The organism is Pseudomonas sp. MF09150, from assembly GCF_059862355.1.
In genome coordinates this window covers 922,747-980,417 of record NZ_JCBCUS010000001.1, presented here as the reverse complement: position 1 = coordinate 980,417, position 57,671 = coordinate 922,747, and the positions used below count along the sequence as shown (strand labels likewise).

Below are 57,671 nucleotides of genomic sequence, written 5' to 3'. Positions count from 1 at the left end.
CATATTTCCGGGGTCGACCTGGTGCGTGATGGCGACGGCAGTTACTACGTGCTCGAAGACAACCTGCGCACCCCCAGCGGCGTCAGCTACATGCTTGAAGACCGCAAGATGATGATGCGCCTGTTTCCGGAGCTGTTCGCCGCGCAGCGGGTGGCGCCCATCGACCATTACCCGAACCTGCTGCTCGAAACCCTGAAAAGCTCCTGCCCGCTGGACAACCCCACGGTGGTGGTGCTGACCCCCGGGCGCTTCAACAGTGCCTATTTCGAGCATGCGTTCCTGGCCCGCGAGATGGGCGTGGAGCTGGTGGAAGGCGCCGATCTGTTTGTGCGTGACGACCGGGTATTCATGCGCACCACCTCCGGCGCCCAGGCAGTGGATGTGATCTACCGCCGCCTCGACGACGCCTTCCTCGACCCGTTGTCGTTCAACCCCGATTCGATGCTCGGCGTGCCCGGGCTGATCGCCGCCTACCGCTCGGGCAACGTGGTGCTGGCCAATGCTGTGGGCACCGGGGTCGCCGACGACAAGTCGATCTACCCCTATGTCGACGAGATGATCCGCTTCTACCTCAGCGAAGAGCCGGTGCTGAAGAACGTGCCCACCTGGCAATGCCGCAAGCCGGCGGAACTGTCCCATGTGCTGGCCAACCTGCCGGACCTGGTGGTCAAGGAAACCCAGGGCTCCGGCGGCTACGGCATGCTTGTCGGGCCGGCGGCCACGGCGGCGGAAATCGAGGATTTTCGCGCCCGGCTCAAGGCGCGCCCGCATGCCTATATCGCCCAGCCGACCCTGTGCCTGTCGACCTGCCCGACCTTTGTCGAAAACGGCATCGCGCCGCGGCATATCGACCTGCGTCCCTTTGTGCTGTCGGGCAGCGAAACCCGTTTGGTGCCCGGTGGCCTGACGCGCGTGGCCTTGCGCGAAGGCTCGCTGGTGGTGAACTCGTCCCAGGGCGGCGGCACCAAAGACACCTGGGTAGTGGAGGACTGACACATGCTTTCAAGAACCGCTTCCGATCTGTACTGGATGTCCCGTTACCTGGAACGCGCGGAGAACCTGGCGCGCATGCTCGAGGTCAGTTACTCGCTGTCGCTGATGCCCCAGGCCGGGCGCAGCGACGGCCACGCCGAACTGGCGATGTCGCTGCTGGCTGCCGGCACCCTGGACGATTACAACGAGCGTTACGGTGAGCTCAATCCCGAGCGCATGCTGCATTTTTTTGCCCTCGATGAAACCAACCCCGGCAGCATCTTCAGCTGCCTGCGGGCGGCACGCAGCAACGCCCATGCGGTGCGCGGGCGGATCACCGCCGACATGTGGGAGAACATCAACGCCACCTGGCTGGAAATGCGCAACATCGCCAGCAACGGTCTGGGGCGCTACGGCATCAGCCATTTCTGCGAGTGGGTCAAGGAACGCTCGCACCTGTTTCGCGGCGCCACCTCGGGCACCATCATGCGCAACGATGCCTACTGCTTCATTCGCCTCGGGACTTTCCTGGAACGGGCCGACAACACCTTGCGCCTGCTGGACGCACGCTACGAAATGTTCGGCGAAGAGTCCGAGGAGGTCAGCGACAACTCGGCCCGCGGCTATTACCAGTGGAGCGCCCTGTTGCGAGCCCTGTCATCGTTCGAGGCGTTCAACGAGATCTACCGCAATGCGCCGAATGCCGAACAGGTCTCGGAAATGCTGCTGTTGCGTGCCGATGTGCCGCGTTCGCTGCACGCCTGTATCGAAGAGCTGGACCACATTCTCGCCAGCCTGCCCGGCACCAACGGGCGCCCGGCCCAGCGCCTGGCGGCGGAGCTGAATGCACGCCTGCGCTATACCGGGATCGACGAAATCCTGGCCTCGGGGCTGCACCTGTGGCTGAACGATTTCATCGCCCGGGTTCGCCACCTGGGGCAGACCGTGCACGAGTCTTATCTGGAGGTTGTATGAAACTGTCCATCCGTCACGACACCACCTACAGCTACGCCGACGAGGTCTGCACCAGCATCCAGTTTTTGCGCCTGACACCCCAGGACAGTCAGCGTCAGCGCATCCTGCAATGGCACCTGGAATTGCCGCGCCTGGTGCGCAGCCAGATCGACCCCTACGGCAACATCCTGCATGTGCTGACCCTGGACGAACCCCACGGCGCCATCGTGCTCACTGCCTATGGCGAAGTGGAAATCGACCGCTCTCGGGAGGTCGAGCCTGACAGCCAGTCGCCGCTGCCGTTTTTGCGCAGCAGCCACCTGACCCAGTGCGACGCCGCCTTGAGCGCCTTTGCTGTGCAGCATTGCGGTGCGCGCCGTGATCGCGCGGCGCTCACCGACCTGATGCACGCCCTGGCCGACCACATGCCTTACAGCCCAGGGGCCACGGCGGTCGACAGCACCGCCGCCGAGTCCTTTGCCGGCGGGGTCGGGGTGTGCCAGGACCACACCCATGCGTTTCTCGCCTGTGCTCGCAGCCTGGGAATTCCGGCGCGCTATGTCTCGGGCTACCTGTGCACCGAGGATGAAAGCCACCTGGCCAGCCACGCCTGGGCCGAAGCCTGGCTCGACGATGGCTGGTACAGCTTCGACGTGACCAACCGCCTGACCCGGCCCGAACGCCATCTGAAACTGGCGCTCGGCCTGGACTACCTCGACGCCTGTCCGGTGCGCGGCATGCGCCGTGGCGGCGGCGCCGAGCGCATGCAGGCGCGGGTCCAGGTCAGCTCGATGGTGCAGGTGCAGCGGTAATGGCCGCCCAGGCGCGAGCCTGGGTGTCAGTTGGAGCCGGGATGCTGGTAGTCCCGGCACCAAGCGTCGCCGTAGCGGCTGAGCAGGGCCTGGGTCAGTTGCTCGCTGTCGGCGGTTTCGCTGACGCGGAACAGGGTCCAGACCAGGGGCCGCAGCAACTGATCGCGGGTCCGGTAGCCGGGGACATCAACAATGCTCTCGGCACGCTGGGTGAACCAGTGTTCCAGCAGGCGCTGGGAATCAGCGTCGGCCCCCAGCAGGAACACGAACACCAGGCCGATCAGGTCCAGGTTCCAGCTCAGCATCGGGTTGTCAAAGGCCACCTCGGCCAGGGGCAGGCTGCGTAGCAGGGCGGCGATTTCTCCATGCAGCCAGGGATCGTCGGCGAACTCGGTCTTGAGCTTGGCTTTTTTGCTCAGCATCCCGGGCTGATGGGAGAAGCGCCGCAGTTGTGTCAGCAGCGCCAGCTTGCGCGTATACCCCGTCAACGACACGTCGCCGGTAAACAACAGGCGCATGACCCAGCGGTTCAGGCGACAGCGCGGAAATCCGTATTGCTCCAGAACCTCGGCGGCCTGCCCGGCGGCCTGGGTCAGCAGTGGCCAATGGGCGTCCTTGCTCACAGGCGGGGTCAGGCCATTGAGCAGCAGGTGGTAATAGAACGCCTGCAGGGTGGCCTCGGGCAGATCCCGGGGCGGCTTGCGACTGAGTGGCGTGATGGCCGGGTGATGCTGGTTGTAATACTCGTTGTAGCTCAGTTCCTGATCGAAGCTGTCTTGGCCGGAAGCGATAAAACGCTCCACCGTATCCGTGCTGGAAGTCATGGGCAGTCCTTTGCATCAAGGGGGCGGGCAGTATAAGAAAAACCGCCGCCATGGCACACCTCATGAGGGCGGCAGGTAGCTTTTCCGGTACTCGTCCGGGGTCGCGCCCATCATCTTGCGGAACATGCTGATAAAGGCCGAGGCGCTGCTGTAGCCCAGGTCCAGGCCGATGGTTTCCACGGTCTGGCCTTGTTCCAGCAGGGCCAGGGCTTCCACCACTTTCAGGCGTTGGCGCCACTCGATCAGCGACATGCCCAGGTCGCGCTGGGCACGGCGCATCAAGGTGCGCTCGGTAGTGTTGGCGGCGCGGGCCAGCTGTGGCAGCGAGCGCGGATCGCCAGGGGCGGCTTTCAGCGCACGCAACACCGGGCCCAGCAGCGGGTCGTCGGAGGATGGCAGGTAACTACCGGCGCATGAGGCTCGGGCCAGTTTATCCACCAGCACCTGCAACAGGCGTTGCTGCTCCTCGGTCTGGGGCTGGCTCGGCGGGTCGCGGCGCAGGTCGTTGAGCAGCGCCAGGATCAGCGGGCTCAGGGTCAGCGCGCAGTGGCGGCTGGGCAGCGCGCCGCACAGCTCGGCGCTCAGGTACAGCGAGCAATGGCACGCCGCATGGCGGTTGAAGCCGACGTGCTCGACGTTCGGCGGCAGCCAGATGCCGTATTGGGGCGGCGCCAGGTAATGGTGATCGCCCAGTTCGATTTCCATCACGCCGCTGTAGGAGTAGACGAACTCACCCCAGGCATGGCTGTGACGCGGGTAGGTGGCCTGGGCCGGCATGCACTCGGTGCGAAAGAAGATCGGCGCCGGCAGCGACTCGGTAAAGGGTGGGATGCGCAAATGCTGGGCGGTGTGGCGCATGGAACACCTTCTTGGCGGATAAGTGTTATGGATTGTCGGATAAAGACTATATCAATCAAATCTGTCAGTCGGACAATGCCAGCTCACTTCCCCCCCAATCAAGGACGCCCCATGGCCAATCGCCAAGCGCTCGATGCCAATGCCACTCTGTTGATGGTCGGCCTGTGCGCGGTCTGGGGTTTTCAGCAGGTCTCGTTGAAAGCCATGGCGCCCGACATCGCGCCGATCCTGCAGATTGCCCTGCGCTCCGGTCTCGCTGCGTTGCTGGTCGGGGCCTTGATGCGCTGGCGCGGGGAAAACCTGGCCGTGGGCGAGGGCCACTGGCGCCCGGGGTTGCTGGTGGGGGGGCTGTTCGCCCTGGAGTTTCTGCTGGTGGGCGAGGGCCTGCGCTACACCACGGCCTCGCACATGGTGATTTTCCTCTACACCGCGCCGATCTTCGCCGCCCTCGGGTTGCACTGGAAACTCCCTGCCGAGCGGCTCCAGGCCGTGCAATGGCTGGGCATCGGCGTGGCTTTCGCCGGGGTGGTGGTGGCATTCAGCGGACACTCCGGCCCGGCCCAGGGCGCCAGTACCTGGCTCGGGGATGTGCTGGCGGTGCTGGCTGGCGTGGCCTGGGGCGCGACCACGGTGGTGGTGCGCTGCTCGCGCCTGGCGGCCAGCCCCGTGACCCGGACCCTGCAATACCAGTTGCTCGGCGCCTTTGTCTGGCTGTCGCTGGCGGCCCTGTGGACCGGGCAGACCACCCTGCATTTCACGCCCATGGTGTTCGCCAGCCTGACCTTCCAGGTGCTGCTGGTGTCGTTCGCCAGTTTCCTGGTGTGGTTCAGCCTGTTGCGTCGCTACCTGGCCTCGCGCCTTGGGGTGCTGTCGTTCATGACCCCCCTGTTTGGCGTCGGCTTTGGCGTGTGGCTGCTGGACGAACCCCTGGAGTCGAACTTTATTCTCGGTTCGTTGCTGGTGTTGGCGGGGCTCGTGCTGGTCAGCGGTTATGAGTGGTTGCAGCAGCGCCTGGCTCGCCGCGCATTGGCGGGCCAGGGCCGGTTGTAGCGGCCGGTTCAGGATTCGGCAGCGCGCCGGGCCTGGAGAATCTCCTCGCGCAGTTTTTCTGCGCCACTGCAGGCCGGATCCTGCGGGCCGAAGCGGCAGGATTTTTGTAGCACCTTGAGCGCCAGCTCAAGGTCGGCCTTGACCCCGATCCCGCGACTGAGGTGGAAGCCGTACATGGTGCAGGCCCAGGGGTCGTCGAGGTCACAGGCTCCAGCAAAGGTCTGGACCGCACATTGGCGAGCCTCGGGGCTGTCGGCATCCGCCGCGAGCATGCCGGCGGCGCGGTTGGTGCACCCGGAGACCAAGCCCAGGCTGCATGCCCGCTGGTACAGCGGCTCATAACCCTCGTCGGCGCCACCGGCCGGTTGCAAACCATTGGCCAGCCAGTAGCAGGCATTGGCGTCGCCGGTTTCGCAGTGGGCCAGGCAGCTTTCCATGCGCCCCGGGCCCTGGCAGGGATCGGCTCGCAGTGGCTGGAGGGTGGCGCGCGCCGGCATGGATTCGGCCGGGCACTTTTTGGCCTGAGCCTGCCAGTCGGCGTTGGCCTGGACCCGGGCCGCAAGGCTGGCGCTCAGCTTGAGCGGGTCTTGATCGGCGTTGGCGTGCATGGCCGAGAACAGCGTAATAGCCAGTAGCCAGAGGCGATGGGCGGAGCGCATTGAGGGAATCCTTTCTGGGGGGCTGCGTATCTTAAGTAAATTCATGGCCGGTTCCAGGGCTTTCCCGGTATCGGCCGCAGTTTATTTCGAGCCAGGCCCACGTGCCTCTTGAATGAGACAGGTTCGACTCTGTACTGTATATGCAAACAGTATAGGGTTTAGCCATGCAGCTGATCGACAAGCTGAGCATCCTCGCCGACGCCGCCAAGTACGACGCGTCCTGCGCCAGCAGTGGTGCGCCCAAGCGCAGTTCCGCCGGCAAGGAAGGGCTGGGCTCGACCAATGGCATGGGCATCTGCCACAGCTATACCCCGGACGGGCGCTGCGTTTCGCTGTTGAAGATCCTGCTGACCAATTTCTGCCTCTATGACTGCCAGTACTGCGTCAACCGTCGTTCCAGCGACGTGCCCCGGGCGCGGTTCAGCCCCGAGGAAGTGGTGACCCTGACTCTGGACTTTTATCGGCGCAATTGCGTGAGCGGGCTGTTCCTCAGCTCGGGGATCATTCGCTCGGCGGACTACACCATGGAGCAGTTGGTGCGGGTGGCCAAGCTGCTGCGCGAAGAGCACGAGTTTCGCGGTTATATCCATTTGAAAACCATCCCCGAGGCCGACCCGCTGTTGATCGCCGAAGCCGGGCGCTACGCCGATCGTCTCAGCGTGAACATCGAGTTGCCGACCGACCTGAGCCTGCAGACCCTGGCTCCGGAGAAGCAGCTGGGCTCGATCAAGCAGGCCATGCAGACCATCTACACCGGCGAGCAGACGGTGCTCAACGAACCCCGGGCGCCGCGTTTCGCGCCGGCGGGGCAGAGCACCCAGATGATCGTCGGCGCCGACGATACCGACGACAGCACCATCCTCCACAGCGCCGAAGCGCTGTACGGCAATTTCCGTTTGCGCCGGGTGTATTACTCGGCTTTCAGCCCCATTCCCAACAGCCCGAAAAGCGTGCCCCTGGCCGCGCCGCCACTGATGCGTGAGCACCGTCTGTATCAGGCCGACTTCCTGTTGCGCAGTTACGGCTTTAGCGCCAATGAGTTGTTCAAGGGGCCGGGGCACCTGGCGCTGGACATGGACCCGAAACTGGCCTGGGCCCTGGAACACCGCAGCGTGTTCCCCCTGGACCTGAACCGCGCCGAGCCGGCGCTGATCGCCAGGATCCCCGGCATCGGCCTGCGCACCACTCAGCGCCTGGTGGAGTTGCGCCGCGAGCGGCGGATCCGTTACGAAGACCTGGCGCGCATGCGCTGCGTGCTGAGCAAGGCCAAGCCGTTTTTTATCACCAGCGACTATCACCCGCAGCAAGCCGAAAGCAGCAGTGCGCTGCTTTACCAGCAGTTGCGAGAGCGCCCGCAACCTCAACAGATGGGCTTGTGGGGATGATCTGCCTGGACTGCGACGAGCTGTTCGAAACCTGGCGCCAGCAAGCGCGCTGGTTGCTCAGCCACGGCATTGACCCGAGCCGGGTCAGTTGGTGTGGGACCCAAGTGGCCGACCTGTTTGCCACCGATGAAGCGTGCCCGCCACACATGGGGCCGGTGCAGGCGCGTATACCCAAGGCCTTGCTCGGCTTGCTGGAACACGCCGCGCGCTATCACGGCGAGCAGCGCTGGAGCCTGCTGTATGAGGTGCTGTGGCGGGTCAGCCACGGCGATCGCACGGCCATGCTCAGTGGCGACCGCCTGGGCAGCGAATTGCAGCGGCGGATCAAGCAGGTGGACCGCGAGGCCCATCACCTGCATGCCTTTGTACGATTTGTCGAGGTGCCGCCAGGGCCGGAGGGCGCGCAGGGGGCGACTGCCGAACAGCCGCAGTACGTGGCCTGGCATGAGCCTGCCCATGACATCCTGGCCAGCGCCAGCGAGCATTTTATCGGGCGCATGGGCCGCCATCGCTGGATGATCGCCACCCCGCGGGACGGCGTCTATTACGACGGCCAGACGCTGATTCACCAGCGCCGCTGTCCCGTGGCCTGGCAGCAACTGGCGCAAGGCGTGCAAGACCCTGGCGGTGAAATGTGGCTGGCCTACTACAGCCATATTTTCAATCCTGCGCGGCTCAACCCCAAGGTTATGCAGGGTCACTTGCCAGCGCGGTTTTGGAAGAATCTGCCGGAAGGCCCGTTGATCCCTTCGCTGATCAGCGAAGCGCGCCACGGCAAGCAGCGCGACGGGCAGGCCAGCCAGGTGGCGAATCGTCCCGGTAAACGTATCGGCCCAGCGCAACCAGACACCCTTTGAAGCGGATCAGGAGCAGCATTGACGATGGATGATGGCAAGGGCATTACCGAGGCGTTCTGGTCGCAACAGGTGAGTGATGACGCCAAGATGCTGTGGCGGGTGGGCAGTCGGGGCATCACCTTTCTGGCGGCGCTGTTGCTGCCCAAGACCGGCTTGAAGGTGCTGGATATCAGCGTCGCGGTGCTGACGGCGTTGATTCCACTGTTGGTAATCGAGACGCACCGCGCCTATTCCAAGTTTTCGCCGGGCTTTCTTGCGGCCGTGATCAGGATTTGTGTCAACGGCACCGGCGTTGCTGTGGCGTGCCTGGGGTTGCTGATTTACATCGGGGTGGTAGTGCCGGTGGTGTCGGCGATCGGCAGCGTGTTTTTCCTGGATGTCCTGCGCAGCTTCAATGGCCAGGGTGTCGGGCCCCTTGAACAGGTATTTTTTAGCGTGTTTGCCATGGCAATCCTGTTGGCCCTGGTGATCGCGGTATTGAGGAATTTTCGCGAGTTGAACATCCTCGAGCTGGTCTATCGGCTGCCACGGGCCCAGGTCGAATGGGTGATGACACAGCGGCCGATGCGGGCCAGCAACTGGGGGATGTTCGTCTGGTTCGAGCTGTGCGTGTTGATCGCCAGCTTCGTCTACACCCTGACGGTATCCAAGGCAGCGGTGTTGCTGGTGGAGGGTTTCAGGCAGGTGCTGGCGTTGTTTCAGGTCAGCGTTTGAGACTGTGATTCGGTCGCTGGGTTCCGATATTCAGGCAGGTTTTAACTCCTGCAATAGCACTTTTTGCAAGTTGGCTTAGTGCGGTTTTTGAAGGGTCGTGTAATGGCGTGTTAGTCCGTTTTCTTATGTTGATTTTGGTGGTTTTTGAACTTTAAGTTTACGCTGCGACATTGAGTTGGCATGATGAAAACACCCCTCGCCTTGATTGGGAAAATAATAATTTAATCTTGCGTGGGCTGTCCGTAACCAACTAGCGGATTAAGAATAAGAACTATCTTAGCTCTTGATAAGACAAGTCTTATTGATTAATAAGTGGCATGTTCGGTTTTTAGTTGTCAGTCATTCACCGATTGTTAGTGTATTTCTAACTAGTCCGAGCTTGAGTTGGTGCCACTCTGTCGACCCGGAGTATTACGTCATGCGCATTGCCATTCTCGATAATCAACCGCTGGAGCTTGAGCGGTTGCGCGAGGCGCTGAGTTCCTACAGTTTGTCTGACGGTAGTTCCCCACTCTGTACCGCGTTTTCCAACAGTCCGGATCTGCTGCGCCGGCTCAAGCGCGAGACCTTTGACCTGGTCATCCTCGATTGGCAGGCCACCGAAGTCAGCGGTTTGCAGGTGCTGCTGTGGATCAAGGAGCATTTGCGGCCCGAGCCCCCGGTGATCATGGTGACCTCACGCAGCGCTGAGCGTGACGTGGTCCAGGCCCTGAACGCCGGCGCCGACGAGTACATCAGCAAACCCTTCCGCCAGGCCGAGTTGCTCGCGCGCTTGAATAACGTGTTGCGCCAGCGCCAGGGCGACAAGGGCCGAGATGAGGGGGCGGTGGTCTTCGGCAATCTGCGTTTCAACGTGCATGAGGGGCAGGTCTGCGTTGGCGGGACCCCGGTGGCCTTGACCCTGCGCGAGTTCAACCTGGCGTTGCTGCTGTTTCGTAACCAGGGTCGGCCCTTGTCGCGCAGCTATCTGTATGAACACCTGTGGATGCGCGATGAAGTGTTGTCGTCCCGAACTCTCGATACCCATATCTACCGCGTGCGCAGCAAACTGAAGCTGACGGCCGAGCACGGCTGGGTGCTGAGTACGGTCTATGGCTACGGCTATCGGCTCGAAGCGCTCAATGCCTGAAAGGTCATGTTTTTCAGGGTTTTGGCGTGCGCGGCGCGTCTGGGCTGCTTGTTGCTGAAGGAGGGTTCAAGGCGTCGTCGCACACCTGTTTACGGACGTTGAGCAGGTTGGCGGCAGCGGGTGAGCGGGCGAGTATCCTGGCGGCTTCCAGCTCACGTTTTATCGGTCCCATTTCCTCACGCCGCGGCGGCCCCATGCGCCCGGCATAGCCGGTGATGATCTGGTTGGAGTGGGTGCCGCAGCGAGTTGAAAGTAACGGCGCGAGCGTCAGCGGATTGCCTGGGCCCAAGGCGGGAACCCGCGGTTGCGGCCCGAATTCGGCATCGGTGACAGGGGGAGGTGAGCTGATAAGCACACCATGCTTGGGAGGGGATAAGGCATTTCCAAGGTGATGCGTGATATGGGCTGTCTGCAGCATGAATATCTTCAGGACTCGCCAGAACTGACCCTCGACCAACATTTTTGAGTTCGCTGTACTAAGGGGGGTTAACTCCATGTTATGTGTTTGCGTTTCAGCTGTTATGCAAATTGACAATTGCTCAGAATTACTTGCTGTTAAATGTCAAAAAGTTTGAAATTCCTAGCGCTCCCTTAATGCCTCCTTGGCCTTGTTGAAAGGTTTGATCAAGTAAGAGAGCACGCTTTTCCTGCCGGTACGAATGTCCACCGTGGCAATCATCCCGGGCACTATGGGTAAGGGTCTGCCAGCCTTGTCCAATAAGGAGTCGCTGTCGGTCAATATGTGTACCCGGTAGTAATAGACATCGCGGTGTACATCGTCCTGCAAAGTATCAGGTGAGATAAATATGACCTTTCCCGATAGCCCGCCATAAATCGAATAGTCATAAGCCGAGACTTTGACGCTGGCCACTTGCCCTGGATGGATATACGCGATGTCTCGGGGCGAAATGCGAACTTCAACTTGCAGGCGTTCATCCAGGGGCACGATCCGCATCAACTGGCCATTGGGCGGGATGACCCCGCCGATGGTATTGATCTCGATGTCTTTGATCACCCCGCGCACTGGCGAAGTGAAGGTCAGGCGGGTCAGCGAGTCGGTGCGCCCGCGGGTCACTGATTCCTGGGCGTCGATCTCGGCGTTGGCCTTGGCCAGTTCCTCGCGGGCCTTGACCAGATACTGGCTCTGGGTGTCGGTGTAGTGGTTTTGCAGTTCGTTGAGTTGGCGTTTCAGGCGCAGCACCTCCACAGCGCTGGCGGCTCCCTGGGCGACCAGGGGCGCGGTCAGTTGCAGTTCGCTGCGAATCAGGTGCATGGCCTCGTCGAGCCCCTCCAGGGATTTGTCCAGGCTTTCGCGGCGCGAGTGATAGAGCGCGGTTTCGGCGGCGACCAGGCTGGGGTCGGCCACGACCTCCGGCGGGAACTGCAAGGGCGTGCCGTTGACCTCGGCCATCAGGCGCGCGGCGGTGGCCTGGGCGGCGCGACCGCGGGAGGCACTTTCCTCCACGGCCGACTCGACCCGGATCGGGTCCAGGCGCGCCAGTACCTGGCCCTTGCTGACGATCTGCCCCTCTTGCACGCTCAAGCTGGCGAGCACACCGCCTTCCAGGGACTGGATCAGTTGCTCCTTGGAAGAGGCGATCACTTTGCCGGTGCCGCTGGACACCTCGTCGATCTCGAAGTACCAGGCCCACAGGCCGAAAGCCAGGACCGCCAGCGCCAGGCAGGCGATCAACCGCGAAGCCCCCGGAAGCTCCTGTTCGGAGCGGTTGAAGCCGTCCGCCGGCAGGGTGTCGGTGACGTGTGGGAAGGGTTTGGGGGGATCGACCTGATGCGGTCCGATCGGCATTGAATGAGGCATGGCAGAGGTTCGCTCACACAGGGAAAGTTAAGACAGTCATTGATTGCCGAAGTGGGCCAGCACCTGTTCCTTGGTGCCGTCCATGACGATGCGCCCGGCATCGATCACCAGCACCCGATCGACCCACTGCAGCACCGCCAGGCGATGGGTGGCCACCACCAGCGTGCGGCCATCGAGCCAGGGCGTCAGTTGTTCCAGTACCTGGCGCTCGCTGACTTCGTCGAGGGTCGCGGTGGGTTCGTCGAGCAGCAGCGTGTTGGGTTCGCGCAGCAGCGTCCGGGCCAGGAGCAGGGCTTGTTTCTGGCCACCGGAAAGGCCGATGCCCCCTTCGAGGATCAGGTAGTCCAGGCCGCCTTCCTGGGATTGCACCAGTGCCAGGGCGCCGCTCAGGGTCAGGGCCTGGAGGATTTCGGCGTCGCTGGCCATGGGCCGGCCGAGGGTCAGGTTGTCGCGGATCGAGCCAAAGAACAGCCGCGAGTTCTGGGTCAGCAGGCCAATATCGCGGCGTACGTCTGCCGGGTCGATCTGGTTCAGTTCCAGGCCGTCCAGGACCACGTTCCCCTGTTGCGGCAGGTGCAGGCCGGCGAGTAATTGCAGCAGGCTCGATTTGCCGGCGCCATTGCGCCCGAGAATCGCCACGCGCTCGCCGGCGTGAATATTCAGGTGCTGGATATCCAGTGCCGGCTGCTTGTCCTTTTCGCTGTAGCGAAACTGCACGTCCTTGAGGGTGAAGCGCCCACGCAGCAAGGGACGGTGCACCCGCCGCGAGCGTTCGGGCTGGTCCACCGGGCGTTTCATCAGTTCGTCCAGGCCCTGGCGGGCGACGCGGGCCTGTTGCCAGCGGGCGAAGATCCCGGAAATCTGCGCCAGGGGCGCCATCATCCGCGAGGCCAGGATCGAAGAACCGACCAGGGCGCCGGTGGTCATTTCGCCGCGCATCACCAGGTAGCAGCCCGCCAGCAGCACCGTGACGTAGACCAGGCTTTGCAGCTCCTGGGTCCAGGTCAGCAGCAGGTTGGTCAGTTGCCGTTGCTTGATGGCGATATCCGCTGCAACGGCGTGCATCTGGTTCCACTGATTCTGAAAACGCGGTTCGGCGCGCAGCAGCTTGATGTCTTCGATGCCTTGCACCGCTTCCACCAGCAAGGCGTTGCGCAACGCCGCCTCGCGCATGCCCTCGGCCGAGAGCCGGGCCAGGGGTTTCTGCACCAGCAGCCCGGGCAGGATCAGCAGCGGCAGAGCGGCCAGGGCCACGTACACCAAGGGCCCGCCGGTGAGGTAGAGGATCACCAAAAACAACAGGACAAAGGGCAGGTCGGTGATGGCGCCGAGGGTGGTCGAGGTGATCAGTTCGCGCACTTGTTCCAGCTCGCGAATCTGCGCGATGAAGGTCCCGGTGGACTTGGAGCGGACATCATTGCGCAGGCGCAGGGCATGGCCGAAGACCTGGTCGGTGATTTTCAGGTCGGCGCGCTTGCCGATCATGTCGGCGACCTTCGAACGGGCCATGCGCAACAGGAACTCGAAGCCGATCGCCAGCAGCACCCCGATAAACAGGACCCACAAGGTCGGTTCCGATTGGGCGGGTATGACGCGGTCGTAGACCTGCATGGAAAAAATCACCCCGGCCAGGGCCAGGATGTTGGCCACAGTTGCCGCCAGCAGCACGTCGCCGTAACGCTTCCAGTCACGCAGGGCGATGCGCCAGAACCAGTCGGGGCGGTAGGGCTTGATGTAGTCGTCGACCCGGGCGTCGTCAACCGACGATTCCGGGCGCAGGATCGCCACCCGCACGGCGCGCTCGCGCAACTGGCCGAGCCGCAGGTTGATGAACAGACCCTGTTCGCCGCTTTTCAGCACGCTGATATTGCCCGCGGTGTCGGCCTTGTCGATGATCGCCACCTGCCCGTCGTCGAGTTCCACCGCCAGTGGCAGGCGCCAGGGGTCGAGCGCCGCCTCGGAGAACGCCTCGAACCGCAAGATCAGCCCCATTTGCCCGGCCATGCGCCGCAGCAGCGCATCCGGGTCGTTGCCATGCTCCCAGGCGAGGGAGACGCGCACGGTTTCTTCGGAGACGTCCATGCGGTAGAACCGGGCGATGTTGAGCATGGCTTCGAGCCAGGGTTGGTAGGCTGCGGCGTTGTTCATGGGTGGTTTTCGCCCTGTGCGGTAGGTGGGGTGTCCAGGCCATAGGCCTGGCGACTGCGGCCAGCCGCGCCGATGTAGGTGATCAGGCCCAGCCAGAAATCATGGCGCGCGGTTTCCTGGTCGGCGGCGGCCTGGTAGACCTCCTGCTCGGCGTTGAGCAGGTCGAGCACCGAGCGCGTGCCGACGCTGTACTGCTCGCGGTACAGCGCACGGGTTTCACTCATGCTGGCCATGCGTTGCGCGAGGATGCCGAGCCTGGCCCGGGCCCCGATTGCCAGTTCATGGGCGCGCAGCAGGGCGTCTTCGGCCGTCAGGCGGCTTTCGTTGATGGTGGATTCGGCATGCTCGATGGCGGCGTTGGCGCCTCGGACCTGAGCCGAGATCGCCCCCCCTTCGTACAACGCCATGGAGCCGGTCAGGGTCAGGGTGTTGTAGCTGCCGTGGCGGATCCCGTTGTTCGGGTTGGTGCCGCTGAGGGCCTGGTTCGCCGTGGCCTCCAGGGCCAGGGTTGGATAGCGCTGGGCCTTGGCGTTTTGCAGTTGCCCGTAGGCCGAGCGACGATCCGCCTCGGCGGCCAGCACATCGGGCAGCAAGCCGTAGTCGGGTGGGGTGTCGAGTTGGGCCAGGCGCTCCAGGTCCGGCGGCAAATCGGCGACCCTGGCCGGCAGCGCGGCGCCAACCAGGGTTTTCAGGCGCGCCCGCCATTGATTGAGCGAGGTGCCCACTTGCTGGCTGTTGGCCTGGGCGCTTTGCAGGCGCGTGGTGGCCTGGATGAAGTCCGACTGCGGCGTCAGCCCGGAGTCGGCCCGCAGCTTGACCCGCTGCAGCACATCCTCGACCGCGACCACCTGGTCCCGGGCGATCTGCAGCAGGCTCTGTTGCCGATGCACTTCAAGGATGGCCTCGGCGGTCTGCCCGGCGATGCTGTCGACCTGTTTGAGCAGCAGCGCCTGTTGTTTGAACACCTGGCCCTGGGCCTGGGTCACCGAGCCCTCGACCTTGCCGAAGTCATGCAGCATCTGCGACAGCGACATCGTCGCCACCTGGCCATAGCCATAGGTGTTGACGCGCCCGGAGTTCATCCCGGCATTGACCTTGGGGTAGTAACCGGCCCTGGCCACATCGACCTGGCCTTGCTGCTGCTCGATGGCACTGACCGCGGAAATGATCGAAGGGTGACGGCTGACGGCGATGGCGACAGCTTCGAACAGGCCCAGGGTCGCCGCTGGCAGCGTGTTGAAGGTCAAGGGTTGGAGGGCAGGGGCGTCTTGTCCCAGCTCGGTCGCCAGCGCCTGCGCGCCTGGTGTCTGGACCGTCCTCGAGGGACCCTGCGACAACCATGGCAGGTTGGCTTGTATTGCCTGGGCAGGCGTATCGCAGACACTAGCGAGTAATAAGCCGAGGGGCCAGTAGTGCAGTCTGGGCATATGCTCCGATGTCCTGGTCAATAACTAAACATGCACTTGCGGGTGCCGGCTAATAAGGAAAGTGATCGATTTGGTACGGTGCGGAATAGATAACTTTCAATAGGTTGTCCGGATATTTACGGTATTTGTATCCTGGATAAGCGGCATGTTCAGCGTGGTTCGTAAGTGATCGGTGGGTTTATGTGCCGGACCGAGGCTAGCACCTCGTTTGAGCGTGCATGGGGTTGTGTGTCAATTGTTGACAATTGATCCGGTGGAATTATGTCGGTCGGATTGATTTTATTAACTATTTGAATTTTATTGATTTATTTATTGTTGTTGGTGTTTTTAAGAGGGTTGCTCTGCTGGGTTATATCTATTTGAATGGGTTATTGTTCGATAACTTTAGTTTATGGTCGACTCGTATAAAAAGACGGGTGTTGTTGGAGTTGCCGAACTTTCATGATGTTTTCCTGTTTGTGAACAATTGTCACGTACGCCGTGATAGTGCAGCCGCCGTTGCTACGTTTACCTCAACTTCAAGTGCTGTTAAGCCCTTATTGCAACGAGGTAGATCCAGTGGACATGTCAATTTCCATTATCGATAAAGCCACTCAAAAACAGCTGTCGGTGGTCGGGCAGGAAGTGTCGTTGCACGGGCCGTCGGTTATCCGCCTGACAGGCAAACGCAGTGAGCTGCACCAGGTGGTGCGTGAAGGCGACAGCCTGAACTTGACCCTGGCATCCGGAGCGGTGATCAAGGTTCACGGGTTTTTCCCAGCCCAGGGGCCTCAGCAAAACCAACTGGTGCTGCAGGACGGCAAACAGTTGTTGCAGATGGAGTCGGTCGACGATGGCCTGGTGAGCGCGCGATTTGTGCCCATCGACTCGATTGATCCGTTGCTGGTCTACGCCCATTTCGATCTGTCGACCCTGGCCTGGATCGTCGGTGGGCTGGCATTGGCCGGGGCCGGTGCCGCCGCGCTCGCGGGGCGTAATGCCAGCAGCAACAAACACCCGGCAGCGCAGGGCCCGGAGCCCCTTGCGGCGCCTGTGTTCAGTGTGGAAGGCAATGCCGACGGCGGGTTGACCGTGGCTGGTACGGCGCCCGCCGGCAGCACAGTACGGGTGACCTACCCGGATGGCAGTTCCAGTAGCGTGCTGGTGGGCAGCGATGGCCACTTCAGCGTTACCTCCGGGCCCAATCAGCCGTCGGGCCCGGTCAGTGCGCAGAGCACGGACAGCAGTGGCCATAGCAGCACTTCGGCCACGACCGGTTATGTCGATACCTCGGCGCCGCAACCACCCACTCAAACCGTCAGCGCCAACCCCGATGGCACGTTGACGGTCACGGGCACGGCAGAACCTGGCAGTACGGTGAAAGTGACCTACGCCGACGGCAGCTCAAGCACCGTGGTCGCCGATGCCACGGGGCACTACAGCACCAGTTCCAACACGGTCCAAAGCAGCGGCAACGTGAGCGTCACCGCGACCGATGTGTCGGGCAACACCAGCACCGCGACCACCAGCGTCTTCACTGACACGGTCGCTCCGCAACCTGCGACTGAAACCGTGACGGCCAACCCTAACGGCACGCTGACGGTAACCGGCCATGCGGAACCGGGCAGCACAGTGGTGGTGACCTACCCCGATGGCAGCTCAAGCACCGTGGTTGCCGATGCCTCGGGGCACTACAGCGCCAGCTCCAGCACGGTACAAGGCGATGGCAGCGTCACCACCACCAGTACCGATGCGGCAGGTAATACCAGCACCGCGACCACCGGCACCTATACCGACACCAGCGCCCCGCAATCTCCGACTCAAACCTTCACGGCCAACCCCGATGGCACGCTGACGGTAACGGGCACGGCAGAACCGGGCAGCACGGTGACGGTGACCTACGCCGATGGCAGCTCAAGCAGCGTGGTCGCCGATGCGGCGGGGCACTACAGCACCAGTTCCAGCACGGTCCAAGGCAGTGGCAGCGTGAGCGTCACCGCGACTGATGCGGCGGGCAATAGCAGCACGGCGACTACCAGTACCTATGTCGACACCACGGCGCCGCAAGCGCCCAGCCAGACCCTCACCACCCATCCTGATGGCACGCTGACGGTTTCCGGCAGCGCCGAACCGGGCAGTACGGTGACGGTGACCTATGCCGATGGCAGTTCCAGCACCGTGGTCGCCGACGCCACCGGGCACTACAGCACCGGCTCCAGTACCGTGCAGACCAGCGGCACGGTGAGTGTCACCGCGACCGATGCCGCGGGTAATACCAGCGCAGCGGATGCCAGCAGCTATGCCGATACCACCGCGCCACAAGCACCGATTGAAAGCGTTTCCAGCAACCCGGACGGCACGCTGATGGTCAGTGGTACCGGGGAACCTGGCAGCACGATAAACGTCACCTACCCCGATGGCACCTCGGGCACGGCACTGGTCGATGCCTCGGGGCACTACAGCACCACCTCGAGCACCCCGCAAAGCAGCGGCAATGTGTCGGTCAGTGCCACCGATGTGGCGGGCAATACCAGCGCAACGGACGTCAGCACCTATACCGATACCAGCGCACCGCAAGTTCCGACTCAAACCATCGCTGCCAACCCCGACGGTACGCTGGCGGTGACCGGCACTGCGGAGCCGGGTAGCACGGTGACGGTGACCTACGCCGATGGCAGCTCAAGCACCGTGGTTGCCGATACGTCCGGGCACTACAGCACCGGCTCCAGCACGGTACAGGGCAGCGGTAGCGTGAGCGTTACCGCGACGGATGCGGCCGGCAATGCCAGTGGGCCAAGCACCAGCGTCTATACCGATACCAGCGCCCCGCAATCTCCGGCTGAAACCGTCACGGCCAACCCCGACGGCACGCTGACGGTAAGCGGCACGGCGGAGCCGGGCAGCACGGTGACGGTGACCTATGCCGACGGCAGTACAAGCGCCGTTGTCGCCGACGCCTCGGGGCACTACAGCACCGGTTCCAGCACGGTGCAGAGCAGCGGCAGCGTCAGCGCCACAGCAACGGATGCGGCGGGCAATACCAGCGCCGCGACCACCAGCGTCTATACCGACACCACGGCCCCGCAATCTCCGACTCAAACCATCACGGCCAATCCCGACGGCACGCTGGCGATCACCGGCACTGCTGAGCCGGGCAGCACGGTGACGGTGACCTACGCCGATGGCAGCTCAAACAGCGTGGTCGCCGATGCGTCGGGGCACTACAGCAGTGTTTCCAGCACGGTACAGAGCAGCGGTAGCGTGAGCGTTATCGCGACGGATGCGGCGGGCAATGCCAGTGCGCCGAGCACCGGCGTCTATACCGATACCAACGCTCCACAAATGCCTAGCCAGACCCTCACCACCAATCCTGATGGCACGCTGACGGTTTCCGGCAGCTCCGAGCCGGGCAGTACGGTGACGGTGACCTACGCCGATGGCAGTTCAAGCACCGTGGTTGCCGATGCCAGCGGGCATTACAGCACCGGCTCCAGTACCGTGCAGACCAGTGGCGCGGTGAGCGTCACCGCAACCGATGCTGCCGGTAATACCAGCGCGGCAGCGGTCAGTACCTATACCGACACCACTGCGCCACAGGCACCGAGCGAGGGCGTCTCCAGCAACCCGGACGGCACGCTGACAGTCAGCGGAACGGCGGAAGCTGGCAGCACGGTCAGCGTCACCTACCCCGATGGCACTTCGGGTACAGCGCTGGTCGATGCCACCGGGCACTACAGCGCCACCTCGACCACGGCGCAAAGCAGCGGCAATGTGTCGGTCAGCGCCACCGATGTGGCGGGCAATACCAGCTCGCCGACCACCAGCGCCTACACCGATACCACGGCGCCGCAAGCGCCCAGCCAGACCCTCACCACCCACCCTGATGGCACGCTGACGGTGGCCGGCAGTGGCGAACCGGGCAGCACGATAAACGTTACTTACCCCGATGGCACCTCGGGCACGGCGCTGGTCGATGCCTCGGGGCACTACAGCACCAGCTCCAGTACCGTGCAGACCAGCGGCACGGTAAGCGTCACCGCGACCGATGCCGCGGGTAATACCAGTGCCGCGGACGCCAGTAGCTATATCGATACCACCGCGCCACTAGCACCGGGCGAAAGTATCTCCAGCAACCCGGACGGCACGCTGACAGTCAGCGGTACGGCGGAACCCGGCAGTACGGTCAGCGTCACCTACCCCGATGGCACCTCGGGCACGGCTCTGGTCGATGCCACGGGCCACTACAGCACCACGTCGGGCACGCCGCAAACCAGCGGCAGTGTGGCGGTCAGTGCCACCGATGCCGCAGGCAATACCAGCGCCTCCACCACCTCCGGCTACATCGACACTGCGCCACCCCTGGCGCCGAGCCAGAGTGTCAGCGCCAATCCTGACGGCACCTTGAGCGTTTCCGGCACGGCGGAGGCGGGCAGTTCGGTGACCATCACTTACCCCGACGGCAGCACCAGCACCGCGCTGGTCGACGGGACCGGGCATTACACCACCACCTCGGGCACACCGCAGATCAGCGGCAGCCTGAGCGCCATCGCCACCGATGCCGCCGGCAATAGCAGCGCGTCCACCAGCGCACCCTATGTCGACACCTTGCTGCCGACGGCGACCGCCGCCATCAGTGCCGTGACTTCGGACACCGGCAGCAGCACCAGCGATTACCTGACCAGCGACTCCAGCCTGGTGGTCAGCGCGACCCTGACCGGAACACTCAACCCCGGCCTGGGCGACAAGGTGCAGATCTCGCTGGACGGCGGCGCCACCTGGCACGACGCGGCGCTGGTCAGCGGCAGTACCTTTGCCTTCGACAATACCGCCAGCGCCCTGGCCGACGGCAGCTACCTGTTCGAAGCCCGGGTCATCAACGCGGCAGGCAACCCCAGCCCGACCGGCACCCAGGCCGTGGTGATCGACACCTCGACCCCCAGCGCCAGTGAAACCATCAGCCTCGACGCCATCACCACCGACAGCGGCGCCAGCAGCAGCGACTTCATTACCAGCGACAACACCTTGGTGCTCAACGGCACCCTGGGCACTGCCCTGGCAGCGGGCGAGGGTGTGCGTATCAGCCTGGACGGCGGCGCTACCTGGCATGACGCGGCGGTCAGCGGCACCGCCTGGAGCTACGACAACACCAGCAACACCCTGGCCGATGGCATTTATGCGGTGCAGGTGCAGGTGATCGATACCGCCGGCAATATTGGCCAGAGTGCGAGCCAAAATGTGCAGATCGACAGCACGCCTCCGGTCGCCAGTGAAACCATCAGCATCGATGCCATCACCACCGACACCGGCGTCAGCAGCAGCGACTTCATCACCGGTGATAACACCCTGGTGCTCAGTGGCAGCCTCGGTACGGCCCTGGCGGCGGGCGAGGGGGTTTACCTCAGCCTGGATTACGGCCTGACCTGGCACGCGGCCGCTGTCAGTGGCACCCAGTGGAGTTATGACAACAGCGCCATTGCGGTTCCCGATGGCACCTACCACCTGCTGGTGCAGGTGGTCGACAGTGCCGGCAACCTTGGCCAAAGCGCCAGCCAGACGGTGGTGGTCGATACCCAGGCGCCAGCGGCCAGCGAGACGGTGAGTATCGCCGGGATTTTCCTCGACACCGGGATCAGCGCCAGCGATTTCATTACCAGCGACCACGGTCTGTTTTACTTCGGCAATCTCGCCACGGCGCTGCCCAGTGGCGAGGGTGTGCAACTGAGCGTCGATGGTGGCGTCACCTGGAACGACGCGACGCTCTCCGGCGCCAGTTGGAGCTATGACGGTATCGGCCAGCCGCTGCCTGACGGCACCTATACCATTGAGCTGCGGGTGATCGACAGCGCCGGCAATATCGGCCAGACCGCCAGCCAGCCCCTGGTGATCGACAGCAGCGCCCCGGCGGCCAGTGAAACCATCGCCATCGCATCGATTACCAGCGATACCGGGAGCAGTAGCAGCGACTTCATCACCGGCGACAACACCTTGATATTCAGCGGCACCCTGGGCACGGCCCTGGCGGTGGATGAAGGCGTGCGCATCAGCCTGGATGGCGGAACCTCCTGGCAAGTCGCGACGGTCAGCGGCACGAACTGGAGCTACGACAACAGCGCCAGCACCCTGGCCGATGGCACTTACACCGTGCAGGTTCAGGTGGTTGATACGGCAGGCAATATCGGTCAAAGCGCGAGCCAGGCGCTGGTGATCGACACCACGCCACCGGCGTCCAGCGAGACGGTCACCATTATCTCGATCGTCACGGACACCGGTGCCAGTGCCTCCGACTTCATCACCAGCGACAGCAGCCTGGTGTTCAACGGTGGCCTGGGCGCGGCCCTGAGTCCGGATGAGTCGGTGCGCATCAGCCTGGACGGCGGCGTCACCTGGCACGCGGCGGCCGTCAGTGGCACCGCCTGGAGTTTTGATAACAGCGCCAATACCCTGGCCGACGGCACCTACAACGTGCAGGTGCAGGTCATCGATAGCGCCGGCAATATCGGCCAGCGCGCCAGCCAGAATGTGCTGATCGACAGCACGCCACCGGCGGCCGGTGAGACCATCACCATCGCCTCGATCAGCAGCGACAGCGGCAGCAGTAGCAGCGACTTCATCACCAACGACAGCACCCTGTTGTTCAACGGCAACCTCGGCAGCAGCCTGGCGGCGGGCGAGGGCGTGCGCCTGAGCCTGGACGGCGGCAGCACCTGGCATGACGCAACGGTCAGCGGCAACTCCTGGAGCTACGACAATACGGCGAACAACCTGGCCGATGGCACGTACAGCGTGCAGGTCCAAGTGATCGATACCGCCGGCAATATCGGCCAGACCGCCAGCCAGAGCCTGGTGGTCGATACCCGCGCGCCGCTGGCCAGTGAAACCATCACCCTGGCCTCGATCACCACCGACAGCGGCATCAGCAATAGCGACTTCATCACCAGCGACAATAGCCTGGTGTTCAACGGCAACCTGGGCACGGCGCTGGCGGTGGGCGAGGGCGTGCGCATCAGCCTGGACGGTGGCGCCACGTGGCAGAGCGCCAGTGTCAGCGGCACCCAGTGGAGTTTTGACAACAGTGCCAATGCCCTGGCCGATGGCACCTACAGTGTGCAGGTGCAGGTGATCGACAGCGCCGGCAACCTCGGGCAGAGCGCCAGCCAGAGCGTGGTCATCGACAGCACCGCGCCGCTGGCGGGAGAGACCCTGAGCATCGATTCGATCGCGCGCGATACCGGCGCCAGCGCCAGCGACTTCATCACCAGCGATCACACCCTGCTGTATCGCGGCAGCCTGGGCCTGACACTGCCCAACGGCGAGGGCGTGCAACTGAGTACCGATGGCGGCGCCACCTGGCATGACGCCCAGGTCTCCGGCACCAGCTGGAGTTACGACGGCACCGGGCAATCGTTGCCCGATGGCAATTACACGGTGCAGGTACGGGTGATCGACCTGGCGGGCAATATCGGTCAGAGCGCCAGCCAGGCCCTGGTGATCGACAGCAGCGCGCCCAGCGCCAGCGAAACCGTGCTCATCACCGCGATCAACAGCGACACCGGCGCCAGTGCCACAGACTTCAATACCAGTGATCCAACCCTGGTGTTCAACGGCAGCCTCGGCGCGCCGCTGGCCAGCAACGAATCGGTGCAGATCAGCCTCGATAACGGCGTGACCTGGGTCACCGCCAACACCAGCGGCAGCACCTGGAGTTATGACAACAGCGCCAACACCCTGGCCGATGGCACTTACGCAGTGCAGGTTCAGGTGATCGACACGGCCGGCAATATCGGCCAAATCACCAGCCAGACCCTGGTGGTCGACACCACGCCGCCAGCGGCCAGTGAAAGCATTTCGATCCTGGCGATTACCCGCGACAGCGGCGACAACGGCAATGACTTCATCACCAATGACCACCTGCTGCTGTTCAACGGCAGCCTGGGGGCGCCACTGACGGCGGGAGAGGGGGTACGGATCAGCCTGGACGGTGGCGTCAGTTGGAGCAGCGCCACCGTCAGTGGCACCAACTGGAGCTATGACAACACCGCGCAGAACCTGGCCGATGGCAGCTACAGCATTCAGGTGCAGGTGATCGACAGCGCCGGCAATATCGGCCAGAGCGCCAGCCAGTTGGTGCAGATCGACAGCCTGGCGCCGACCGCCACGGCCAGCATCACGGCCATCAGCGGCGACACCGGGAGCAGTGCCAGCGATTTCATCACCGCCGACAACACCCTGGTGATCAACGCCCACCTCAACGGTACCCTGGCCAGCAACGAACAGGTGCAGATCAGCCTGGACGGCGGCAGCACCTGGCAGACGGCGAGCCTGGTGAGCGGCAGCACTTATGCCCTGGACAACAGCAGCCAGGTCCTGTCTGACGGTACCTATCAGTTTGCCGCACGGGTCACCGACCTCGCCGGCAACACCAGCCCGCTGGCCAGCCAGACCGTGGTGATCGACACGGGCGCGCCATTGACTGGCAACAGCGTCAGCATCAGCAGTTACACCGACGACGTAGCGCCCCAGGTCGGCAACTTCGGCGATGGCAGCAGCACCAACGACACCACGCCGCTGCTCAACGGCACGGTCAGCGGACTGAACAGCGGCGACAGCGTGCAGATCTATCAAGGCGCCACGCTGCTGGGCAATGCCACGGTCACCGGTGGCGTCTGGACCTATGGCCTGCCGACCCTGGCCCAGGGCAGCTACAGCTTGCACGCGGCCATCAGCGATGCGGCGGGCAACCTCGGCACCCAATCGTCGAGCTTCAGCCTGACGGTGGACACCAGCGCGCCGACCCAGGGGCTGGTGATCGGCAGCATCAGCAGCGACACCGGGGCCAGTGCCAGCGACTTCATCACCGACGACAACACGCTGCTGATCAGCGGCACCCTGAGTGCCCCGCTGGGCGTTGGCGAGACCGTGCAACTGGCGCTCAATGGCGGGCTCAACCCGGCCACCGCCACTGTGGTCGGCACCACCTGGAGCCTGGACCTGACCGGCACGGCCCTGGCCGACGGCACCTACCATGCCCAGGCCTGGGTCCTGGATGCCGCCGGCAACAAAGGCCCGGTCAGCAGCCAGGATGTGCTGATCGACACCAGCGTGCCGACGGCCAGTATCAGCATCGACACCGTCAGTCAGGACACGGGCCTCAGCGCCAGTGACTTCATCACCAATGACCCGACCCTGGTGCTCGGCGGCACTCTGGGCTCGGCGCTGGGCAGCGGCGAGTCGGTACAGATCAGCCTCGACGGCGGCAGCACCTGGCTGGCGGCCAGCAGCAGCGGCACCCAGTGGAGCTACGACAACACCGGCAATGTCCTGGCCGATGGCAACCACGCCTTGCAGGCGCGGGTGATAGACCTGGCCGGCAATGTCGGCAGCCTGGCCAGCCAGACCCTGGTGGTCGATACCACGCCGCCCACCAGCGGCAACAGCCTGGCCATTGTCAGTTACACCGACAATGTTGCGCCCCAGGTCGGCAGCTTCGGCGACGGCACCTTTACCAACGACAGCACGCCGTTGCTCAACGGTACGGTCAGCGGCTTGAACAGCGGCGACAGCGTGCAGGTCTACCAAGGCAGCACCCTGCTCGGCACCGCCAGCATCAGCGCTGGCACCTGGACCTACCAACTGAGCGGCCTGACCGAAGGCAGCACGACCTATCACGCGGTGATCGTCGACAGCGCCGGCAACCTCGGTACGGCTTCTGGCAACTTCAGTCTGACCCTGGACACCACGGCGCCAAGCGCCAGTGAAACCCTGGCAATTACCGCCATCAGCGGCGACACCGGCAGCAGTGGCAGCGACTTTGTCACCAGCGACAACACCTTGCTGATCAGCGGCAGCCTGGGCACCCCCCTGGCCAGCGGCGAGGGCGTGCAACTGAGCCTGGATGGCGGCAGCACCTGGTTCAACGCCAGCGTCAGCGGCAGCAGCTGGAGCTACGACAACAGCGCCAGCACCCTGGCCGATGGCAGCTACACCCTGCAGGCCCGGGTGGTGGATGCCGCCGGAAACGTCGGCCAGGTTGCCAACCACAACCTGGTGGTCGACACCACCGCGCCGACCGCGCTGGTCAGTATCGATTCGATCTCCCAGGACAGCGGGATCAGCGGCAACGACTTCCAGACCAACGACAGCACGCTGATGTTCTTCGGCACCCTCAGCACCAACCTGCCCACCGGTGAGAGCGTGCAGATCAGCCTCGACGGCGGCAGCACCTGGCACGCTACCGAGGTCAATGGCGCGGGCTGGACCTACGACAACACCGCCAATGTGTTGCCTGACGACACCTACACCGTATTTGTCCGGGTCATCGACGCCGCCGGCAACGTCGGCAGCCTGGCGGCCCAGACCGTGGTCATCGACAGCAGCGCGGCCAGCGGCAACCTGATCGAAATCCTTACCATCAGCAATGACAGTGGCTTGAGCAATCAGGACTTCGTGACCAACGACCCGACGCTGATCATTTCCGGCGACCTGGGTTCGCCCCTGGCGGCCAACCAGCATGTAGAGGTCAGCCTGGACGGCGGAACCAGTTGGCACACCGGCACCAGCCTCGGCACCAGTTGGAGCTACGACAACACGGCCCAGACCCTGGCCGATGGCAGCTATGCCATGCAAGCCCGGATCATCGACGATTTTGGCAACGTCGAGCAGACCACCAGCGACACCCTGCGTATCGACACCACGGCCCCGGCGGCCAGCGAAACCCTCGCCATCACCTCCGTCAGCAGCGACACCGGCAGCAGCGCCAGCGACTTCATTACCAGTGATCACACCCTGGTCTTCAGTGGCACCCTGGGCACGGCATTGGCTGCGGGCGAGGGCGTGCAATTGAGCCTCGACGGCGGGGGGACCTGGGTCAGTACCAGTGTCAGCGGTACAGGCTGGAGTTATGACAACAGCGGCAATGCCATGGCCGATGGCAGCTACACCTTGCTCGCCCGGGTGGTGGACACCGCCGGCAATATCGGCCAGGAGGCCAGTCAGAACCTGCTGATCGACAGCAGCGCGCCCAGCGCCACCAGCAGCATCAGTGCCATCAGCCACGACAGCGGCAGCAGCGCCACTGACTTCATCACCAACGACAGCACCCTGCTGGTCGATGCCACATTGAGCGGCACCCTGGGGGTTGGAGAATCGCTGCAGATTTCCATCGATGGCGGCGCGACCTGGCACAACAGTGGCCTGCTCAGCGGCAGTACCTATGAGTACGATGCCACGGGCACCAGCCTGACGGATGGCAGCTACAGCTTCCAGACCCGCGTCGTCGACGCGGCTGGCAACATCGGTGCGATCAGCAGCCAGAATGTAGTGATCGACACCACGGCCCCCAGCGCCACCGCCAGCATCAGTGCAATCACTAGCGACACGGGCTCCAGCTCCAGCGACTACCTCACCAGCGACCACACGTTGCTGATCAACGCCAACCTCTCCGGGACCCTGGGCAGCGGCGATCAGTTGCAGATCTCCACCGACAACGGCAGCACCTGGCACACCGCGAGCCTGCTCAGCGGCAACACCTATCGCTACGACAACAGCGGCGTCAGCCTGGCCGATGGCAGCTACAGCTTCCAGGCGCGGGTGGTGGACGCTGCCGGTAATCCCGGAACCTCCAGCAGCCAGGCGGTGGTTATCGACAGCACGGCCCCGGTCGAGAGCATCACCCTGAACAGCCTCAGCCCTGATACCGGCGTCAGCGGCAGCGACTTCATTACCTCGGCCAACCGCCTGAACTTTGGCGGCACCCTGGGCAGTGCCCTGGCCAGCGGCGAGGGCGTGCAACTGAGCCTGGATGGCGGCAGCACCTGGGTCGGCGCCACGGTCAGCGGCAGCACCTGGAGTTACGACAACAGCGCCAGCGTCCTGGCCGACGGCAGCTACACGGTGCAGGCGCGCATCATCGACAGCGCCGGCAATAGCAGCGTGCCGGTCAGCCATGGGCTGCAAATCGACACCAGTGCGCCCAGTGCCACGGCCACGGTGACCGCGATCAGCAACGACAGCGGCTCCAGCGCCAGCGACTTCATCACCAACGACAATACCCTGCTGGTCAACGCCACCCTCAATGGCAGCCTGGGCAGTGGCGAGTCGCTGCAGATCTCTCTGGACAACGGCAGCACCTGGCACACCGCGAGCCTGGTCAGTGGCAGCACCTACCAGTACGACAACAGCGCCAGTGTCCTGGCCGATGGCAGCTACAGCTTCCAGGCCCGGGTGCTGGACACGGCGGGTAATCCCGGCCTGAGCAACGCCCAGGTGGTGGTGATCGACACCAGCGCGCCCACCAGCGGCAACAGTGTTGCCATCAGCAATTACACCGATAACGTGCTGCAACAAATCGGCAACTTCGGCAGCGGCAGCAGCACCAACGACACCACGCCGCAGCTCAACGGTGTGGTCAGCGGGCTGCAGGCCGGCGACCTGGTGCAGATCTACCAGGGCGCCACCTTGCTCGGCAACGCCAGCGTCAGCGGCAGTACCTGGTCCTATCAGCTCGGCACCCTGGCCGAAGGCGCCTACAGCTACACCGCCGCGATTACCGACAGCGCCGGCAACAAGGGCACCACCTCGGGCAGCTTCGCCCTGGTGGTGGACACCACTGCGCCGGCTGCCAGTGAAACCATCAGCATCGTCGCAGTCAGCAGCGACACCGGCACCAGCGGCGACTTCATTACCAGCGACAACACCCTGGTGCTCAGCGGCACCCTGGGCAGCACCCTGGCCAGCGGCGATATTGCCCAGGTCAGCCTGGACGGCGGCAGCACCTGGCTCAACACCACGGTCAGCGGCAGCACTTGGAGTTACGACAACAGCACCAGCGTGCTGGCCGATGGGGTCTACAACCTCAAGGCACGGGTGGTGGACGGCGCCGGCAACCAGGGCGCCACTGCCAATCAGGTGCTGGTGGTGGACACCATTGCGCCAACCGAAAGCATCGCCATCGTCAGCATCAACCAGGACACCGGCACCAGCAGCAGCGACTTCAACACCAGCGACACCACCCTGGTGTTCAGCGGTACCCTGGGCGCGGCCCTGGGCAGTGGCGAAAGCGTGCGCATCAGCCTGGATGGCGGCAGCACCTGGCGCACTGCACTGGTCAGCGGCAACACCTGGAGTTACGACAACAGCGCCAGCAGCCTGGCCAGCGGCAGCTACAGCGTGATTGCCCAGGTCATAGACAGCGCCGGCAACCTGGGCAACAGCGCCAGCCAGACGGTCATCGTCGACACGGTGGCGCCCACTGCCAGCACCAGCATCGTGTCGATCACCAACGACACCGGCGCCAGTGCCAGCGACTTCATCACCCGCGACAACACCCTGGTGTTCCAGGGCACCCTCAGCGCGCCCCTGGCGGCGGGCGAGGGCGTGCAGTTCAGTATCGATGGCGGCAGCACCTACCTGGTGGCCAGCGTTTCCGGCACCACCTGGAGCTACGACTACACCGGCAGCGCGTTGCCCGATGGCAGCTACAACATCAAGGTGCGGGTGTTCGATACCGCCGGCAACATTGGCCTGACCGCCAACCAGACGCTGGTCATCGACATCAGCGCGCCGGCCCAGAGCATTCTCATTACCTCGGTCAGCCCGGACAGCGGCACCAGCAGCAGCGACTTTGTCACCGCCAGCCACAGCCTGGTGTTCAACGGCAGCCTGGGCGCGGTCCTGGGGGCCAATGAAAGCGTGCAGATCAGCCTCGACGGCGGCAGCACCTGGCAGGCCGCCAGTACCACCGGCACCAACTGGACCTTCAACAACAGCGCCAACAGCATGGCCGACGGCACTTACAGCGTGCAGGCTCGGGTGATCGACGCTGCGGGCAATATCGGCAACCTGGCGACCCAAAACCTGGTGATCGACAGTGTCGCGCCAACCGCCACCGCGACCATCAGCGCCATCAGCCAGGATGCCGGCACCAGTGCCAGCGACTTCATCACCAATGACCAGACCTTGCTGGTCAACGCCACGCTCAGCGGCACCCTGGGCAGTGGCGAGGTGCTGCAGATCTCGCTCAACGGCGGCAGCACCTGGCAGAACGCAACCCTGGTCAGCGGCACGACCTACCAGTTGGACAACACCGGCAATACCCTGGCGGCCGGCAGCTACACCTTTGAGGCGCGGGTGGTCGACAGCGCGGGCAACGCCAGCAGCGCCGGAACCCAGGCGGTGCTGATTTCCACCACCGGCCCGGCCGTCACCGCCCTGGCCGTGTCCAGTGTCAGTACCGACACCAACTCGGCGCTGGCCGCAGGCACCGCCAGCACCACCAACAGCGGCACCAACAGTGACCTGGTGACCCGCGACACCTCGCTCACCGTATCCGGTACCTACAGCGGCACGCTGCTGGCCAGCGACGTGTTGCAGATCAGCAGCGACGGCGGCAGCACCTGGAACAGCACCACGGTCAACACCGGCACCCATACCTGGAGCTACCTCGACCCCATCAGCCACGCCAGTTCCGTCACCTATCAACTGCGCAGTTTCAACCTGGCCGGCAACATCGGCAGCGTCACCGCCTCGCAACTGGTCACGGTGGATACCGTCGCGCCGGTGCAGAGTCTGCTGGCACCCGCATTGGGCAGTGCCTATGACAGCGGGGTGCCGGGTGACCATGTCACCACCAACACATCCATGACCTTTACCAGCGCGCAAAGCCACACCGGCAGTGCGGGCGACACGGTGCTGCTGGTCAACGACGTGAACAACGACGGGGTCTACTCCGAAGGCATCGACAGCCTGATCGGCAGTGCCACGGTGGCCGCCGATGGCAGCTGGAGCCTGAGTGCCAGCGGCCTGGCGACCGGCTCTTATCACCTGGCCCTGATGCAGGTGGACGCGGCCGGCAACCGCTCACGCTTGAGCGCCACTACCGAGGTCGATGTGGTCAGCGCCAATGATCATGCGCCCCTGGCCAACACCGGTTGGGGCGGCGCTAATACCGCAGGTGACACTGAAAATAAGGGCACCGCCTATACCCTGGGTACCAATGGCCTGTGGGAGTTCTACAGCAACCTGTCGGTGTACAACTCCACGGGGCTGACCAGCTACAGCGCCACCTCCCTGGCCAGCGGCACCACCGCCACCTCGGTCAACAACGTGACCTTTGTTGACTACAACCGCGACGGCTTCATGGATGTGCTGGGCGTCGACTTCAATTACACCGACGGTCAGCAGTCCTGGACCTACAACGGCAGCAGCTACACCGCGTTCCAGATCAGTGGCGCTAGCGGCGGCGTCTATGACGGGCACGGTACGGTGGTGGCCTATGACAAGACCGGCGACGGGTACATCGACCTGGCCTATGGCGATTCCTCCCTTCCGGGGGATGCCAATGCGTCCGGCGGCATCGACTCGCAACTGCTGGTCAACAACGCCGGGGTGCTGATCAAGGACAGCAACTTCGTGCAGACCCCAGCCACCGGCGGCGCTTCTTCGACTACCGGCCAGCCGTATTCGCAACTGTCGGGGGTCGATATCAACAACAACGGCACGGTCGACCTGGTGTTCCACCAGAACAACCCGGCCTACGCCAGCAACAACACCCTGGTGGTGCTGAGCAACAGCGGCACCGGCAGCCTCAGCGTCACTGCGACCCTGGCCGGTGTGTTTGCCAGCCCGGTGGAGAACTCCCAGACCATTTCCATGACCTGGGCCGACTTCAATGGCGACGGCTACATGGACCTGTATCTCAACTCCGGCCTGATCGGCTCGGACGGCACCACGGCCACCGCCAACGAAAGCCGCCTGTACTTCAACAACCAGGCCGGCAGCCTGAGCGCCAGCCCCCTGGGCTTTGGCGACAACCTCAACGGTGGCGCCTCGCTGGCGGTGTACTGGAACCACGACGGCGCCATGGACGTGATCGAGTTGCCGAACATCGGTGCAGCCTCGTCGTCGATCAACCTCTACACCAACAACGGCAGCGGTACCGCCTTTGCCACCAGCATCCTGGCCACCGCCATCAGCAACGTCAGCGGTGCGGTCGCCGCCGACTACAACTGGGATGGCGCGGTGGACCTGCTCTACTTCAGCACCGGCAACACCAGCGCCCGCTGGATTCAGAACACCAACGTGGTGCAGTACGGCAGCAGCCTGCATCTACGCCTCCTCGATGCCAACGGCCTGACCGCCTACTACGGCAACACCGTGCAGTTGTACGACTCCAGCGGCAAGCTGGTGGGTACGCAAATGATCAACCCGCAGTCGGGCAGCAACACCAATGACAGCTCGTCGATCGTCAACTTCTATGGCCTGAGCGCCAGCCAGACCTACACCCTGGTACTGCTGCGCAACCTGGGCGGCGTATCGGCCGATGTCGGCGGGCTGGCAAGCGAAGGAGGGAACAGCATCGAGAGCGTCAACGCCAGCTGGACCGGCCTGGTCGCGGGCGCGGCCACCAGCGCCTATGTCCTGTCGGCCGAGACCGGCAGCAACAACGCCAACGGCAACTTCGTCGGCACCGGCTACAACGACACCTTTTTTGCCACCGCCGGCACCGATAGCTACAACGGCTCCGGCGGCTGGAGCAATGGGCGCTTCGGCACGCCGGTATGGAGCGCCAGCGGTGGCGAGGACGTGGTCGACTTCATGCTGGCCGGCAGTACCGCACTCAACGTCAACCTCAATACCCTGACTGCCCAGGGCACCGGCTTCAACACCGCAACCTTCACCAGCATCGAGGGCCTTCGCGGCGGCTCAGGTAACGACACCTTCACCGCCAGCACCACGGCCCTGGTCAATAACCTGTTCGAGGGCCGTGGCGGCAACGACAGCTTCGTCCTCGGCAGCACCGGCGGCCATGCCACCCTGGTCTACAACCTGCTCAACAGCGGCAATGCCACCGGCGGCAATGGCAGCGACCTGGCCAGCGGTTTTGTGGTCGGCAATCTGGTCAGTAGCGCCACCGCCGATGTGATCGACCTCAGTGGCCTGCTGTCCGGCTACACCGGCACCGCCTATGTCTACAAGGACGCCATCAGCGGCAAGTTCGTGCTCGATGCGGCTTCCCAGGCACTGAACAATTACCTGAGCGTCAGCAATGATGGGAGCAACAGTTATGTGTCGGTCGACCTGACCGGCAGCGGCACCTTCGGCGCCTCCAATATCCTGCTGACCCTCAGCGGCGTGGTCACCGACCTTGCCACTTTGCTGGGCAACGACCAGTTGCTCCTGGCGTCCTCGAGTGCCGGTGCCTCGGTGGGGATCAACCCCCAGAGCATCCTCGACAGCACGCCGATCATCAGCGGCACCATCCCCTATGCGCTCGCCAGCGGCATGCACCTGGAGGTGATGCTCAACGGCGTCACCTACAGCTCGGCCACGGGGGCGGTGGTGGTCGACCCGACCAACAACACCTGGTACGTCCAGGTGCCCAACGCCAATGCCCTGACCAGCGGCACCTATGAGGTGGTCGCGGCGATATTCAACAGTGACGGCTCGGTGGCGGTCCAGGACCACAGCACCAATGAACTGACGGTATTGTCGCCGCCCACCGGGACCACCACGGTCACCGGCGAAACCTCGAACATCAGTGCCATGGGCATGGCCGTGGGCGACGTCAATAACGACGGCCTGTTCGACTACTTCAATGCCACCAGCATCTACACCCAGCTCGCCAGCAATGGCAGCAACATCAATAATTTCAGGGGCACCCTGCTGTACACCGAAGGCTCGGGCACCGGGCAACTGGGCAAGGTCAGCAGCGTGCAACTGCTGGATATCAACCGCAGCGGCAACCTGTCGGTGATGACCGAGCAAGCCAATACCTCCCAGGGCAACAACGACTTCATCAACAACGGCAACGGCGCCAGCTACACACTGCTCAACTACAGCTATGGCACCTTGATCTCTTGGGGCGGGCAGGTCGGTATCGATTTGAACAACGACGGCTACATCGACCTCGTCAGCGGCGACAAGTACACCGACAACTCCGGGGTCTACGAGCTCAACAACAAGAACGGCACCTTCACCAGCTATGACCTGGGGAGTACCAGCGACCCGCTGAGCGGGAGCACCAGCAACGGCAACATCAACGAGGACATAGGGGCGTTCGACCTTAACGGCGACGGCCGGGTCGATCTGCTGGGGCAATTCTGGGGTGGCTTCGGCGGTGCGGTGACCAACCTCACGGTGTTGCTGACCAGCAGCAATGGCCTGGTTTCGGCATTGGCCGCGAGCACGGCGGCGGGCACTCTGAAAACCATCACCAACGTGCTCTACCACGTGAACGCATCGGCCGGTAACACCTCCAGTTACCCGCCCGGCACCCAGAGCATGGACGTCGCCGATTTCAACGGTGACGGCAAACTCGACCTGTTCCTGGGGCAGACCAGTACCGCGGGCACCGCCAGCAGCGTGTACACCAGCGACGGCGCGGGCAACTTCACCCTGGCCACTACCTTGTCCAGCAGCACCCTGGCCGGCGGTGTCACCCTCAATACCGACTGGAATGGCGACGGCAAGCTCGATGTGTTCGAGTTCCAGGACAACCTGACCGACAGTACGACTCTGAAACTGCAGACCAGCTACGAGTACTGGCAGAACACCACGGCCAGCATTGGCGCCGCGCCGACCTTCAGCCGCACCCTGCTGAGCGTGAGCAGCGTGGCCACGGCGACCTCGATCACCGGTGCGGTGGCCGCGGATTTCAACTACGACGGCTCCCAGGACCTGCTGATCAACGCCAATGGCCAGGACGTACTGGTGGTCAACCCCAACGTGATCGCCGCCGGCACCAGCCTGCACCTGAAGATCGAAGACCCGGCGGGGCACAACACCTACGTCTCGCAGACCGTCAACCTCTACGACAGCAGCGGCACCCTGGTGGAGACGCGGATCCTCAATGGCCAGTACGGCTACGGCACCACCGATGACCGCGGCATCGTCGACTTCTATGGCCTGAACCCGGCCATGACCTACACCGCAGTACTGGTCAAGGCGGCGATTGTCGGCATCGACGGCGGCGAGGGCAGCGTCACCGGGGTCGCCGGGCTGGGTGGGGGTACAACGGTCAACAGCACCTGGACCGGCCTGACCCCTGGCGCGGCGACCCACGCCTATGTATTGACCGCCGACGCCAGCACCGACAGCACCACCGGCACCTTTGTCGGCAGCGGCTATGACGACACGTTCTTTGCCGGGCCCGGCACCAACACCTACAGCGGCTCGGGCGGTTGGGAAACCATCGCCGGCACCCCGGTCTGGAACAGTACGCTGGGCACCGACATCGTCGACTACAAGCTGGCCGGCAGCACTGCGCTGACCATCGACCTGAGCAACGCGGCCGCGCAGAACACCGGCTTCAACACCGCCACCTTCAAGAACATCGAAGGCCTGGCCGGGGGCTCGGGCAACGACACCTTCACCGACAGCGGCAGCGACAACACCTTCGAGGGCCGGGGTGGCAACGACACCTTCAACCTGACCCACGGCGGCCACGACACCCTGCTGTACAACGTGCTGGCCGGGGCTTCGGCGAACAACACCGGGGGCAATGGCAGCGATATCGTCAATGGCTTCAAGGTCGGCACCTGGGAGGGCACCGCCGGCACCCAACGCCTGGACGTGCATGCCTTGCTGGTGGGCTACAGCGGCGATGGCAGCGCCAGCTACCAGGGCGGCGTCGCCACCCTGGGCGCCGGTGCCGGCAATATCGGCAACTACCTGCAAGTGACCCAGAGCGGGGCCAATACCGTGATCAGCATCGACCGCGATGGCAGCGCCAGCACCTACAGCAGCGCCACCCTGGCCACCTTGCAGAACGTGCACACGGACCTGGCCACCTTGCTCGCCAACCATCAACTGACCGTGGTCTGAGACCACGCCGGCATAAAAAACCCGCCGATCGCAGCTGCGAAAGGCGGGTTTTTAATGGCCGGTGGCGCGCTGGGCGCGCTGCCGATCGTTGCGGGTCAGAAGTTGTACTTGAAGCTGGTCATCAGGTTGCGCGGCGCGCCGTAGTTACCGTAGGAACCGGCGTTGCTGTAGTAGGTGCGGTCGAACAGGTTGTTGACGTTAAGGGAGGCACTGAGGTTGCGGCTGATGTCGTAGCGCGCCATCAGGTTGGTCACCGCGTAGCTGCCCTGGGTGAAGGTGTGCAGGTCGCCGCCGACCTTGCTCTGCCAGTTGACCCCGCCGCCCACGGTCAGCTTGTCCAGCGGGCCTTGCAGGCGATAGCTGGTGAAGGTCTTGAAGCTGTTGCGCGGCAGGCCGGTGACGATCCGCTGGTCGTCGGCGTCGGTGGTGACCGAGTAGGTGTAGCCGGCGGAGGCCTGCCAGCCTTCGGCCAGTTCGCCGTTGAACTCCAGTTCCACGCCCCTGGAGGTGGTGTCCTGCTCGGCGCTGTAGACGTTGTCGTGCTGCCAGATCGCCAGGTTGTCCTGCTGCAGTTTGTACAGCGCCAGGCTGGAGTTCAGGCGGCCGTCGAAGTGGCTGCCCTTGACGCCGATCTCATACCCCTTGCCCTGCATCGGCTCCAGCGGCTTGTTGTCTTCGCTGCGCACCCAGGACGCCTGGGGGTTGAAGATGCTGGTGTAGCTGGCGTACACCGACCAGGTGTCATCGAGGTCGTAGACCACCCCGGCGTAAGGGATGAACACGCCGTTTTCTTCGCGCTTGACCTTGGTTTCGTCGCCGCCGTATGGACGGTCGGAGGTGTCGCTGCTCCAATTGATCACCCGGCTGCCGAGGATCAGGCTCAGGTCATCGGTCAGGCGCAGGCGCGAGGTCAGGTAGGCGGCGTACTGGTTTTCATCGATCGACGACTTGCCGCTCACGCTCTGGCTGGGCTTGGGCGAATGGCCGTCCCAGTCGAACAGATTGTCGATGGGGCCGGCCGGTGAGCCGGCGTAGTCATAGCGCCAGCCGCCCCAGCTCGGGGTGCTTTCCTTGTACTGGGACAAGGTCACGCCGCCGATCAACTCGTGCTCGCGGCCGAACAGGCTGAAGGGGCCGGTGAGGTACAGGTCGAGGTTGTCCTGGCGCGGGGTGCCGGAGAAACGCACCGGCAGTTGGGTCAGGCCGCTGCCGTCCTTGTTGACCGAACCCATGGCGAAGTTGAACAGCTCGTCGAACTGGTTCTCGGCGTGGGTGAACTCCACCTTGCCGCTCCAGCCGTTGCCCAGTTGCTGTTCGATGGAGGCGAAGTAGCTGGTCTGCTGGTGGTCGTTGTAGGACCAGGTCGGCGAGGTGTTGGTCGAGCGACTGAAGTCGGTGCGTTCGCCACTGCTGAAGCGCGTCGGCAGGCCGGTGCGCAGCGGCGAGTCGACATCGGTGCGCTGGTAGCTGAAGCCCAGGGTCAGCAGGGTGTCTTCGCTGAGGTCGAACTCGCTGATGCCGTACATCAGTTGTGTCTGCTGCTTGAAGCGGTCGACCCAGGCGCTTTCGGTCTTGTAGTCGGCCACCAGGCGCCCGCGCACATTGCCGCTGTCGGTCAGCGGACCGGAGACGTCGAGGCCGCCGCCGTAGCGATCCCAGGTCCCGGCCTGGCCACTGATGCTGGCCTGGGCCTCGTGGGTCGGGCGCTTGCGGATCAGGTTGATGGTCGCCGACGGGTTGCCCATGCCGCTGATCAGGCCGGTGGCGCCACGCACCACTTCGACCCGGTCGTACATGGCCATGCTCTGGGAGTAGTTGTCGAGGCGGGTGTTGGTCGGCACGCCGTCGATCTCGTAGTTCTGGATGGCGAAGCCGCGGGACCAGTAGCTGTCGGTTTCCGCCCCCAGGCCGTCGCGGGTGACGATGATCCCGGGGGTGGCTTCCAGGGTGTCGGTCAGGGTGCTGAGGTTCTGGTCGTCAAGGCGCTGGCGGGTCATGACCGTGATCGACTGCGGGGTTTCCCGGGGTGTCAGGTTCAGGCGCGTGGAGCTACTGGAAGAGTAGGTGGTGTACTCGCCGGTGCCTTCGGTGGTCGACCCCGGCGCCTTGCCGGAAATCGACACCGCGCCCAGTTCCAGGCTGCTGTCGCCGGCTTTGCGCGCCTGCAACGAGTAGTTGCCCGTGGCGTCGCGAGTCGCTTGCAGGCCGGTGCCGGCGAGCAGCAGGGCCAGCCCCGAGTCGATGTCAAAACGCCCTTTGAGTCCGGCGCTCTGCTGGCCGTCGGTCAGGGTCGTGGGGTACGACAGCAGGATATGGGCGGTCTGGCCAAAGCGGGTCAGGGCACTCGCCAGGCTGCCGGCGGGGATGTCGAAATCCTGTTGCGCCTGTTCGGCGGCCTGGACCCAGGTCGGTGCCAGCAGCACCACGCTGGCGGTGGTCATGCAGGCCAGGCCCTGGGCGACCGCGCCCGCCAGGTTTTGCTTGAGTGAAACGTGCCAGCCCCGGCCCTTGCGTACGACGAGTTGCATGTGTGGATCCCCATGAATGTCAGTGTTCTGGGGGTTAAGTCTCGCGAGCGAGCAAATCGGACCACCCTTGAGCAAAATAAATGTCAGCCGGCCAGGGTGCGGGGCTTGAGGGTCACCCAATAGCGGGTGAAGGGGCGTACTTCCAGGTGCAGGGTCTCGGCCACCGCATTCAGGACACGGTCGGTATCGGCCAGGGGAAAGGTGCCCGAGACCGGCAGGTCGGCCAGACTCGAATCGCACCCCAGGTGGCCGGGGCGATAGCGCCCCAGTTCTTCGAGAAAGTCCGCCAGGCGTTGGCCCTGGGCCGCCAGCATGCCCTGGCTCCAGGCCGGCTGCGACGCGCCCTGGGGTTGCCGCGAGAGCAGGCCCTGGCGATCGAAGCGCAGCTGCTCGCCCGCGTTCAGGGTCAGGGCCGGCTGCCCCGGGTTGCGCGGTTGCACCTGCACGCTGCCCTCATAGACCCCGAGCAGGGTGACGCCGGCGGCCTGGCGCACATTGAAGCGAGCTGCCACGGTTTCGATGCGGCCCTCGGCGGTGTCCACGCTGAGGGGTGGCAGGCCGGACTGGCGGTCGAGGGTCACCAGCATTTCCCCACGCAGCAGACTGATGCGGCGCAGGTCCTGGTCGAAGCGCAGCTTGATGGCGCTGTCGGTGTTGAGCTGGACCCGGGTCTGGTCGACCAGGGTCAGGCGGCGTTGCTGGCCGACGCGGGTGCTGTAGTCGGCGCTCCAGTCCTGCACCAGCGCCAGGTCCCGGGCATTCCAGGCCCCGGCCCCGACGGCCAGCAGCACCCCCAATTGCTTGAGCGCAGTGCGGCGGCTGAGGGCGGGGCGCAGGCTCGGGCCCAGGGTGGCGCTGGCCAGGGCGCTGTGGCCTTGCTGGCGCACCTGGTCCATGCGCTGGGCAAAGGCTTCGGCCCGCAGCCAGGCTTTTTCGTGCAGCGGATGGGCCTGGCGCCAGTTGCGCCAGGCGCTCAGGGTGGCCTCGCTGATGGGCGGCTGCTGCAGGTCGAGCTGCCATTGCATCGCCTGTTCCGCAATGGCCGCGGTAATCGGCTGGGCCTCGGCGCCGGCGCGGGTGGGCAGCGGCGGGCTCAAACCAGGTCCAGGCTGTCGTCGAGCATGATGCACAGGGCACCCGCCTTGACGATGTAGCGCTTCACCGTCGTCACGGAAACCTCCAGGCGCTCGGCAATTTCCCCAAGGCTCAGGCCATCGAGCTGGCACCAGAGGAACGCCTTGCGCACCGGCAGCTCCAGGCGTTCGAGCACGGCGTCCAGTTCTAACAGGGTTTCGAGGAGGATGGCCTGGGTTTCCAGGTCGGGGACCAACTGTTCCGGGACCGCCTGCAAGGCTTGCAGATAGGCACGTTCCAGTTTCTGCCGCCGGTAGTGATTGCTCAGCACGCTTTTCGCGACCTTGGTCAGAAAGCTGCGCGGGGCCTGGATCTCCACCGGCTCAGGCTTGTTCAACAAGCGCAGGAAGGTGTCCTGGGCCAGGTCCGCCGCGCTGTGGGAGCAGTTCAACCGCAGGCGTAGCCAGTTTTTCAACCATTGGTGCTGTTGCCGATACAGCTCGGTCACATCGCAGGCACTGACTTGGGCGCTTGAAGGCATGGCGGGGAGATACCGGGGCAGGGGAGGTCATTAATGATAATGCTTATCATATAGATCGTTGCCATTGCCCCGCAACAAAAACCAAAAAGGCCCGCCGTTCAGTGATGAAGGGCGGGCCTGTTGGGTGCAGCGTCAGATCAGACCTTGACGATCCAGCCTTCTGGCGCTTCAACGTCGCCGGTCTGCACGCCGGTCAGCTCTTTGTAGAGCTTCTGGGTCACAGGGCCGACTTCGCTTTCGCTGTAGAACACGTGCAGCTGGTCTTTGTATTCGATGCCACCGATCGGCGTGATCACCGCGGCAGTACCGCAGGCACCGGCTTCCTTGAAGTCAGCCAGTTTGTCGATCAGCACATCGCCCTCGACCACTTCCAGGCCCAGACGGCTCTTGGCCAGTTCGATCAGCGACAGGCGGGTGATGCCTGGCAGCACCGAAGGCGACTTCGGCGTGACGAACTTGTTGTCGTGGGTGATCCCGAAGAAGTTGGCCGAGCCGACTTCTTCGATCTTGGAGTGGGTCATCGGGTCCAGGTAGATGCAGTCGGCGAAGCTTTTCTTCTTGGCTTCCGAACCTGGCATCAGGCTGGCGGCGTAGTTGCCACCGACCTTGGCCGCGCCAGTGCCTTGAGGTGCCGCACGGTCGAAGCTGGAGATCAGGAAGTTGTGCGGGGTCAGGCCGCCCTTGAAGTAGGCGCCGACCGGAATGGCGAAGATCGAGAAGATGAACTCGGGTGCGGTGCGCACGCCGATGTTGTCACCCACGCCGATCACGAACGGGCGCAGGTACAGCGCGCCGCCGGTGCCGTAAGGCGGAATGAAACGCTCGTTGGCCTTGACCACGGCCTTGCAGGCTTCGACGAACTGTTCGGTGGAAACATGTGGCATCAGCAGACGGGCGCAGCTGCGCTGCATGCGCAGGGCGTTCTGGTCGGGACGGAACAGGTTGATCGAGCCGTCCTTGCAGCGGTAGGCCTTCAGGCCTTCGAAGCATTGCTGGCCATAGTGAAGGGCTGTGGAGCCTTCGCTGATGTGCAGTACGTTATCTTCGGTCAGGGTGCCTGCGTCCCACTCGCCATTGCGCCAGTGCGACAGATAGCGCTTGTCTGTCTTGATGTAGTCAAAACCCAGCTTGTCCCAATTGATGCTTTCGTTACCCATGACACCCTCTATCACTTGACGACCGTCGGAACGGCTCAAGGTTTCTGACGTTTTTTTGGATGGGCACAACAATACTGCATTCCGGGGGGGTACCGCATCCCGGACGATGGGAGGGGAGCAAAAAAACGTAGCTTGCTCATGAATCGTTTCGCCATTGTCCGGAATACGGGAGCAAATTCCCGCCCTGGGCCATCCCGACCCCTAGCCGCTGCCGTCAGGCTGCGCTGGCCAGGATAGGCGCCACAGGAATGTCAGCGTGCTGTGCGGTGTTCAATCGGCGCAGCGCTGCCCCTTACATATGCAGCGCATGTCCCAAAGCCCGCAGCGCCGCTTCCTGCACCGCCTCGCCCAGGGTCGGGTGGGCGTGGATGGTGCCGGCGATGTCTTCCAGGCGCGCGCCCATTTCCAGGGACTGGCCGAAGGCCGTGGACAGCTCGGACACGCCGACGCCCACCGCTTGCCAGCCGAGAATCAGGTGATTGTCGCGCCGCGCTACCACCCGCACGAAGCCGCTTTTCGATTCCAGGGTCATGGCCCGACCGTTGGCCGCGAACGGGAAGCTCGAGACGATGCAATCCAGGCCAGCGGCCTTGGCTTCGTCCGGGGTCTTGCCGACCACCACCAGTTCCGGATCGGTGAAGCACACCGCCGGGATCGCGGCCGGGTTGAATTCCCGGTGTTCACCGGCAATCAGCTCGGCAACCATTTCGCCCTGGGCCATGGCGCGGTGGGCCAGCATCGGCTCGCCGCTGAGGTCGCCGATGGCCCAGACGTTGCGCATGCTGGTCTGGCAGCGGTTGTCGATCTTGACCGCCGAGCCGTTCATCTCCAGGTTCAGCGCCTCCAGGTTCCAGCCTTGGGTGTTGGGTTTGCGGCCGACCGCCACCAGCACCTGGTCGGTGTCCAGGTGCAGGGTTTCGCCATTCGGGTCGCGCACCTGCAGGGTGTTTTTCGCGGCGTCGAAGCCTTCGACGCTGTGCTTGAGGTACAGCTTGAGCCCCAGCTTTTTCAAGGAGTCGGCCACCGGTTGGGTCAGTTCCGTGTCATAGGCCGGCAGGATCCGATCCTGGGCTTCGACCACGCTGACCTCGGCGCCCAGCTTGCGGTAGGCGATCCCCAGTTCGAGGCCGATATAGCCGCCGCCGACCACGATCAGGTGCTTGGGCAGCGCCTTGGGCGCCAGGGCTTCGGTGGAAGAAATGATCGGCCCGCCGATCGGCAGCATCGGCAGATTGACGCTTTTCGAGCCGGTGGCCAGCAGCAGGTGCTCGCACTGGATACGGGTATTGGCGCCTTCGATCTCCACGGTCTTGCCGTCGATCACCTTGGCCCAGCCCTGGATCACCTGCACCTTGTGCTTTTTCAGCAGGGCCGCGACGCCGGTGGTCAGGCGATCGACGATGCCGTCTTTCCATTCCACGCTCTGGCCGATGTCCAGGGTCGGCGTCGCGACCTTGATCCCCAGGGCCGAGCCCTGGCTGTGGTGCAGGGTCTGGTGGAACTGTTCGGCGACATGAATCAGCGCCTTGGACGGGATGCAACCGATGTTCAGGCAGGTGCCGCCAAGCGCCTGGCCTTCGACCAGGATGGTCGAGATGCCCAGCTGCCCCGCACGAATCGCCGCCACATAGCCGCCAGGGCCGCCGCCGATAATCAGCAGCCGGGTGTTTAGAGTCTGTTGCATTGCTTACTCCACAAACAGGGTGGCGGGTTGTTCGAGCAGGCCGCGAATGGCCTGGATGAATTGCGCCGCGTCCATGCCATCGACCACCCGGTGATCGAACGAGCTGGAGAGGTTCATCATCTTGCGAATCACCACCTGGCCCTTGATGACCATGGGCCGCTCAACGATTTTGTTGACCCCGACAATCGCCACTTCCGGCAGGTTCAGCACCGGTGTGCTGACAATCCCGCCCAACGCGCCGAGGCTGGTCAGGGTAATGGTCGAACCGGACAACTCATCGCGGGCGGCCTTGCCGGTGCGCGCGGCGTTGGCCAGGCGCGCGATTTCCGCGGCGCTGTCCCACAGGCTGCGAGCCTCGGCATGCTTGACCACCGGCACCATCAAGCCGATGTCGCTCTGGGTGGCGACGCCGACATGCACCGCGCCGAGGCGGGTGATGACCTGGGCTTCGTCGTCGTAGCGCGCATTGATCTGCGGGAAGTCACGCAGGGCCACGACCATGGCTCGCACCAGGAACGGCAGCAAGGTCAGCTTGCCGCGGCTGGCGCCGTGTTTTTCATTGAGGTGGGCGCGCAGCTCTTCCACGGCGGTGACGTCGATTTCCTCGACATAACTGAAGTGGGCGGCACGCTGGGTGGCGTCCTGCATGCGCTGGGCGATCTTGCGGCGCATGCCGATCACCGGGATCTGCTCTTCATCGTGGCGCTGGGCATACGCCGCCGGCGTCGAGGCCGCACGGGAACCCTGGGCCAGATAGGCGTCAAGGTCTTCATGCAGGATGCGCCCGGCAGGGCCGCTGCCCTGGACCAGGCGCAGCTGGATCCCGGCATCGAGCGCGTGTTTGCGCACTGCCGGCGAAGCCAGCGGACGCTCGTCGGCATCCCGGGCCACCGGTGCCGGGTTGGCGGCACGGCTGACGGCAGCGCTGGCGGGCGCTGGTGCTGGCTTGGCCTGCACCTGAGGGGCCGCCGCCTGGGGCGCCGGTTGTTCAGCCGCTGGCGCCTTGGCAGGCACCGCGGGTTGGCTGGACTCCTTGAAGTTGCCCGCGCCCTCGACTTCGATGCTGATCAGGATACTGCCGACCGCCATCACTTCGCCGGGCACACCGCCCAGGGAAATCACCTTGCCGTGGACCGGGGAGGGGATGTCGACCATCGCCTTGTCGGTCATGACATCGGCCAGGACCTGGTCTTCGACCACCAGGTCGCCCACCTTCACGTGCCAGACCGAGAGTTCAACTTCTGCGATGCCTTCGCCAATGTCCGGCATCTTGATAACGTGCGTGCCCATTCAGACCTCCATGACCCGATGCAAAGCCGCGCCCACTCGGGACGGGCCAGGGAAATACGCCCACTCTTGCGCGTGCGGGTAGGGGGTGTCCCAACCGGTGACGCGTTCGATCGGCGCTTCCAGGTAGTGGAAGCAGTGTTCCTGAACCAGGGCCACCAGCTCGGCACCAAAACCGCAGGTACGGGTGGCTTCGTGGACGATCACGCAGCGGCGGGTTTTCTTCACCGAGTTGACGATGGTTTCCAGGTCCAGCGGCCACAGGCTGCGCAGGTCGATGACTTCAGCGTCGACCCCGCTTTCCTCGGCCGCCACTTGTGACACATAGACCGTGGTGCCGTAGGTGAGGATGGTCACATCCTTGCCTGGGCGGGTGATGGCGGCGACGTCCAGCGGCACCGTGTAGTAGCCGTCCGGGACTTGCGCGGCCGGGTGTTTCGACCAGGGGGTTACCGGGCGGTCGTGGTGGCCGTCGAACGGACCGTTGTACAGGCGCTTGGGCTCGAGGAATATCACCGGGTCATCGTTTTCGATCGAGGCGATCAACAGGCCCTTGGCGTCGTACGGGTTGGACGGCATCACGGTGCGCAGGCCGCAGACCTGGGTGAACACCGCCTCGATACTCTGGCTGTGGGTCTGGCCGCCGTAGATGCCGCCGCCGCAAGGCATGCGCAGGGTCAGGGGCGCGGTGAACTCACCGGCCGAGCGATAACGCAGGCGCGCCGCTTCGGAGATGATCTGGTCCGAGGCCGGGTACACATAGTCGGCAAACTGGATTTCCGCTACCGGACGCAGGCCGTAGGCACCCATGCCCACCGCTACGCCGACAATCCCGCTTTCGGAGATCGGGGCGTCGAACACCCGCGAGGTGCCGTATTTGTTCTGCAGGCCTTCGGTGCAACGGAACACGCCACCGAAGTAGCCCACGTCCTGGCCGAACACCACGACGTTGTCGTCACGCTCAAGCATCACATCCATGGCCGAGCGCAGGGCCTGGATCATGGTCATGGTGGTCGTGGTCATGGCGGTTTCCAACTGGATAGAGGTGTTGTGATCGTTCATGTCAGATCCCCAGTTGCTGGCGTTGGCGCTTGAGGTGCTCGGGCATGTCCTTGTAGACATCCTCGAACATGGTCGCGGCGCTGGGCGTCTGCCCGCCGGCGAGGGTGCCGTACTGCTCGGCTTCTTTCTGCGCGGCGATCACCTGGGCTTCCAGTTCGGCGCTGACGGCGCTGTGTTCTTCTTCCGACCACTGGCCGATGCGGATCAGGTGCTGCTTGAGGCGCACGATCGGGTCGCCCAGGGGGAAGTGGCTCCAGTCATCGGCCGGCCGGTACTTGGACGGATCATCGGAGGTGGAGTGCGGGCCTGCACGGTAGGTGACCCACTCGATCAAGGTCGGGCCGAGGTTGCGCCGGGCGCGCTCGGCAGCCCAGGCGGAGGCGGCGTAGACCGCGATGAAATCGTTGCCGTCGACCCGCAGGGAGGCGATGCCGCAACCCACGCCGCGTCCGGCAAAGGTGGTCGCTTCGCCACCGGCAATGGCCTGGAAGGTCGAGATCGCCCACTGGTTGTTGACCACGTTGAGGATCACCGGCGCGCGGTACACGTGGGCGAAGGTCAAGGCGGTGTGGAAGTCGGATTCAGCGGTGGCGCCGTCGCCGATCCAGGCCGAGGCGATTTTGGTGTCGCCCTTGATCGCCGAGGCCATGCCCCAGCCCACGCCCTGAACGAACTGGGTGGCCAGGTTGCCGGAAATGGTGAAGAAACCGTGGTCGCGTACCGAGTACATGATCGGCAACTGGCGGCCCTTGAGCGGATCGCGCTCGTTGGACAGCAGCTGGCAGATCAGGTCCACCAGAGGTACTTCGCGGGCCATCAGGATGCTTTGCTGGCGATAGGTGGGGAAGCACATGTCGTCGATGTTCAGGGCCAGGGCCTGGGCGCTGCCGATGGCTTCCTCGCCAAGGCTCTGCATGTAGAACGACATTTTTTTCTGGCGCTGGGCAACCACCATGCGGTTATCGAAGATCCGCGTCATGAGCATGGCACGCATGCCCTTGCGCAGGATCTCCACGGGTACGTTCTGGGCCCATTCGCCGAGGGCGTTGCCCTGATCGTCGAGCACACGAATCAGGCCACGGGCCAGGTCCGCGGTTTCGGCAGGTTCTACGTCGATGGGGGGTTTACGCATCAGGCCTGCGTCGTTCAGGCGCAGGTAGGTGAAGTCGGTCTTGCAGCCGGGACGGCCTGAGGGTTCAGGAACGTGCAGGCGTAGCGGTTCATACGCTTGGGTCATGGCTTTCTACGCTCGATCTTGTGGATTTCTTGTATTGGGCGCGCTAGCTGACGGTCATTCCCCGGGTAGGGGAAATCTTGTCCTACAAACATCATAGGCCGGGACAAAGAGAATATTTATCTGTGTTTCATTGCGCTTTAGGTTATTTGCAGATAAAAAATCTGCATAACCACAAAAAACAGGTTGTTTTGTCTCATGCGTAAACTGGATCGTACCGATATCGGCATTCTCAACAGCCTTCAGGAGAATGCCCGCATCACCAACGCCGACCTCGCCCGTTCGGTCAACCTGTCGCCGACTCCCTGCTTCAACCGGGTCAAGGCCATGGAAGAGCTGGGGCTGATCCGCGAGCAAGTGACCCTGCTCGATGCCGACCTGCTGGGGCTGCACGTCAATGTGTTTATCCACGTCAGCCTGGAGAAGCAGGTGGAGGAGGCGCTGCAGCAGTTCGAGGAGGCGATCTCCGACCGCCCCGAGGTGATGGAGTGCTACTTGATGGCCGGCGACCCGGACTACCTGATCCGGGTGCTGGTCCCGACCATCCAGGCCCTGGAGCGCTTCATGATGGACTTCCTGACCAAAGTTCCTGGCGTGGCCAATATCCGCTCCAGCTTTGCCCTCAAGCAGGTGCGCTACAAAACCGCGCTGCCGCTGCCGGCCAACGGCCTGACCCTGGCCTGAGCCGCGTCAGGCGCTGACCCCGGTCCAGAGTTGGTCGATGTCCTTGAAGTCCCAGTCCTCGGGGGCTTCGCGGCCGATGATGCGTTCCTGGCCCTGGGCCCGGGCCAGGTCGACGATGGTCTGGGGAATCGGCAGGTTCGAGCGGGTGGAGAAGAACACCTTGATCTTCGGCGTCAGCAGCGCGCTCGGATGCTGCTCCAGGACAATCCCCAGCCTCCCGCTTTGCAGGCGCACCAGGGAACCCACCGGGTAGATACCGACACTTTTGACAAAAGCCTGGAACACCCGCTGGTCGAAATGCCCGGTCCAGCCCGACATCCGGTGGATCGCCTCGGCTGGGTTCCAGCCCCGGTTGTAGGGGCGGTTCGAGGTCACCGCGTCATACACGTCGCACACCGCGCCCATCTGGGCGAACAGGCTGATCTGGTCGCCCGCCAGGCGGTGCGGATACCCGCTGCCGTCGATCTTTTCGTGGTGGTGCAGGCACACATCGAGCACCAGGGCATCGACGCTGTTGCACTGACGCAGGATCAGGCCCCCGGCTTCAGGGTGATTCTTGACCCGGTCGAATTCGCTGTCCGAGAGCTTGGCCGGCTTGTTGAGGATGCTGTCGGGGATGGTCAGCTTGCCGACATCGTGCAGCAGGCCGGCGATACCGGCCTGGCGAATCTGTTCCGCAGGCAGTTGCAGTTGGCGCGAGACGGCAATCATCAGCGCGCACACCGCCACCGAGTGCATGTAGGTGTAATCATCGGCGCTTTTCAGGCGCGCCAGGCTGATCAGGGCATTGGGGTGGCGCAGCAGGGAGTCGGAGATGCTGTTCACCAGCGCCTCGGCCTGCTGCATTTCAATGGCATTGCCCAGGCGCACTTCCTGGAACATCGCCATCACCGCTTTTTTCGAATGGGCGCAGAGCTTGAGGGCGCGCTGGATTTCCTCGCCCATGGCCACCCGGGTCGTGGCTGGCGCGGAGTCCGGGCCTGTGCCGGGGGGCAGGCTGTCCGGGCTCGTCTGGGGAGGCTGCTCCAGCAGGTCGCGGCCCTTGGCCGAGTCGATCCACAGGCGCGTCAGGTTCGAGTGTTGCAGGCGTTGGTAATCCTGGGGGCTGTCGAGTACGAAACCGGCCTTCCAGAACGAGTGGTCGAGCCATGAGCCGCAGAACTGATGGATGTACATGCCCATCTGCAACTGCGAGATCGATATGAGTTTGAGCATGGTGCGTCCCCCACCTTCATCCAGCGTCAGGCGCCGGGTATAGGGCCGGCACCTGATCACTGACTGCTAAAGCTGCAGGTCGTTCTTGTCCCTGGAAAATTTACTGCGCGGCGACTCCTTCGCGGCGGATTACAGGGAAAACCGTGTCACCAGTTTGTTCAGCCCGACCGCCAGGCCGGACAGTTCGCTGCTGGCGATCGAGGTCTGGCTGGCGGCCGACGAACTCTGCATCGAGAGGTCGCGGATGCTCATCAGGTTCTGGTCCACCGAGCGTGCCACCTGTGCCTGTTCCTCCGAGGCGGTGGCGATCATCAGGTTGCGTTCGTTGATCTCGCTGATGGCATGGGCGATATGGGTGATGGCGGTGCCAGCCTCGTGAGCAATGGTCAGGGTCTCGCTGGCGTCCTGGCTGCTTTGTTGCATCGACAGCATGGCTTTGCTCGACCCGGCCTGGATGCCCTGGATCATTTGCTCGATTTCCTGGGTCGAGAGCTGGGTGCGATGGGCCAAGGCCCGCACTTCATCCGCCACCACGGCGAAGCCGCGGCCCTGTTCGCCGGCCCGTGCGGCTTCGATCGCGGCGTTGAGGGCCAGGAGGTTGGTCTGTTCGGCAATGGCGCGGATCACGTCCAGCACCTTGGTGATGTCCTGGGCCTGCTGCGCCAGGCCGGCCATCTCGACGCGGGTGCCTTCGACGGTAACCGTGAGTTTTTCGATCGAGCGGATGGTCTGGTCGACCCGTTCCTTGCCCAGGCCTGCCGAGCGTTCCGAGTCCTGGGTCGAGCGTGAGGCGGAGACCGCGTTGCGGGCGACTTCCTCGACCGCGGCGGTCATCTCGTTGACCGCGGTGGCGGCCTGTTCGGTCTCCATGCTCTGTTGCTGGATACCGGCGTTCGATTCGCGGGTGATGGCGCTCATTTCCTCGGCTGCGGAGGCCAGTTGGGTCGAAGAGTCGGCGATATGGCGGATGGTCGATTTCAGGCTGTCGAGCATGGCCTGGGTCGAGTTCTGCAAATCGGTGAGTTCATCCTGGCCGCTGACCTCGACCTGGGCACGCAGGTCGCCTTCGGCGATTTTCTGGGTGGTCGCCAGCAACAGGCGCACCGGGTGGGTGATGCTTTTGGTGAACAGGGTGGCAATCAGGATGGTCATCAGGATCGCGACGATGATGATCGCTGCCGTCAGGGTGATGCCGGTGTTGAACTGATCGCCGGCCAGGGTTGCCGAGAGGTCGGCCCCACGTTCGTTGACCTGAATCAGCTCATCGACCGCGGTTTGCAGGGCGAGCGCCAGCGGCACCGTGACCTGGTTGACATAGGCGGTGGCCTGTTCAGTGCTGTTGAGGGTGCCGGAATCAATCAATATCGAGAGTTTGTCGAGGTAGCCCTGGGCCCCTTGCTTGACGCGTTCGTAGCTGGCTTTTTCTTCGGGGCTGGAGACCAGCGGCTCATAGTCCCGGATGGCCTGGGTCAGGGTTGATTTGAGGCTGTCGAGCTTGCCCCGCGAGGCGCCTTTCTGGTCCGGATTTTCAGTGACGTAGTGCAGGGTTTCCAGGCGCACGCGCAAGGTGGCCGATTCGATTTTCGTGGCCTGCCTGACGCTGGGCAGCCAGTTGGATTGCAAGTCGACCGCTGCGTCGTGTATCTGCCCCATCTTCCACAGTGCAATTGCCCCCATACCGATCAACAACATACAGATGGCGCCAAAGCTCAGCAGCGCCCTTGAAGTCAGCCTAATATTTCTTGTCACCATAAAAGCACCTGCTGGTTGGAGTGATACCGCCGCTTTCGACTCCTTGTCGTGCTGATGTCACTGTGATCTCAAATAAGTGAAAAATCTGTAGATATGTAAAAAAATATTTCTCCGTTTGCGTCCGTTCAACGAAGCGACAGTCAAGGGCGCTTTATTCGATCCTAAAGCCCGATCATTTCCTTGCGCTTGACCTTTATCAAAGCCCTGTGCCGATGGCTCAGGCATGCTGTAAAGCTGTCAATTTCGAAAAGGACCCGCCCATGAATGCGCCTGTTGCCCAAGCCCCCGAGACCCCGGTGCGCTTGCCGGTTGGGCTGTTGATCGCGCTGGTGGCGATGGTCACGGTGTTGCTGCTGCCCCTGCCGGCCGACCTGCCGGTGGCAGGGCAGCGGATGCTGGCGATCCTCGCGTTCGCGGTGGTGGTGTGGATCAGCGAAGCGGTGTCGTACGAAGCCAGCGCAATCATGATCACTTCGCTGATGGCGTTCCTGATCGGCACCGCGCCGACCCTGCAGGACCCGACGCAGATCTATGGCAGTTCGGCGGCCATCAGCCTGGCGCTGACCGGGTTTTCCAACTCGGCGCTGGCGCTGGTCACCGGGGCACTGTTCATTGCCGCCGCCATGACCCACACCGGGCTCGACCGGCGCATCGCCCTGATCACCCTGACCCGGGTCGGCACCAGCACCCGGCTGATCCTGGTGGGCGCGGTCGCCGTGACCATCCTCCTCAGCCTGCTGGTGCCCAGCGCCACGGCGCGCAGTGCCTGCGTGGTGCCGATCATGATGGGAGTGATCGCCGCGTTCGGCGTCGACAAGCGCTCCAATATCGCCGCCGGCCTGATGATCGTGGTGGCCCAGGGCACCAGTATCTGGAACGTCGGGATCCAGACCGCCGCCGCACAGAACCTGCTGACCGTGGGCTTTATGGACAAGATGCTCGGCGAGCGGGTGAGCTGGCTCGACTGGCTGATCGCCGGGGCGCCCTGGGCGCTGATCATGTCCGTGGTGCTGGTGTGGGTGGTGCTCAAGCTGCTGCCGCCGGAAACCGACAGCATCCCCGGTGGCAAGGAGGCGGTGGCCCAGTCCCTGGTAGACATCGGCCCCATGACCGGCCCGCAGAAACGCCTGCTGAGCGTGTCGCTGCTGTTGCTGCTGGCCTGGGCCACCGAGGGCAAGCTGCACAGTTTCGACACCACCTCCACCACTTATGCCGGGCTGGTGATCCTGCTGCTGCCACGGATCGGCATCATGACCTGGAAGGACGTGCAGTCGCGGATTCCCTGGGGCACGGTGATTGTGTTCGGGGTCGGCATCAGCCTGGGTTCGGCGCTGCTCACCACCCACGCCGGGCAATGGCTGGGCGGGCAGGTGGTGACCCATACCGGGCTCGATCAGGTGGGCGCGCTGGCGGTGTTCGCGATTCTTGCCGCGTTCCTGATCCTGATTCACCTGGGCTTTGCCAGTGCCACGGCCCTGACCTCGGCGCTGCTGCCGATCCTGATCGCGGTGTTGCAGACCCTGCCCGGCGAGTTCAACCGCCTGGGCATGACCATGCTCCTGGGCTTTGTGGTCAGCTACGGGTTTATCCTGCCGATCAACGCCCCGCAGAACATGGTGTGCCTGGGCACCGAGACCTTCAACGCGCGCCAGTTCGCCAAGGTCGGCTTGATCGTGACCCTGGTCGGCTACCTGCTGATGCTGGTGTTTGCCGCCACCTGGTGGAAGTGGCTCGGCTGGATGTAGGCCGCTCGGGCGGGCGGCAGGTCAAGGCCTGCCGCCTTCAACGGGATTACGCCGGCTCCCGGGCATTCAGCAGCAGGGTGCCGAAAAACACGCTCTCCACCGCCCCCGCCAGTTGCACCTTGCCCTGGCCATCCCAGGTCACGCTCACCGGCCCGCCATCGCACAGCACCTTGACCGGGCTGTCGAGCAAGCCGCGGCGGATGCCGTTGACCGCCGCCGCGCAGGAACACGAGCCCGAGCCCAATGGAATCGCGCCGTTGCGCTCCCAGATGCGCAGGCGGATGGTCTGGCGGTCGATGACCTGCACCAGGTGCACATTGGTCTTCTGCGGGAACAGCGGATGCCGCTCCATGGGCGGGCCGAAGCGGGCCAGGTCGATCTGCTCGACCTCGTTCACAAAAAAGCTGCAATGGGGGTTGCCCATGCTGCACGCCGCTGGCGCGCCTTCGATGGGCAGCTCCAGGGTGTCGTGCTCGGCCGCCAGGGGCACGTCCTGCCAGTCGAACAGGGGCACGCCCATCTCCACCGACACCGAATAATCGGCCAGGCGCTCACAATGCTGGAGGCCGCGCTCGGTTTGCAGCTCGATGGAGGTGGCGCCGGTTTCCCGCATCAACAGGTCCGCCGCGCCGCGAGTGGCACTGCCGCAGGTGCTGAGCGGGGTGCCGTCGGCATTCCAGAAGGTCAGTCGGGCGTCGGCCTCAACGCTGTCGCTGAGCACCGCCAATTGGTTGAAGCCGATACCACGGTGGCGGTCGCCGAGCTGGCGGGCGACCTCGGCGCTGATCGGCTGGTGGCGTCCGCGAAGGTCGAGGAGCACGAAGTCATCGCCGTTGGCATGCATTTTTCGAAAGCTCAAAGGCTTCATGGCGCGGGGTTCCTCAAGGTGCACGGGTTGCGCCGGGTTGCGGCCAGAGCGCTATTTGCCGTGCATGAGGCGATGGCGTCAAGGCATCGATGGTTTACAGCGTTTGATAGTGCAGGCTGAACCCCAGTTCGATGGATTGCCCCTGCTCCAGCAGGCGCAGCCCCGGGTGCCCGGGCAGGTGGTGGGCGTTGACCGGGTGGCTGACCGGTTCGAAGCAGAAAAAATCCTTGCCGGGCGGGCAGTACAGCAGGAAGTAATCACAGCCGCTGGCCCGGCAGTGCAGCTGATAACCGGCCTCTGGTTCGATGATCAGGCATTCGCCGTCCCAGCCGCTGAACCCGTTGTCCACCAGTGACCCGGGCAGGCCCTGGGGCTGCCGGAAATCCCAGGATGCGGGCAGATCGGCCAATTGCGTGGGCAGGCGCGACTCATCGCAATGCCACACCTGCCGCGCCCGGGCCTGCAGGCGGCTATGGGCGCTGCGGGGGAAATAGGGGTGCAGGCCCAGCCCATGCCAGGCGGGCTGTGGAGCCAGGTGGGTGACCTGCAGCTCGATGCTCAGGCGCCCCTGGTCGAGACGGATCCGCTGCCGGGCGCGGTAGGCGAAGGGGGTGCTGCTGTCCAGTTGCAGCAGCACTTGGTCCGGCCGCTGTTCCAGCACCTGCCAGGGCTGCTGCCAGGCGCTGCCGTGAATCGGCCGCGGGTCGGTCGGGGTGTTGGCCTCCAGGGCCAGCCAGCCGTCGGGGCATTGGAAGCCGCCCTCGGCAATGCGGTTCGACCAGGGCGCCAGGGCGTAGCCACCGAGCTTGCCCGGCAGGCCACTGGCCAGTGCCGCTTCATCGCTGTGGCGCAGCAGGGCCTGGCCGCTGGCAGACACGCTCCAGTTGACCAGGCTGGCGCCGATGTCCGGAGCCAGGGTCAGGCGGGTGATTCCATCGTCAAGGGTGAGCAGGGTGGGGAGCATCAGCGGCACCAGGGCAAAGGGTTTGAGGGTCAAATGCCGCCCGTCCTCGACGGGCGGCGACCGTGGTTTACAGCACCAGGCTTGGCAGCCACAGCGACAGCGCAGGGATGTAGGTCACGGCCATCAGCACCAGAAACAGCATGCCGTAGAACGGTAGCAGCGCCTTGACCGTGCTTTCGATACTGACCTTGCCCACCGCCGAGCCGACGAACAGCACCGAGCCCACCGGCGGCGTGATCAGGCCGATGCCCAGGTTGACCAGCATGATCATGCCGAACTGCACCGGGTCGACGCCGATACCGACAATCACCGGCAGCAAAATCGGGGTCAGGATCAGGATCAGCGGCGCCATGTCCATCACCGTGCCGATCAGCAGCAACATCACGTTGATGCACATCAGGATCACGTAGCGGTTGTCCGACAGGGTCAGGAACGCAGTGGTGATCTTCGCCGGGATCTGCATCAGGGTCATGATGTAGCCGAAGCTCGCGGCGAAGGCGATCAGGATCATCACGATGGAAATGGTGCGCACCGTGCGGTGCATCAGCTTGGGCAGGTCGCGCCATTTGTAGTCGCGGTAGATGAACATGGTGACGAAAAACGCCCACAGCACAGCGATCGCCGCCGATTCGGTGGCGGTGAAGATCCCGGACAGAATCCCGCCGAGGATGATCACCATCGCCATCATGCCCCACAGGGCTTCACCGCAGATTTTCAGCGCCTGCCTGAGGGGGATCACCTGGCCCTTGGGGTAGTTGCGCTTCTTGGCGAAGATCAGGCACAGCACCATCAGGCTCGCGCTCATCAGCAGCCCCGGCACGATACCGGCCATGAACAGCGACGCAATCGACACCGTGCCGCCGGCCGCCAGGGAGTAGAGCACCGAGTTATGGCTGGGCGGGGTCAGCAGGGCCTGCACCGAGCCGCTGACCGTGACGGCGGTGGAGAAGTCCCGGGGGTAGCCCTGGCGCTCCATTTCCGGAATCAGCACCGAGCCCACCGACGCGGTGTCGGCCACCGAAGAGCCGGAGATCGCGCCGAAAAAGGTCGAGGCCATGATGTTGACCAGCGACAGCCCGCCACGCACGAACCCCACCAGCACCCCGGCGAACGCCACCAGCCGCCGCGACATACCGCCCTCGGCCATGATCGCCCCGGCCAGGACGAAGAATGGAATGGCCAGCAGCGAGAATTTGTTGACGCCCCCGGCCACCTGGATCATCAGGGCCTGGAACGGAATATCGATCCACCAGGCGCCGATCAGCGCCGACAGCCCCAACGCATAGGCGACCGGCATGCCGATCAGGATCAAGCCGATAAAACTGCCCAACAGGATCAGAGCGTCCATTTATGCAGCCCCTTCGTTTTCTTCGACCAGGTCGAAACGCACCACGCGGCGCTGGCTCTGGTCACCCAACAGGAGTTTTTCCAGGACAAAGATCAGGGTCAGGAACCCGCCCACCGGGATCGGCATATAGGTAATACCCACCCGCAGGGTCGGCAGGGCGCTCATGAACTGGTTCCAGGTCGACAGGCACAGCTTGGTGCCCCAGATGGCCATGAACAGGCACATGGTGGCCATCAACAGTTGCGCGACGATCGAGGCCGCGGACTTGACCGCGGTCGGCAGGCGGTCGGTGAGCATCGCCACCGCCATATGGGCGCCGGCGCGATAACTGGCAGCGGCGCCGATAAAAGTGAACACCATCATCAGCAGGATGGCGGTGGGTTCCGGCCAGCTGGCGCCCGTGCCGAGGATGTAACGGGCGAACACGCCCCAGGGGATGATCAGGGAGATCGCCAGGATCGACAGCCCGGCGACCCAGATGCAGGCCATATAGAGCTTGTCATTGAGGCGCAGCAACAGATTCTTCATCGGGTTTCACCGTAACCGGGCCGGCCCGGGGCGCTGGGCCACGGGCAGACAGGGCCTTCTATGAGAGGAGACGCAGGGTTATTCGACGGCTTCGATGCGGGTCATCAGCTCGGCGTAAGGCGCGCCGTACTTCTGGCGAATGTCGGCGGTGGCGTCATAGAAGGGCTTTTTGTCGACCACGATAAATTCCACCCCGGCGGCCTTGAGCTTGGCTTCGCTGCTGGCGGACTTGGCATCCCACAGTTGGCGCTCTTCAAACTGCGCGGCCTTGGCGGCCTTGGTCACCAGGGTCTGCTGCTCGGGGGTGAGCTTGTTCCAGGTGGTCTTGGACATCACCAGGGGTTCCGGGAGGATCAGGTGCCCGGTCAGGCTGTAGAACTTGGCATTCTGATAGTGGTTGTGTTCCAGCATGGTGGGCGGGTTGTTTTCTGCGCCGTCGATGACCCCGGTCTGCAGGGCGCTGAAGATCTCGCCGGTGTCCATGGCAATGCCGTTGCCGCCCATGGCATTGATGGTTTCGATGAACATCGGGTTGCCCTGCACGCGGATCTTCATGCCCTTGAGGTCGGCCAGGCTGCGCACCGGCTTCTTGGTGTAGAGGTTGCGCGTGCCGCCGTCCATCCAGGCCAGGGCCACCAGGTTGAATTCGGACTGGGTGATCTTGTCGAGGATTTCCTGGCCGATCTCGCCGTCGATGATCTTGCGCATATGGGCCTGGTCGCGGAACACGAACGGCATGTTGAACACATTCACGTCCGGCACCACCGGGCCGACGATGCCGAGGCTGACCCGGGCCATCTGGATCGCCCCGACCTGGGCCTGTTCGATCACTTCCTTCTCGGAACCGAGCACGCCGCCGGCGAACATCTTGAAAGTCAGCTGGCCATTGCTCTCCTTGACCAGGGTCTTGCCCATGTTTTCTTCAGCGACCACGGTCGGGTAGCCGGCGGGGTGGATATCGGCGAACTTGATTTCCAGGGCCTGGGCCAGGGTCGAGACGCTGAAGGCCAGGGGGAGGGCGACGACGAGCAAGGTGCGTTTGAAATTCATGGTGGATCTCCGTTTTGTTGTTTTTATTCAAAGAGCAGCGATGCGGTAAACAGGGTGCGGTGCCTGGCCTGGGTTCAGCCGGCCAGGCCCTTGAACAGCGGCTCGGCCAGGCCCGTGACACCCGGGTTCAAGGCAAACACGCCTCCGGCCAGGGACTGTGGGTCCGGCTCGTTGCCGGGGCGGATCGAGGTCACGAACAGGGTGTCCAGGCGGCTGCCACCAAAGGCGCACATGCTGGGTTTCTTCACCGGTACGGTAAGGGAGCGATCCAGGCGGCCGTCGGGGGTAAAGCGGTGAATCAGCCCGGCGTCGTTGGCGCAGATCCAGTAACAGCCTTCGGCGTCCACCGCCGCGCCATCCGGGCGCCCGAGAAAGCGCTGCATGTCGACGAACAACCGGCGATTGGAGGGAGTGCCACTGTCGGTGTCGTAATCGAAAGCCCAGATCTTCTGCACTAAAGGATGGGAATCGGAGAGGTACATGGTCTGCCCGTCGGGGCTGAAAGCCAGGCCGTTGGGCACGATAAAGCCTTGCAGTTGCGCTGCCAGCGGGCCTGCCTGACCGGCCTGGTAGCGATACAGCGCGCCATCGGCGGCATTGGCGCCCATGTCCAGGACCATGCTCCCGGCCCAGAAGCGCCCCTGGCGATCACAGCGCCCATCGTTCAGGCGCATGTCTGGGCGAGCGTGGGCCACGCTCGGCAAGGGCTCGCTGTCGAGACTGCCGTCATTGTGGGGGTGCAGGTGAAAGAACCCGCTCTGCATCCCCGCCACCCAGCCGCCGTCGCTGTGGCGGGCGATGCAGGCGAGCATTTGCGGGGCGGTCCAGGTATCGACATGGCCGCTGTGGGCGCTCCAGCGTTGCAGGCCGCCGGCGGCAATATCCACCCAGTACAGCGCCTGTTCCTCGGCGACCCAGACCGGGCTTTCACCCACGGCATTGCGTGCATCGACAATCAACTCTGCTTGCATGACGGCTCAGTTCCCTTGATGACGTTATGGGCAATGCGTGGCGCTGTGGATCAGTCGTCGAACGGGCCGGACGCGACAAATGCGCCACCCTGGTAGATCCGCGCCGGGTCGTCGGCCGCCGGCAGCGGCAGGGCCTCGACTTTGGCCCGGAACACTTCGGAGCTGTCGCGGGGGGCGTACCCCAGGGCGCTGGCCAGGTGGTTGTCCCACCAGACGTTGTGGTTGTCGGACACGCCATAGACCACGGTGTGGCCGACATTCGGCGTGTACAGCGCGCATTCGAGGAGTTGGGTGAGGTCGCCGAAGCTGAGCCAGGTGCTCATCATCCGGCGGTTCTGCGGTTCGGCGAACGAGGAGCCGATGCGGAGGCTTACGGTCTCGATGCCGTAGCGGTCGAAGTAGAAACTCGCCATGTCTTCGCCATAGGACTTGGACAGGCCGTAGTAGCTGTCCGGGCGGCGCGGGGAGTGGGCGTCGATCTTCTGGTCCTGCTGGTAGAAACCGATCACGTGGTTGGAACTGGCGAAGATCACGCGCTTCACCCCATGGCGGCGCGCCGCCTCATAGATGTGAA

General features: G+C 63.9%; 35 protein-coding genes (2 of these 35 only partly in view). 11 read left to right on the top strand and 24 right to left on the bottom strand.

Annotated features, from left to right (window positions below; genetic code table 11):
• The 3 genes in view from AC19YX_RS03945 to AC19YX_RS03935 are tightly spaced (at most 3 nt apart) and all read left to right on the top strand, a layout consistent with a single transcriptional unit that may run on beyond the window.
• Positions 1-993, top strand: partial view of a circularly permuted type 2 ATP-grasp protein gene (locus tag AC19YX_RS03945; protein ID WP_020298782.1) — the 3' portion only. 417 nt of this gene lie to the left of the window's left edge; only the last 993 of its 1,410 coding nucleotides appear in the window; its start codon lies off the left edge, out of view; it ends in the stop codon at positions 991-993.
• Positions 994-996: 3 nt separating this feature from the next.
• Positions 997-1,947: an alpha-E domain-containing protein gene (locus AC19YX_RS03940; RefSeq protein WP_500605695.1), complete on the top strand. Its 951-nt coding sequence runs from the start codon at positions 997-999 to the stop codon at positions 1,945-1,947.
• Complete coding sequence (locus AC19YX_RS03935) at positions 1,944-2,738, top strand: transglutaminase family protein (protein WP_500605694.1); 795 nt, start codon at positions 1,944-1,946, stop codon at positions 2,736-2,738. Before AC19YX_RS03940 ends, AC19YX_RS03935 begins: the two co-directional genes overlap by 4 nt.
• 26 nt (positions 2,739-2,764) lie before the next feature.
• Here AC19YX_RS03935 and AC19YX_RS03930 read toward each other — a convergent pair whose 3' ends face one another.
• A complete protein-coding gene (locus AC19YX_RS03930) occupies positions 2,765-3,562 on the bottom strand; it encodes a hypothetical protein (RefSeq protein ID WP_078471542.1) in 798 nt (265 codons plus the stop codon).
• A 60-nt stretch (positions 3,563-3,622) separates the two neighbouring features.
• A complete protein-coding gene (locus tag AC19YX_RS03925) occupies positions 3,623-4,420 on the bottom strand; it encodes an AraC family transcriptional regulator (RefSeq protein ID WP_078471541.1) in 798 nt (265 codons plus the stop codon).
• A gap of 111 nt (positions 4,421-4,531) precedes the next feature.
• Here AC19YX_RS03925 and AC19YX_RS03920 point away from each other — a divergent pair, with 111 nt between their 5' ends.
• On the top strand, positions 4,532-5,470 hold the full coding sequence (locus tag AC19YX_RS03920) for a DMT family transporter (RefSeq protein ID WP_500605693.1): 939 nt from the start codon (positions 4,532-4,534) through the stop codon (positions 5,468-5,470).
• A gap of 8 nt (positions 5,471-5,478) precedes the next feature.
• Here the strand turns inward: AC19YX_RS03920 and AC19YX_RS03915 are convergent, their stop codons facing one another.
• Positions 5,479-6,129 carry an SEL1-like repeat protein gene (locus AC19YX_RS03915; protein ID WP_201130572.1) on the bottom strand — a complete coding sequence of 217 codons (651 nt, stop codon included), beginning with the start codon at positions 6,127-6,129 and terminating at the stop codon, positions 5,479-5,481.
• 164 nt (positions 6,130-6,293) lie between these two features.
• Between AC19YX_RS03915 and AC19YX_RS03910 the strand changes: the two genes are divergently transcribed.
• The 4 genes from AC19YX_RS03910 (at position 6,294) to AC19YX_RS03895 (ending at position 10,214) form a co-directional block, all read left to right on the top strand.
• A complete protein-coding gene (locus AC19YX_RS03910; protein ID WP_500605692.1) occupies positions 6,294-7,514 on the top strand; it encodes a putative DNA modification/repair radical SAM protein in 1,221 nt (406 codons plus the stop codon).
• Complete coding sequence (locus tag AC19YX_RS03905) at positions 7,511-8,371, top strand: TIGR03915 family putative DNA repair protein (RefSeq protein ID WP_078471537.1); 861 nt, start codon at positions 7,511-7,513, stop codon at positions 8,369-8,371. Before AC19YX_RS03910 ends, AC19YX_RS03905 begins: the two co-directional genes overlap by 4 nt.
• A gap of 24 nt (positions 8,372-8,395) precedes the next feature.
• Positions 8,396-9,085 (top strand): hypothetical protein, encoded by a 690-nt coding sequence (locus tag AC19YX_RS03900; RefSeq protein WP_078471536.1) that lies wholly within the window; start codon positions 8,396-8,398, stop codon positions 9,083-9,085.
• A 418-nt stretch (positions 9,086-9,503) separates the two neighbouring features.
• Positions 9,504-10,214 carry a response regulator transcription factor gene (locus AC19YX_RS03895; protein ID WP_078471535.1) on the top strand — a complete coding sequence of 237 codons (711 nt, stop codon included), beginning with the start codon at positions 9,504-9,506 and terminating at the stop codon, positions 10,212-10,214.
• 13 nt (positions 10,215-10,227) lie between these two features.
• On the opposite strand, the gene AC19YX_RS03890 is transcribed toward AC19YX_RS03895, so the two are convergent.
• The 4 genes from AC19YX_RS03890 to AC19YX_RS03875 all read right to left on the bottom strand — a co-directional run bounded on the left by AC19YX_RS03890 (position 10,228) and on the right by AC19YX_RS03875 (position 15,428).
• Positions 10,228-10,710, bottom strand: a complete 483-nt coding sequence (locus AC19YX_RS03890; RefSeq protein WP_201130575.1) for a hypothetical protein — start codon at positions 10,708-10,710, stop codon at positions 10,228-10,230.
• Positions 10,711-10,794: 84 nt separating this feature from the next.
• Positions 10,795-12,021: a beta-barrel domain-containing protein gene (locus AC19YX_RS03885; protein WP_242487546.1), complete on the bottom strand. Its 1,227-nt coding sequence runs from the start codon at positions 12,019-12,021 to the stop codon at positions 10,795-10,797.
• 48 nt (positions 12,022-12,069) lie between these two features.
• Positions 12,070-14,181, bottom strand: a complete 2,112-nt coding sequence (locus AC19YX_RS03880) for a type I secretion system permease/ATPase (protein ID WP_500605691.1) — start codon at positions 14,179-14,181, stop codon at positions 12,070-12,072.
• Positions 14,178-15,428 (bottom strand): TolC family outer membrane protein, encoded by a 1,251-nt coding sequence (locus tag AC19YX_RS03875; protein WP_500605690.1) that lies wholly within the window; start codon positions 15,426-15,428, stop codon positions 14,178-14,180. Before AC19YX_RS03875 ends, AC19YX_RS03880 begins: the two co-directional genes overlap by 4 nt.
• Positions 15,429-16,172: 744 nt before the next feature.
• Here AC19YX_RS03875 and AC19YX_RS03870 point away from each other — a divergent pair.
• Complete coding sequence (locus AC19YX_RS03870; RefSeq protein WP_500605689.1) at positions 16,173-35,405, top strand: Ig-like domain-containing protein; 19,233 nt, start codon at positions 16,173-16,175, stop codon at positions 35,403-35,405.
• A 95-nt stretch (positions 35,406-35,500) separates the two neighbouring features.
• Here AC19YX_RS03870 and AC19YX_RS03865 read toward each other — a convergent pair whose 3' ends face one another.
• The 8 genes from AC19YX_RS03865 to AC19YX_RS03830 all read right to left on the bottom strand — a co-directional run bounded on the left by AC19YX_RS03865 (position 35,501) and on the right by AC19YX_RS03830 (position 45,975).
• Positions 35,501-37,933, bottom strand: coding sequence for a TonB-dependent siderophore receptor (locus tag AC19YX_RS03865; RefSeq protein WP_500605688.1), 2,433 nt, complete (start codon positions 37,931-37,933; stop codon positions 35,501-35,503).
• Between the two features lie 83 nt (positions 37,934-38,016).
• Entirely contained in the window at positions 38,017-39,030 is a 1,014-nt protein-coding gene (locus AC19YX_RS03860) for a FecR domain-containing protein (RefSeq protein WP_500605687.1), read from the bottom strand.
• Positions 39,027-39,548: a sigma-70 family RNA polymerase sigma factor gene (locus tag AC19YX_RS03855; RefSeq protein ID WP_078471528.1), complete on the bottom strand. Its 522-nt coding sequence runs from the start codon at positions 39,546-39,548 to the stop codon at positions 39,027-39,029. The genes AC19YX_RS03860 and AC19YX_RS03855 overlap by 4 nt, the downstream gene beginning before the upstream one ends.
• Positions 39,549-39,685: 137 nt before the next feature.
• Entirely contained in the window at positions 39,686-40,705 is a 1,020-nt protein-coding gene (locus AC19YX_RS03850) for a branched-chain amino acid aminotransferase (RefSeq protein ID WP_020298764.1), read from the bottom strand.
• 292 nt (positions 40,706-40,997) lie between these two features.
• Complete coding sequence (lpdA, locus tag AC19YX_RS03845) at positions 40,998-42,389, bottom strand: dihydrolipoyl dehydrogenase (RefSeq protein ID WP_500605686.1); 1,392 nt, start codon at positions 42,387-42,389, stop codon at positions 40,998-41,000.
• A 3-nt stretch (positions 42,390-42,392) separates the two neighbouring features.
• Entirely contained in the window at positions 42,393-43,679 is a 1,287-nt protein-coding gene (locus AC19YX_RS03840; RefSeq protein WP_500605685.1) for a dihydrolipoamide acetyltransferase family protein, read from the bottom strand.
• The gene (locus AC19YX_RS03835; protein ID WP_078471525.1) at positions 43,680-44,738 is read right to left on the bottom strand and encodes an alpha-ketoacid dehydrogenase subunit beta; all 1,059 of its coding nucleotides are present in this window, start codon (positions 44,736-44,738) and stop codon (positions 43,680-43,682) included.
• Between the two features lies 1 nt (position 44,739).
• Positions 44,740-45,975: a 3-methyl-2-oxobutanoate dehydrogenase (2-methylpropanoyl-transferring) subunit alpha gene (locus AC19YX_RS03830; RefSeq protein WP_078471524.1), complete on the bottom strand. Its 1,236-nt coding sequence runs from the start codon at positions 45,973-45,975 to the stop codon at positions 44,740-44,742.
• Positions 45,976-46,170: 195 nt separating this feature from the next.
• On the opposite strand from AC19YX_RS03830, the gene bkdR reads away from it, so the two are divergent.
• Positions 46,171-46,656, top strand: a complete 486-nt coding sequence (bkdR, locus tag AC19YX_RS03825; RefSeq protein WP_078471523.1) for a Bkd operon transcriptional regulator BkdR — start codon at positions 46,171-46,173, stop codon at positions 46,654-46,656.
• A gap of 6 nt (positions 46,657-46,662) precedes the next feature.
• Here bkdR and AC19YX_RS03820 read toward each other — a convergent pair whose 3' ends face one another.
• On the bottom strand, positions 46,663-47,871 hold the full coding sequence (locus AC19YX_RS03820) for a cyclic di-GMP phosphodiesterase (RefSeq protein WP_421547138.1): 1,209 nt from the start codon (positions 47,869-47,871) through the stop codon (positions 46,663-46,665).
• 129 nt (positions 47,872-48,000) lie between these two features.
• Positions 48,001-49,623 (bottom strand): HAMP domain-containing methyl-accepting chemotaxis protein, encoded by a 1,623-nt coding sequence (locus AC19YX_RS03815; RefSeq protein ID WP_500605684.1) that lies wholly within the window; start codon positions 49,621-49,623, stop codon positions 48,001-48,003.
• 260 nt (positions 49,624-49,883) lie between these two features.
• Between AC19YX_RS03815 and AC19YX_RS03810 the strand changes: the two genes are divergently transcribed.
• Complete coding sequence (locus tag AC19YX_RS03810) at positions 49,884-51,368, top strand: DASS family sodium-coupled anion symporter (RefSeq protein WP_078471520.1); 1,485 nt, start codon at positions 49,884-49,886, stop codon at positions 51,366-51,368.
• A gap of 46 nt (positions 51,369-51,414) precedes the next feature.
• On the opposite strand, the gene dapF is transcribed toward AC19YX_RS03810, so the two are convergent.
• The 7 genes from dapF to AC19YX_RS03775 all read right to left on the bottom strand — a co-directional run.
• Complete coding sequence (gene dapF, locus AC19YX_RS03805; RefSeq protein WP_500605683.1) at positions 51,415-52,236, bottom strand: diaminopimelate epimerase; 822 nt, start codon at positions 52,234-52,236, stop codon at positions 51,415-51,417.
• Between the two features lie 94 nt (positions 52,237-52,330).
• Positions 52,331-53,200, bottom strand: a complete 870-nt coding sequence (locus AC19YX_RS03800; protein WP_500606133.1) for an aldose 1-epimerase — start codon at positions 53,198-53,200, stop codon at positions 52,331-52,333.
• 67 nt (positions 53,201-53,267) lie between these two features.
• The gene (locus tag AC19YX_RS03795; protein ID WP_078471518.1) at positions 53,268-54,548 is read right to left on the bottom strand and encodes a TRAP transporter large permease; all 1,281 of its coding nucleotides are present in this window, start codon (positions 54,546-54,548) and stop codon (positions 53,268-53,270) included.
• Positions 54,549-55,076 (bottom strand): TRAP transporter small permease, encoded by a 528-nt coding sequence (locus tag AC19YX_RS03790; protein ID WP_421547134.1) that lies wholly within the window; start codon positions 55,074-55,076, stop codon positions 54,549-54,551.
• Positions 55,077-55,154: 78 nt separating this feature from the next.
• The gene (locus tag AC19YX_RS03785; protein WP_020300553.1) at positions 55,155-56,126 is read right to left on the bottom strand and encodes a TRAP transporter substrate-binding protein; all 972 of its coding nucleotides are present in this window, start codon (positions 56,124-56,126) and stop codon (positions 55,155-55,157) included.
• 74 nt (positions 56,127-56,200) lie between these two features.
• Entirely contained in the window at positions 56,201-57,097 is an 897-nt protein-coding gene (locus tag AC19YX_RS03780) for an SMP-30/gluconolactonase/LRE family protein (RefSeq protein WP_078471515.1), read from the bottom strand.
• 50 nt (positions 57,098-57,147) lie between these two features.
• Positions 57,148-57,671: the 3' portion of an NAD-dependent epimerase/dehydratase family protein gene (locus AC19YX_RS03775; protein WP_500605682.1), read on the bottom strand. Its footprint extends 301 nt past the window's final position; the window shows 524 of its 825 coding nt (coding positions 302-825); its start codon lies beyond the right edge, outside the window — the gene reads right to left on this strand; it ends in the stop codon at positions 57,148-57,150.

Coding starts and splice junctions, on each gene's coding strand:
- AC19YX_RS03920 (WP_500605693.1), top strand. CDS start 4,532: ATGGCCAATCGCCAAGCGCTCGATGCCAATGCCACTCTGTTGATGGTC.
- AC19YX_RS03895 (WP_078471535.1), top strand. CDS start 9,504: ATGCGCATTGCCATTCTCGATAATCAACCGCTGGAGCTTGAGCGGTTG.
- AC19YX_RS03870 (WP_500605689.1), top strand. CDS start 16,173: ATGTCAATTTCCATTATCGATAAAGCCACTCAAAAACAGCTGTCGGTG.
- AC19YX_RS03850 (WP_020298764.1), bottom strand. CDS start 40,705: ATGGGTAACGAAAGCATCAATTGGGACAAGCTGGGTTTTGACTACATC.
- AC19YX_RS03785 (WP_020300553.1), bottom strand. CDS start 56,126: ATGAATTTCAAACGCACCTTGCTCGTCGTCGCCCTCCCCCTGGCCTTC.
- AC19YX_RS03790 (WP_421547134.1), bottom strand. CDS start 55,076: ATGAAGAATCTGTTGCTGCGCCTCAATGACAAGCTCTATATGGCCTGC.
- AC19YX_RS03885 (WP_242487546.1), bottom strand. CDS start 12,021: ATGCCGATCGGACCGCATCAGGTCGATCCCCCCAAACCCTTCCCACAC.
- AC19YX_RS03815 (WP_500605684.1), bottom strand. CDS start 49,623: ATGGTGACAAGAAATATTAGGCTGACTTCAAGGGCGCTGCTGAGCTTT.
- AC19YX_RS03780 (WP_078471515.1), bottom strand. CDS start 57,097: ATGCAAGCAGAGTTGATTGTCGATGCACGCAATGCCGTGGGTGAAAGC.
- AC19YX_RS03800 (WP_500606133.1), bottom strand. CDS start 53,200: ATGCTCCCCACCCTGCTCACCCTTGACGATGGAATCACCCGCCTGACC.
- AC19YX_RS03910 (WP_500605692.1), top strand. CDS start 6,294: ATGCAGCTGATCGACAAGCTGAGCATCCTCGCCGACGCCGCCAAGTAC.
- AC19YX_RS03830 (WP_078471524.1), bottom strand. CDS start 45,975: ATGACCCAAGCGTATGAACCGCTACGCCTGCACGTTCCTGAACCCTCA.
- AC19YX_RS03905 (WP_078471537.1), top strand. CDS start 7,511: ATGATCTGCCTGGACTGCGACGAGCTGTTCGAAACCTGGCGCCAGCAA.
- AC19YX_RS03935 (WP_500605694.1), top strand. CDS start 1,944: ATGAAACTGTCCATCCGTCACGACACCACCTACAGCTACGCCGACGAG.
- AC19YX_RS03915 (WP_201130572.1), bottom strand. CDS start 6,129: ATGCGCTCCGCCCATCGCCTCTGGCTACTGGCTATTACGCTGTTCTCG.
- AC19YX_RS03835 (WP_078471525.1), bottom strand. CDS start 44,738: ATGAACGATCACAACACCTCTATCCAGTTGGAAACCGCCATGACCACG.
- AC19YX_RS03820 (WP_421547138.1), bottom strand. CDS start 47,871: ATGCTCAAACTCATATCGATCTCGCAGTTGCAGATGGGCATGTACATC.
- AC19YX_RS03810 (WP_078471520.1), top strand. CDS start 49,884: ATGAATGCGCCTGTTGCCCAAGCCCCCGAGACCCCGGTGCGCTTGCCG.
- AC19YX_RS03865 (WP_500605688.1), bottom strand. CDS start 37,933: ATGCAACTCGTCGTACGCAAGGGCCGGGGCTGGCACGTTTCACTCAAG.
- bkdR (WP_078471523.1), top strand. CDS start 46,171: ATGCGTAAACTGGATCGTACCGATATCGGCATTCTCAACAGCCTTCAG.
- AC19YX_RS03925 (WP_078471541.1), bottom strand. CDS start 4,420: ATGCGCCACACCGCCCAGCATTTGCGCATCCCACCCTTTACCGAGTCG.
- AC19YX_RS03940 (WP_500605695.1), top strand. CDS start 997: ATGCTTTCAAGAACCGCTTCCGATCTGTACTGGATGTCCCGTTACCTG.
- AC19YX_RS03930 (WP_078471542.1), bottom strand. CDS start 3,562: ATGACTTCCAGCACGGATACGGTGGAGCGTTTTATCGCTTCCGGCCAA.
- AC19YX_RS03795 (WP_078471518.1), bottom strand. CDS start 54,548: ATGGACGCTCTGATCCTGTTGGGCAGTTTTATCGGCTTGATCCTGATC.
- dapF (WP_500605683.1), bottom strand. CDS start 52,236: ATGAAGCCTTTGAGCTTTCGAAAAATGCATGCCAACGGCGATGACTTC.
- AC19YX_RS03840 (WP_500605685.1), bottom strand. CDS start 43,679: ATGGGCACGCACGTTATCAAGATGCCGGACATTGGCGAAGGCATCGCA.
- AC19YX_RS03890 (WP_201130575.1), bottom strand. CDS start 10,710: ATGGAGTTAACCCCCCTTAGTACAGCGAACTCAAAAATGTTGGTCGAG.
- lpdA (WP_500605686.1), bottom strand. CDS start 42,389: ATGCAACAGACTCTAAACACCCGGCTGCTGATTATCGGCGGCGGCCCT.
- AC19YX_RS03880 (WP_500605691.1), bottom strand. CDS start 14,181: ATGAACAACGCCGCAGCCTACCAACCCTGGCTCGAAGCCATGCTCAAC.
- AC19YX_RS03900 (WP_078471536.1), top strand. CDS start 8,396: ATGGATGATGGCAAGGGCATTACCGAGGCGTTCTGGTCGCAACAGGTG.
- AC19YX_RS03855 (WP_078471528.1), bottom strand. CDS start 39,548: ATGCCTTCAAGCGCCCAAGTCAGTGCCTGCGATGTGACCGAGCTGTAT.